The organism is Candidatus Ichthyocystis hellenicum, assembly GCF_001460935.1.
In the GTDB taxonomy this organism is placed as follows: domain Bacteria; phylum Pseudomonadota; class Gammaproteobacteria; order Burkholderiales; family 2013Ark19i; genus Ichthyocystis; species Ichthyocystis hellenicum.
In genome coordinates, this window is the sequence record NZ_LN906597.1 from 1,875,985 (window position 1) to 1,933,655 (window position 57,671).

Annotated in this window: 17 protein-coding genes (2 of these 17 only partly in view); all 17 read left to right on the plus strand. The window is 27.3% G+C overall.

Annotated features, from left to right (window positions below; genetic code table 11):
- Positions 1-2,179 carry the 3' portion of a hypothetical protein gene (locus tag Arg41_RS07080; protein WP_092490660.1) on the plus strand. Its footprint begins 1,493 nt before the window's first position, so the window shows 2,179 of its 3,672 coding nt (coding positions 1,494-3,672); its start codon lies beyond the left edge, outside the window; the stop codon is at positions 2,177-2,179.
- A 643-nt stretch (positions 2,180-2,822) separates the two neighbouring features.
- Positions 2,823-4,496: a hypothetical protein gene (locus Arg41_RS07085; RefSeq protein WP_092343753.1), complete on the plus strand. Its 1,674-nt coding sequence runs from the start codon at positions 2,823-2,825 to the stop codon at positions 4,494-4,496.
- A gap of 848 nt (positions 4,497-5,344) precedes the next feature.
- Positions 5,345-8,881: a hypothetical protein gene (locus tag Arg41_RS07090; RefSeq protein ID WP_092343752.1), complete on the plus strand. Its 3,537-nt coding sequence runs from the start codon at positions 5,345-5,347 to the stop codon at positions 8,879-8,881.
- A gap of 177 nt (positions 8,882-9,058) precedes the next feature.
- On the plus strand, positions 9,059-12,586 hold the full coding sequence (locus Arg41_RS07095) for a hypothetical protein (protein WP_092490661.1): 3,528 nt from the start codon (positions 9,059-9,061) through the stop codon (positions 12,584-12,586).
- 190 nt (positions 12,587-12,776) lie between these two features.
- Positions 12,777-17,111 (plus strand): hypothetical protein, encoded by a 4,335-nt coding sequence (locus tag Arg41_RS07100; protein WP_092343572.1) that lies wholly within the window; start codon positions 12,777-12,779, stop codon positions 17,109-17,111.
- Between the two features lie 134 nt (positions 17,112-17,245).
- Complete coding sequence (locus Arg41_RS07105; RefSeq protein WP_092343573.1) at positions 17,246-19,726, plus strand: hypothetical protein; 2,481 nt, start codon at positions 17,246-17,248, stop codon at positions 19,724-19,726.
- A 233-nt stretch (positions 19,727-19,959) separates the two neighbouring features.
- Positions 19,960-23,535 (plus strand): hypothetical protein, encoded by a 3,576-nt coding sequence (locus Arg41_RS07110; RefSeq protein ID WP_092343574.1) that lies wholly within the window; start codon positions 19,960-19,962, stop codon positions 23,533-23,535.
- 144 nt (positions 23,536-23,679) lie between these two features.
- Positions 23,680-27,324, plus strand: a complete 3,645-nt coding sequence (locus Arg41_RS07115) for a hypothetical protein (RefSeq protein ID WP_157722326.1) — start codon at positions 23,680-23,682, stop codon at positions 27,322-27,324.
- Between the two features lie 242 nt (positions 27,325-27,566).
- Positions 27,567-31,367 carry a hypothetical protein gene (locus Arg41_RS07120; protein WP_092490663.1) on the plus strand — a complete coding sequence of 1,267 codons (3,801 nt, stop codon included), beginning with the start codon at positions 27,567-27,569 and terminating at the stop codon, positions 31,365-31,367.
- A 180-nt stretch (positions 31,368-31,547) separates the two neighbouring features.
- Positions 31,548-35,243 carry a hypothetical protein gene (locus tag Arg41_RS07125; protein WP_092343577.1) on the plus strand — a complete coding sequence of 1,232 codons (3,696 nt, stop codon included), beginning with the start codon at positions 31,548-31,550 and terminating at the stop codon, positions 35,241-35,243.
- A 964-nt stretch (positions 35,244-36,207) separates the two neighbouring features.
- A complete protein-coding gene (locus Arg41_RS07130) occupies positions 36,208-39,900 on the plus strand; it encodes a hypothetical protein (protein WP_141663214.1) in 3,693 nt (1,230 codons plus the stop codon).
- A 196-nt stretch (positions 39,901-40,096) separates the two neighbouring features.
- On the plus strand, positions 40,097-44,338 hold the full coding sequence (locus Arg41_RS07135; RefSeq protein WP_092490664.1) for a hypothetical protein: 4,242 nt from the start codon (positions 40,097-40,099) through the stop codon (positions 44,336-44,338).
- A gap of 113 nt (positions 44,339-44,451) precedes the next feature.
- Positions 44,452-47,952, plus strand: a complete 3,501-nt coding sequence (locus Arg41_RS07140) for a hypothetical protein (protein WP_157722327.1) — start codon at positions 44,452-44,454, stop codon at positions 47,950-47,952.
- Between the two features lie 166 nt (positions 47,953-48,118).
- A complete protein-coding gene (locus Arg41_RS07145) occupies positions 48,119-51,784 on the plus strand; it encodes a hypothetical protein (protein WP_092343581.1) in 3,666 nt (1,221 codons plus the stop codon).
- Positions 51,785-51,957: 173 nt separating this feature from the next.
- Positions 51,958-52,341 (plus strand): hypothetical protein, encoded by a 384-nt coding sequence (locus Arg41_RS07150; protein ID WP_092343582.1) that lies wholly within the window; start codon positions 51,958-51,960, stop codon positions 52,339-52,341.
- Entirely contained in the window at positions 52,284-55,436 is a 3,153-nt protein-coding gene (locus Arg41_RS07155; RefSeq protein ID WP_157722328.1) for a hypothetical protein, read from the plus strand. Before Arg41_RS07150 ends, Arg41_RS07155 begins: the two co-directional genes overlap by 58 nt.
- A 313-nt stretch (positions 55,437-55,749) precedes the next feature.
- Positions 55,750-57,671: the 5' portion of a hypothetical protein gene (locus Arg41_RS07160; RefSeq protein ID WP_092490667.1), read on the plus strand. Its footprint extends 1,918 nt past the window's final position; the window shows 1,922 of its 3,840 coding nt (coding positions 1-1,922); the start codon lies at positions 55,750-55,752; its stop codon lies beyond the right edge, outside the window.

Sequence of the window (57,671 nt, forward strand, 5' to 3'; positions counted from 1 at the left end):
GGCGAAAGAAAAATTTCAAACACCAAAATCAAGTTTAATATTCACTAACACTGCACTAACTAGATCAGTAAACATAAAAAAGGAAATCAATAATGACTATACTCATGATAAAACTTTAGCAACATCAGTTATAAAAAGTATTAATCAACCAAGACACAGTGTAGTGACAAAAGAATTTAGTCTAGGATCATACCGTAGAATTAATTTATTTTCTGCAGATATTATATCACCCATATATGAAGATGCCATTAAAAAAATAGATATTGATGGTAATGGATTGTTCATCAATAGTGTATTCGAAGAATTAGGATCTTCTATTATAAGCATGTGCGTTACAAAATCATCTCTTAGCATTTCCAAAACTTACTCAAATGTTCGCAAATACATCCTGAATAAAGTTTCCCCTTACATTAGAGATATTATTAATTATGCAGATGTATCAATAACTCATGGAATGTACATACCTGAAATAAATCATAATTGCATATCAAACAAAGTTTTTTTTGAAAAATTTAATGAAAAATGTGATGAAATTGTAAAAAATATACATCTAATTCCGAATGATTATTTCCTAAGCCTTATTCAAAGCAACATTAATTTGGGTTCTGCTGGACGTTTAAAAATTACTAATAGGAGAAATAAACTTTGCTCAAAAGTAAAATTTCTAATTACAGAGACAATATCAAATTTGCCCAACAGTATTGGGCATGAACTTAGAAAGTTTAAGCAGAGTGAAATAATAAATGGTTTATTTTCAAAAGTACATGGTATACATATACCAAAATCTTCCATAAGAAAGATGATCTTATACTTTAATTCTAACGAACTTCCAAACAATGCTTCTGATTTATGTTTTCTTAATAACTTGCTTACAAGATTATTAAACCAGATTACAATATCACCTGTATTACACAAAGGAAAGATGATTTATATAGGAAAATATACAGCAGAATTATTGTCTAAATACTTATTGTCAGATGTGTACGGTATTTCTAGTAAACTTCATAATAAACTTACCCCTAGACGTATTAGCGATAGCCCCTTAAAAGGTGGATATGAAAAAACTGTTGTAGCTAATACTTATGATGATACAAAATTACCATTGTTAGAAAAACCAATACTCATCCCACCTCAAAAATCTAAATGGAGCCCTGATCTTATAACATCTATAAATATATATGAGCTATCTTTGTCAATGATTGATATTGACAAAGGTGATTTTGAAAATTATGTCATAGATAAAGTTAGCCACTATCCATTAATAAAAGAATTACTTACTGAAAAAGAAAAAATCAATTTTGATTTTTCTGTAACCTATGAGCGCATCAAAAATCATATCCTGGAAATATTTAGCCCTTTCTTTAAAGAAATTGCAGAAGAAACACAAAAAAAGGTAAAGCTACTTCACGGTATGACTGTAGATGAATTAAGGCATGCCTATATATCAAATAAATATTTTTTTGATAAATTGTGTGTTTTTTGTAATGAAGTGATTGATCGCATTAAAAATCGCAGTGATAGTACATTGGTAGATATGATTCAATGCCGAGTACCATTAGAAACAGAAGTATCTAAAGTGATATGGATAGAAAAAAGTAAGAAAATCAGATTTTATAATGGCATAGAAAAAATATTAATTAAAAATATTTCCAATATCCCCAGAATAATTACAAACGTGATTAAATTATTACCAAACACTAAACTTCTAGAGGGATGCTTCTCTCATTTTTGTGATATGTATGTTGACAATGCATCGTTGCTAAAATCAAAATTAGTATTTGATTATATACAAAAAAAAGTATCCGATGACCATTTATTGAACAGATTAGTAGATACTATTTCAACAGATATGATTAATAAAATTGAAAAAGGAAATATAACATCAAAGATCATAAATAGCCATATGGTTTATGAAAATTTATCTACCTACAACTATATAAGAAAATTAGTAAGAGAAAAATTGCCCGCCCTTAAAGATAAAATAAGTGACCCAATTATGATTGTACGTAATGACAAAATTGAAATAGCAGACCAAAAAACAAGGGACACTATATTTGATAAACTTAAATCATACCTTATTGAAACCACTATAAAGTCATATAGAGATTTATGTATAAAAAAATACAGACTATACAATTCAAAAATGAAATCTAAAAAATTAATATGGGAAAATTATTAAATAATACCTAATAAATAGGCATCATAATTAGCACTCTGGATTTTGGTTAAAAAATTTGCCTCTACTAAAACTATCACCATTCTTGATGATAATATACTTTATTTAAGCACATTAGTAGCTAATATAATGTCAATTTCAGATTGGATAGAACTAAGAACTATTCATAACATATTTTTCGGTACCATATTATTTCAGATCTTAATAATTATTTAAATTTAACTAATATATATGGTGTATTTTCAAACTTCATAAAAAGCTCAAAATCTCTGAAATGTATGTTGATAACTAATCACAACTAAAAATAGGGAATGCAATAAAAGTTTAATAACGACTATTAGGAAATAAAGTAAAGCATGCAAGATCATCAATGAGAGTTTAGTGATTATGTTTGATAATGAATAATATAAAATTTAAACTGCATATAGAAAATACGGGATAAAATACCGGGCAACTAGAATCAGACCGAATTGAAACAACTATAAAGTCGCACAAAAAATTATGTCCAGATCATGTAACTATTGGCAATGGATATATTATTTTTTCATAAGTAAAATGACTTTTCAATATTTTTTTTCTGCTAAAACACGAAATAGGTGTACAATGACTGTTTCTGTGGGATAGATTATCTTTTAGGCATTATTATATGTATCCACATCTCTCAAGAAGTAACTTTACTGCAGATAATATTGATGAAAGAAAAAATATTAAAAATGTAATTGATGGCAATAGTAATGACCATCAATTAAAATCCGGTACGGTGAAACGCTCATTCATTGGAGATGAGTCGTCTTCGACAACCAAAAAACCCAAAATAGTAAACCTTAAACAATCTCCAGATGACGAAAAAACATTACAAAATTATCCATCTACCAGTGAAATGCTAAGTAGATCCGTAATTAAAAAGGAATTACATATAAAACTATATCGTTGCGACATTAACTATGAAAAAAATCCCAATGCTTCATCACTAAAAAAAATAGAACAAAAAACTTTAAATACAAGGGAAATATCCAAACAATATGTAATTAAAAAGGAACTGCGTATAAAACTATATCGTTGCGACATTAACTCTGAAAAAAATCCCAATGCTCCATCACTAAAAAAAATAGAACAAAAAATTTTAGATACAATAAAAACATCAAAACAGTCTGTAATTAGAAAGGAACTAATATCATACCACCCTGGTAGTTTTTATTGCAAAGGAATAAGTTCAAGCATATACAGAAATGCTATTAAAAGAATAGGTGTCGATAGTAATGGGTTATTTAAGGATTGTGTATCAGAAAAAATTAGTAAAATTTTTAAAAAAATAAATTTCTCAGAATTATCTCCTGATCTTTCTAAAACTTATTATAATGTACGCAAATATGCTCTAGGTAGAATTTATCCATTATTTTATGAAGATACGTTTGTCTCAGATGTATTAATAACTCCTGGTATTTCTATTTTAGATTTAAAATCAAAATGCATATCAAATAGTACTTTTTTTAAAAAACTACGAGGGAGTTGCGAAAAAGTCGCAGAAGATATACGAACCACTCCGGACAGTTATTTATCTCATGTATTCCAAAGCTATATTTTTTTTAGTCCTAGTGGTTATTTAAACTCAACAGATACTAAGATTAAAATTTACCCACCTAAAAAAAAAATTCTCCCTAGACTAAAAGATTTGATTATAGATACTATATCTAATTTACCAAACAGTATTATTTGTGAAATTGAAAAACTTGATCAAAATGATATTGTAAGGGCCCTATTTTCAGACGTACACGGTGTACTAGTATCAAAATTATTGGTAAAAAATTTAAACTTACTTTCTAATTCCAATAAAAGCAAATTTATAAATTTAAGATTTGATAGCAATCAAGATTTATTTGATGATGATTTAAATTTATTAAATGAGCTATTTGACAAAATAGCAAATCTGGTAAGGGGGTTCTGTATGTTTAAGGACGGTTTTTTTTTTCCAGATGAATCAACGGTAGAACAGCTATCTAAACACCTATTGTCAGATATGTACGGTGTATCTTGCTCGCTTCATAAAAAACTAAAACTATCAGCTCAAAACATACTAAAACCTCAAGAATTAGTTGATAATATTAAGTTAGATCACAACTATACAAAAGATATGGTAACCGTTGTCTTGACGAAAGAAGAATTACAAATATTAGCTGATAATATTAAGTTAGATCACAATTATACACTAAGATATAGTAAGTGGTATATTAACAAAAGTAGAAGTAGAAATGCCAAAATTAGATCCGGTAAGCATGACAAATGTACAATCGGGATTGATAGATACAAAATGGTAAAATAGAAACTAGTGATGAAAAATTTCATCAACATAATATTTATTTCACATCAAGTGAAAGCCCCCCCCCTCCTCCTAAAACATTAGGAATGTAACCATCCCCTCATAATATATTTAATTAGGAACTAGTTCTACCAATAATTGAAATTGAGAAATGAAATTTTGAAGATTATTTTAATATATAAAAGTTAATCACTAGCAGTTAATTTGGTAATCACATACATGTGATGTATGTGATTTTGTCATCATTGATACAATTTTTATAAAATCCTACCAAAATAACAAGTGCCTCAACTTCAAAAAATATAGAAAAAATAACACAAAGAGATTCAAGTACTATAAAAAAATAGACCTACCTGTAAAATTAATCATGTAAAAATAAATTCTGCTTTTGGTCTTATTATAATAACCCACACTACTCAATCAATGATTTTAGCATCTATTGTATATAGATTTGTTCTTAGGGGATATCATAAAGTTAACTTTCCTCCTACGTGGATAATTATGATTAACGGTGAAACTGCAAACAAAAACAAGCAAAAAAACAATGTATATAATCAATCATAATCCAAGAAAATATAAAACCGCACAACAAATTATGTATTAAAACATGCAAATTATATAATTAAAAAATGGAAACTTAAAAACTATGATTAGCATAACCTTATATAACTTAATTTGATAAATATTTATAATGGGTAACTATACGCAATTAATATATTAGTATGTAAAATTTATTATCAGCAACATCAGTAAGATAATTTTAAAAAATTTATTTTTACTAAAATAAAAATGAGTGTACAATGGGGTTCCATTTACAATGAAGTAATGAGTTGTTTTTTAGGTTATGATAAATGTATCCATATAATTCAAGCAACGACTTCACCTTAAGTAGCATTGATATAAATAAAAAAATTAAAAATGATGTTGATGGCAGCACAACTGAACAGTCATCTTGCAAAGATAATAAAGACTTTGGTTATTGCGTAGGTGTTGCGTCGCAATATGATCTATCCCAATATCATGATGAACTATTGCAAGAAGGTCATTATCAAGAAAAATTATTGCCTCCAGATATATTTAAATTGACTAAAAGTTTTGACACTAAAAAATCATCCACTTCTCATACTGCAAAATGTACACCCATTAAAGATGAGCCACTATCAAAATCAACAAACCCAAATATACTGCCACCTAAACAAAGCATTAACAAAGAAAGTATAGTCAAAAAAAATATAAGTATAAATTTATATACCCGCAGTAATTTGTGGCATACAAAATATAATCAGAGAATAGTATATATTGATGCCATTAAGAGAATAGATATTGACAATAAAGAATTATTTAAGAACAGTGTATTAGAAAAAATTGGTAAAATTATCGAAAAAAGATATTTACTAGGATCGTCCATTGATCTTTCTCAAACCTATTTAAATATACGCAAGTATATATTAGATAAGATCTCTTTATTAATTAATGAGGATACCTCTGACTCGGAGATATTGATAACTCCTGGAATGTCCGTTTCAGATTTGAGATCTAGTTGCATATTAAATACTAGTTTTTTCAAAAAACTAAGAGATGCCTGTGAAAAAATTGTAAAAGACATACAAGAAACTCCGGATGATTATTTAACACATATACTTCAAAGCAACACTATTTTCAGTCTAATTGATTCAAATATGGCTAGTCCTTTAACTTCAACTAATACTGCTGTTATCCGTTTTTCTGAAAAAAAAAAATTTCTCCCAAAATTAAAAGAGTTAATTATGGATACGGTATCTAATTTAGATAGCAGTATTATTTGTGAAATTAAAAAGATAGATCAGAAAAATATTGTAAGTTCTTTATTTACAGACGCGCATGGTGTACTAGTATCAAAATCATTGATTAAAAATTTAAACTTATTATTTAAGTCCAATGAAAACAAATTTGCAAGTGGGAAGTTTGACGATAATTTGAGTTTTTTTAATAATTTACTTGAAAAAATAGGAAATCTAGTAAGAGCATCCTGCATATTTCATGAAGGAGTTTTTTTACCAGATCAATCTACAGCAGAGCAGATATCTAAATACCTCCTCTCAGATATGTATGGTATATCTTCCAGATTTCATAAAAAGATAAAATTATCATCTAATAATGTTGCTTTAGAGAGAAATTATAGAAAAGGTATAGCAATTAGCACCCTGACTAAAGAAAAAATACGAACACTCAAATTAAATCCAACAAGTATAATAAATACTATGTCATCTAAATCAAAAGATATGAAAGCAGGAAAAATAGAGGCTAGTAATGACCATAGATATGAGGAAATTGCAACAACATCAATTATAAAAAATATTAATCAACCTACGCCATCTCTAATGATAAAAGAATTTGATCTAAGAATGTACCGTAGGACTAACTTATATTCTGCAGAAAATTCATCAAGCATATATGAAGAAGCCATTAAAAAAATAGATATTGATAGCAATAAAATGTTTATGAGTAGTGTAATGGAAGAAATAGGTGCTTATATCAAAATTAGGGGGCTTTCAGAGTCATCTATTAACATTTACCAAACGTATTCAAATGTTCGCAAATATATTTTAGAGAGAGTTTCTCCCTATATTAGAAATATTGTTACCGTTACAGATGTATTAATAACTCCTGAAGTAACCCTTTCAGATTTAAGATCTAGTTGCATATCAAATAATGTTTTTTTTGAAAAATTGACGAAAAAATGCGACAAAATTGTAAGAAATATAAGTACTATTTCTGACGATTATTTCTCAAGCATTATTCAAAATTACATTTTTCTTGATTCAAGCGGACGTTTGAGAATTACCAATAGGAAGAATAAATTATTATCTAAAGTAAAACTATTAATTATGGAAACAATATCAAATTTGAAAATTAATATTATTAATGAACTAAAAAAGTTTAAACAAAGCGAGGTTGTGAGTGGTTTATTTTCAAATATACATGGTGTACACATACCAAAATCCTTAATAAGGAACCTACACTTGTTTTTTAATCAGAACAAACTTCCCAACAATGACCACATTGCTAATTTAGATTCGCTTAATGATTTGTTTACAAAGTTATTAAATAAAATAAAAACATCTCCTATGCTACATGAAGAAAAGTTATTTTTTCCAGGAAAATATACGACAGAACTAATGTCCAAATACTTACTATTGGATATCTATGAGATTCCATTTAAATTTCATACAAAACTTGAACTCCAGGAACATATCAGTAATAACGTAATAGAAACTAATCATGAGAAAGGCACTATATCTGATAATTATGATGAGACAGAATCTAAATTACTAGAAAAATCAATACTTATTCCACAAAAAAAGTCAAAATGGAGCCCTAATCTTATAACATATTTAAATATATATGAACTAGCTATATCAATGATTGATATTGACAAAGGTAATTTTGAAAATTCTTTCATATATAAATTTAAGAACTACCCTCTCGTAAAAGAATACTTTAGTGAAAAATGGGAGACTACCATTGATTTTTCTACTACATATAATAATGTCAAAAATCATATTCTGGGAATTTTTTACCCCTTCTTAAAAAAAATTGAAGAAGAAGTAAGAATAAAACCTATTAATGGTATGACTATAGATGAATTAATATATGCTTATGTATCGAACGAAGATTTTTTTAACAGGTTACGTGAATTTTGCACTAAAGTCATTAGTAGTATTAAAAATTGCAGCTATAGTGCGTTAGATCTAATGCAATGCCGCATACGCTTAGAAGCAGAAGAACCTAAAGTAGTAGAAATAACAAAGAAAAGAAAGATTGCATTTTGCAATGATATGGAAGATTTATTAATCAGAAACATTTTAAATCTTCCTGACATAATTGTAAAATCAATTAAATTAATACCTATCTCTAAATTCGTAGAAGGATCTTTTTCTATATTTTACTACATGTATGTTGACAATGCATCGCTACTGAAAATTAAATCAGTGTTTAATAATGTACAAAAGAAAGTAGCCAATGATCATCTATTAAAAAAATTGGTAAATAAACTTTCCTTAGATAGAACAGATAAAACTAAAAAAGTAAGTAGTGTATATAAGATTATTGGTAGCCACATCATTTACAAAAAACTATCAACCTACAAGTATATAAGAAAGTTAGTAAAACGAGAATTACTTGCCATTAAATATGAAACAAATAACCCTATCATGGTTATCCGTAACAATAAAATTGAAATTGCAAATCAAGAAGTAAGGAACAAAATTTTTGATAAACTCGAGTTGGACCTCATTACAATAACTATAAGGTCATACAGAAGGTTATGCATTAAAATATACAAATCAAAAAATAGAACCGAAACTAAAAAACCATTTGTGAAAAACTATCTACCCGCAACTACATAAGAAAAATTACTATATATATTTAAATAAGGTAGAGCGCATAATTATTAGTAATTAGTATATTGTCATATCAAATTTTGACATCAATGGTATTATCTAGAATAATTTATTTCTACTAAAATTCATATCTGTGTACAATCGATATTAATGTTAAATAAATTATTCTTTAGGTTTTGCTACATGTGTACATATCATTCAAGAAACAATTTTACTGTGAAGGTTATTGATGAAAATAAAACCATTAAAGCGGAGAATGAAGACGATATTACCCATACATATTATCAAGACCAATACATAATTAAAAATCAAAAAGTTGATTATCGTGTGGACATTATCCCAAAAGATGTATTAGCAGGTTGTTATCTAGGTTTTCATATCTATAACGATATATGCCAAGATGATAATTATCAAGAAAGATTGTTACCTCCTGATATATTTAAAGTAACTAAATCAGATGAACCTAGTTTATTATCTATTTCCAAAAGTTCTGATACAGAGCAGTCATCAATATCTTGTCCCATAAAACGCAAGTTCATAGAACACGGACCACTATCAATCGCACTAAGCCCAAAAATAATAGACCTTAAGCAAAGAATAGGTAATGAAAATGAGATTAAAAAAAATATAAGCCTAAACTCATATACCCGCAGCAGTTTATGGCATACGAAAACTGACTCAATAATAGTATATAGATATGCCATTAAAAAAATAAACATTGACAGTAACAAATCATTTGAGAATTATGTATTAGAAAAAATGGCTCGAGCTATAAAAAAAAGGGGGGTAGATTTATTAAAATATTCTATTGACCTTTCTCCAACTTATTCTAATGTACGTAAATATACTCTGGAAAAGCTTTCCCTATTACTTAACGAGGATCTACTTGATGTAGATATATTAATAACTCCTGGCATGTCTGTTTCAGACTTAAGAAATAGTTGCATATCAAATAAAATTTTTTTAAAAAAAACACGAGAGTATTGTAAAAAAATTACAGAAAATATACTATCAACTCCAGATAATTTTTTATCATGTATATTTCAACGTCATATTGCTTTTAATCAAAAAAATAGTTTAGATTCAACTAATACTAAAATCAGATTCTCTCCACGAAAAGACAAATTTCTCCCAAAATTGAAGGAATTGATTGTAGATACAATATCTAATTTACCCAGAAGTATTATTTATGAAATTGAAAATTTAGACCAGAGCAATATCGTTAATGCCCTATTTTCAGATGTTCATGGCGCACTAATTTCAAAATCGTCGATTAAAAATTTAAACTCATTTTTTAACCTCAATAAAAATAAATTTGTAAATATTAAATTTGATAATAATTTAAATTCACTAAATGACTTACTTGATAAAATAGGAAATTTAGTGAGAACATCTTGCATATTTCATGAAGTAGTTTTTCTGCCAGGTGAATCTACGGTAGAACAACTATCCAAATACCTATTGTCAGATATATATGGCATATCATCAAAGTTTCATAAAAAAATTAAATTATCTGCTCAAAATATACTTAAACATCAAGAATCAAGTGATTTTATTTACTTAAAGAGCAATCATACAAAAAGTATCGCAATTAATACAACTGATAGAGAAGAACTGCAAATCCCAAAAGAATATCTTATATCATCTAGATTAATAAATATAAAAATGAAAAAAATAGAAACCAATGATAATTATGAACATGTAATAAAAGAATTCAACTTAAACTCATACCGCAGAATCAACTTATTCTCCATGGATATTAGATCAAACATATATGAAGATGCCATTAAAAAAATTGACATAGATAATGATTACCAATTTAAGAATCGTGCATTAGACGAACTAGGTACTTATATTATAAGTAGAGGTTTCACAAAATTACCTCTTAATCTTTCTCAAACTTACTCAAATGTAAGCAAATATATTTTGGATAAGATTTCACCTCACATAAATGATATTATGATCACTACAGATGTATTAATAACTCCAGGTATATCATTGTTAGACATAAGATATAAATATATATCGAATATAGTTTTCTTCGATAAATTACATAAAAAATGTGAAGAAATTGTAAAAAATATACACCCAATTCCTAATAATTACTTCCTAAGCATTATTCAAAGTATAATTAATTTTGGTTCTACTGAGCGCTTAGTAATTACACATAAGAAAAATAAATTATGCCAAGAAGTAAAATTACTAATTATAGAAACAATATCTAACTTGCCTAATAAAATTATTCATGAGCTTAAAAAACTTAAGCAAAGTGAGATAGTTAATGGACTATTTGCAAATATACATGGTGTATATTTGAGCAAATCCTTAATAAGAAATATACAGTTATTATTTAATTCTAATAAACTCCCCAATAACGATCACATTGATAATTTAGAATTAATTAATAATTTGCTCACAAAATTATTCTGTCAAGTAAAAAGATCTACTATACTACACGAAGGAAAAATATTTTTTCCAGGAGAATCTACGGCAAAACTATTATCTAAATACTTATTATTAGATATGTATTACATTCCATTTAAATTGCGCACAAAACTTAAACATCAGAAACATATCAATGATAGTATATTAGAGAGCAACTATAAAAAAAATTCTGTAACTAATATTAGAAACAAAATAGAATCATCTTTATCAAAAAATACAATACTCGTACCACAAAAAAAATCTAAATGGAATTATGATCTTATACCATCATTAAATATATATGAATTAGCTATATCAATGATTAATATTGACAAAGGAAATTTTGAGGATTATTTCATAGATAAAGTCAATCACTATTCTTTAATTAAGGAATACATTAGCAAAAAAGAAAAAATCAATATTGATCTCTCCACGACTTATTCTAGAATTAAAAACCATATCTCTAAAATATTTAAACCTTTCTTAAAAGAAATAGATAAAGAAACAAAAGAAAAGGTAAGACCTACTCCTGGCATGACTGTAGGTGAATTAAGATTAGCTTATATATTAAATGAAAAATTTTTTGATAAATTTCGTAAGTTTTGCAACGAAGTAATAAATAGCATCAGAAGTTCTTATGACAACACATTAACTGATATGATTCAATACCATGTATGTTTAGAAAAGGAAACAGACAAAGCGATAAGAATCGATAAAAAAACGAGAATTGCACTTAGAAAGGATATAACAAATCTACTTATTAGAAACATCTCAAATGCCCCAGAAATAATTCTGGGTACAATTAAGCTAATACCCAATTCTAAATTTGTAGATGAATGGTTTTCTAATTTACACGATATATATGTTGACAATGCATCGCTACTAAAAGCTAAATCAGTATTTAATACCGTACAAGAAAAAGTAATTAAAGACCCTCTATTGAGTGAATCAGTAGATAAAGTTTCCCTAAATATAATTAACAAAATAAAAAAAACAAAGAACATAAATACGATTATTAATAATCATATCATTTGTAAAAAAACATCTATACACAATTACATAAGAAAACTAGTAAGGGAAGACCTACCTTCTCTTAAAGGTGAGCTAAGAAATACTATTATGATTATGCGTAATGATAAGATTGAAATAGCAGATCAAAAAATAAGGGATGAAATATTTGATAAACTTGGATCAAACATGATTAAAACTACCATAAAATCATACAAAAAATTATGTCTTGAAAGATGCAAAGCACACAAATCAAAAATGGAAAATAAAAAATTATGACTATAATAATTTTATATTTTTAAATAAAAATTTATGTTATATAACTTTATGTTATATAACTATTAGCAATGAATATGTTATGTTTGTTATTTTTAATAGGCCACACAATCTAGAAATATTTATTGCACACTAAAATAAATATTGGTGTACAATGAGTAATATTTCAAGATAGACTGTGCTTTATTATTTTATGTATCTACATCATTCAAGCAATAATCTTACCACAAACAACATTGACGAAAATATTAAAGATGAAATTTATGATATAAGTGATGGTCATGGACCCTATAAAGATAAAAGTGAAATTAACAATAAAGTATTTTATAATTGCTCTGGCACTATACCAAAAAATGAGTTATCTCAGCGTTCTTTAAATTTTTGGACCCATGAAGAATCGTACCAAAACTACAATGAAGAAGAAAAATTATCACCACTTGATATATTTAAATTAAATAAATTGGGCACATATAAGTTACCATCTAATAATTACAGTTTTAATCCTGATCAAATATATGCATCTAGTGCCGTAAAACGTCAATTCATTGAAGATGAACCACTCTTAACAGAACCAAGCACCAAAAGATTAAAACTTAAACAAAGCACAGAAAACGAAAAAACTCATATATCATCACCAGGTTTTGCGGGAAAAATAATAACAGCCCCAAATACAACTTACTGTAAAATATTAGAACGGCCGATAATTAAAAGAGAGCTACGTATAAAATTGTGTCGTTGCAATACTAGAAATGGCACGTATGAAGAACAAGCTTGTGATACATCAAATTTAGCTTCTACAGAAAACATAACAAATATTTCAAGAAATTATGAAGAAGAATTACTTCCTCCCGATATATTTAAATTTACTAAATCAGATGAATCTGATTTATCATCCATATCTAGCACCGTAAAAAATAAACTAATTAAAGATGAGCCCCTTTCAATAGAATCAAGCTCCAAAAGATCAAACATCAATCAAAGAATAGACAGAGAAAAAAATATATCTTTTACAAAAAAAATAATAGCAATACCAAACTTAGAAAACACTGGACAAACAGTACAAAATTCTCCCGATAATGGCATAACAATGGGAAAGCCGATAATTAAGAAAAAAGAACTACGTATAAAATTATATCGTTGCGATGTTGGACAAAGCATATATGCAGAACAAACTTGCAATGAATCATCCTTAACTTCTACAGAACAGACAACAAGTGCCTCAACCTCAAAAAATTATGAAGAAAAATTACCGACTTCTGGTGTACTTACACTTAATAAATTTGATAAAGTTAATATACCATCATCAATTGACGGTTTTGACCCAACGTCTAATACTGAGAAACATACATCTACTGAAAGTAAATTACTATCAATATCACAAAACCTAAAAAGAATAGAGTCTAAACAAATAACGATTAACGAAAATGAAATTAAAAAAAATATAAAGCTAAACTTTTATCGTCGTATAGATTCATGGCATAAAAAAACTAGTTCGAAAGTGATATATAGAAATGCCATTAAAAAAATAAATATTGATAATAACGAATCATTTAAGGAAAGTGTATTAAAAAAAATTAGTAAATCCCTTAAAAAGAGAGATTTATTAAAGTCAACGTTTGACCTTTATAAAACTTATTCAAACATACGCAAATATGCCCTGGATAAGATATCTCCATTGTTTGATGAGGATACAGTTGACTCAGATATACAGATAACCCCTGGAATGTCTATCTCAGATTTAAGATCAAGTTGCATATCAAATAATATGTTTTTTAAAAAATTACGAGAATATTGTGAAAAAATTATAGAAAATATAAGAGCAACCCCAAATGATTATTCACATCTGTTTCAACGCAATATTATCTTCAATCAGAGTGATCCTTCAAGTTCTACCAATACTAGGATCAGATTTTCTCTCAAGAGAGATGAAATTATCCCCAAATTAGAGAAATTAATCATAGATACAGTATCCGATTTGCCAAATAGTATTATTTACGAAATTGAAAGGCTAGATCAAAACAATATTGTAAGTGCTTTATTTTCGGATGTTCATGGGGTACTAATATCAAAATCATCAATAAAAAGTTTAAACTTGTTATTTAATTCTAATAAACACAAATTTGTAAACGCAATATTTGATGATAATTTAAATTTATTTCATGACTTGCTAGATAAAATAAGATATTTAGTAAGAAAATCTTGTGTATTTCATGAAGGAGTTTTTTTGCCAAATGAACCCACAGCAGAAGAACTATCTAATTACCTGTTGTCAGATATGTGTGGTTTATCTCCCAAGATTAATAAAGTACTCAATAAAAACACATCAAAACATAAAGAACCAATCGATGACATTAGATTAAATGACAATTGTAAAAAATCTGTAGCAACTAACACAGCGTCAAAAAAAGAACTACAAACATCAGAATTAGATTTAACAATAGAAATAGGTAATACATCATCAAACTCAAAGGATATAGGAAATAAAAAATCGGTTACAGAAAATGTTGATCAATCAGAATACAGCACAATGACAAAAGAAATTAAACTAAAGAAGTATCATAGAACTAACTTAATTTCTACAAAGATCACACCAAACATATACGAATATGCCATTAAAAAAGTTGTCGTAGATAATAATTTCCAGTTTAAGAATAGTGTATTAGAAGAATTAGGAACTTACATTACAAGCGAGGGTTTTACAAAATCATCTCTTGACCTTTCCGTAACTTATTCAAATGTTCGCAAATATGTTTTAGAAAAAGTTCGTCCATACGTTAGTGATAATGTAATCAATGCAGATATATTGATCACTCCTGGAATGTCTCTATCTGACATAAAAAACAGCTCAATATCAAATAATGTTTTCTTTGAAAAACTACATAAAAAATGTGAGAAAATTGTAAAAGACATACACTTAATTCCTGAGAGTAATTTTTTGAGTATTATTCAAAACTACATTTATTTTAATTCAATTAATCGCATTAGAATCGATTATAAAAAAAACAAACTTTGCTCAGAAGCAAAGTCATTAATTACTGAAACAATATCCAATTTACCCACTGCTATTATTAATGAACTTAAAAAATTCAAGCGAAGTGAGGTTATAAATAGTTTATTTTCTAATATACATGGCGTACACCTCACTAAATCTTTAGAAAAAGATATAAGATTATTCTTTAGTTATAACAAACTTCGCAATAATAATATTGTCAATTTAAATTTTCTTAACAATTTACTCACAAAACTACTAAGCATAGTAATAAAATCCCCTGTATTACACGAAGAAAAAATATTTTTCTTAGGAGAATCTACAGCAAAATCACTATCTAAATATTTATTATCAGATATGTATGAGATTCCATTAAAATTACATAAAAAAATTCTACTACAGAAGAATATCAAGGACAAAATATTAGATAGTAATTATAAAAAAAATGTAGCGATTAATATTTCTGATAGTATTAAATTACCATTATTAGAAAAATCAATACTCATGCCTCGACAAAAATACCAATGGAGCAATGATCGTATATCGTCTTTAAATATATATAAACTAGCTCTGTCAATGATTGATATTGACAGAGGAAATTTTGAAAATTATGTCATTAATAAGGTCAAAAAAAAGCATCTATCTAACAAATGCCTTAGAAATAAAGGAAAAATTAATATTGATCTTTCTACAACATATGATAATGTCAAAAATTACATTTTGGAAATGTTTCAACCTTTCCTAAAAGGCATTGAAGGAGAAATAAAAGAAAAAATCAAACCATTTCATGGTATGACTATAGATGAACTAAGACGTACATACACGTCAAACAAGAAATTCTTTAGCAGATTGCGTGGATTTTGCACCAAACTAATTAGTCGCATTAAAAATTGTAGAGATACCACATTGATCGATCTAATTCAATGCCGCATTCATTTAGAAACAAAAACATTACAAATAGAAATGAGAAAAAAAAGAAGAATTGAATTTCATGACTGTATAGCTAATATGTTAATCAGTAATATTTCAAATGCATCAATTCTAATTATTGATGCAATTAAATTAATTCCTCAATATAAAATTGTGGAGGAATATTTTTCTAATTTTTGCGACATGTATCTTGATAATGAATCTTTGCTGAAAGTTAAATCAATATTTGATTGCCTGCAAGAAAAAATAATTAACGACCGTTTGTTAAGAGAATTGGCAGATAAAATTTCCTTGGATATTATTGATAAATCCGGAAAAAGAAATAGAATACCCAAGATCATCAATAGCCACATAGTTTGTGGAAAATTGTCTACTTACGGCTATATAAGAAGATTATTAAAAGAAGAGTTTCCTACGCTTAAAGATAAGCTAAGTGATCCTATTATGATTATAAATAAAAATAAAATTGAAATTGCAGATCAAAAAATAAGAGATCATATATTTGATAGAATTAGATCAAGCCTAATTGAAGAATCCATAAAATCATATAACAAATTATGCGTTAAAAAATACAAATTGTACAAATCAAAAATGGAAACTAAAAAATAGTAGTTCAAATTTATACTACATGGTTATATGTAATAACCGCCATCAGAAACATAATTTCAAAAAATTTATTTCCATAGTAATTAAGATCAATGTATAATTTCTCGAAGTGAATCATACCTTGGGTTTTATTGTATATGTATACTCGCTGTTCAAGCAATGGTTTTAGTACATCAGTTATTGGTGAAAAGAACAATGTTAAAAGTAAGCTGGTAGAAATAGTTACCAATCATATCTCTTGTAAAAATCAATATCCAGATAGTAATAAAAGCTTTGTATCCAAGGATTATTTATCCCAACATTTATTAAACTTTGGCACTCATGAAGAACTATATCAAGATGATAATTATCAAGAAAAATTATTAACTCCCGATATATTTAAATTGACTAAACCAGATGAATCTAATTTATCGTTTAGAACTTACAGTTCTGGAACTGAAGAAACGTCGACATCTAGTGCTATAAAACGTACCTTCATTGAAGACAAATCGCTATCAAAATCACCAACCTCCAGAATGTTATGCTTCGATCAATACATGGACAACAAAAATGTAATTAAAAAAAATATAGTCCTAAATTCATATACTCGCAGCACTTTGTGGCATAAAAAAAGCAACTCAATGATGGTATATCTAGATGTCATTAAAAAAATAGATATTGATCCTAATGGGTTATTAAGGAACAGCGTACTAGAGAAGATGAGTAACAATATTAAGAAAAAATATTTGGTAAAATCTGTTGACATTTCCGCAACCTATTCTAATATACGTAAATACGCCTTGGATAGAGTATCTTCGATGATTAATGAAGATATCGCGGGTTTAGATATAACGATAACTCCTGGAATGTCTATTTCTGACTTAAGATCAAGTTGCATATCAAATAATAATTTCTTTAGAAAACTACAAGAGTGCTGTGAAAAAATTACAGAAAATATAAAATTAGCTCCAGAAAATTTCTTGTCACACATATTTCAATCTTGTGTTATTGTACATGTGGATAATTTATTGGACCCAACCAACAATAAGATTAAGTTGTATCATAAAAAAGACGAACTTATCCCAAAATTAAAAGAATTAATATTAAATACCATATCTAATTTACCAAACAGTATTATCTGTGAAATTGAAAAATTAGATCAAAACAATATTGTAAATTCTTTATTTTCAAAAATTCATGGCGTACTGGTATCAAAATCATTGATAAAAAATTTAATCTTGTTCTTTAATTCCAATAAAAATATATTTATAAACATAAAATTTGCTGATAATTTAAACCAGTTCAATGAATTACTTGATAAAATAGTTAATATAGTAAGAACATATTGTATATTTCATGAAGGGGTTTTTTTGCCAGATGAATCCACGTCGAAACAGTTATCTAGATACTTGTTGTCAGACATGTGTGGATTATCAACCAACTTTCATAAAAAATTTAAATTGTCTGTTCAAAATGTATCGGCATTTCAAGAGTCAGTTGATAATATTAGGCTAGAAAGCAATTATACAAATAACTCAGTAACCAATGAATCGGCTAAAAAAGAACCAGATGTAACAAATACAGAACTCATACTATGTCAAAAATCAAAACGTAACTCAGTTTTTGCACCATCTTTAAATATATACGAACTAGCTGCTTCAACTATTGATATCAACAAAGGAGATTTTGATGAATCTTTCATGGATAATTTAAAGCGCTATCCGTTAATGAAAGAATATTTTAATAAAAAAGAAAAAGTTAATATAGACCTTTCTACAACGCATAGTCATGTCAAAAATTATATTTCGGAAACACTTTACGATTTTGTGAAAAAAATTGAAAAAAAAATAGAACCTCTTCCTGGCATGACGATAGAAGAATTAAGATTAGCCCATATATCAAATGAAGAATTCTTTGATAAATTGCACAAATTTTGCTTTGAGGTAATCAATAGCATCAAAAATTGCAGTGATACTATGTTAATAGATCTGATGCAGCGTAACGTATATTTAGAAACAGAAACAGAAGCAGAAGCAGTAAAGGTTGTAAAAATTAATAAAAAAATAAAGATTTCATTTCGTGAACAAATAGAGAATTTACTAATTAGAAATATTTCAAATGCATCGGAAATAATTGTAAGTGCAATTAAACTAATACCAGACTCTAAAATCATAGAAGGATACTTTTCTCATTTTCATAACATCTATATTTACAATAAATCTTTACTGAGACTAAAATCAGCATTTAATTTTGTACAAGAAAAAGTGATTAATGACCACTTGTTAATAGAATTAGCTGATAAAATTTCCCTAAAAATGATTAACAAAATGGGGGGGAAAAGTATCATAAAAGGACACGTGGTACGCAAGATCGTAAACAATAACATAATTTGCGGTAAACTATCCACATACAATTACATAAGAAAATTAGTAGGAGAAGAATTATGTATACCTAAAGCAGGTCTAAGTGACCATATCATAGTTGTCAATAACAATAAAATTGAAATTGCAGATAAAAAGACAAGAGACGAAATATTTGGTGGCATTAGATCAGACTTAATTGCAAAAACTGTAAAATCATACAACGATTTATGCATTGAAATATACAAATCCAGAATAAGAAATAAAAAATTATATTAATGAATGTATCGTTATCTATAAATCTTTTATCTTACTGTAAAGGCTATTAATGAAAACAAAAACATTAAATAAGATAAAACAAAAAAACAAACAACATAAATACTATTATCAATAACCATATCATATATAATTGAAACTAGCATAAATTCATACAAAATATTTACACTAAAATTAAGATCGATGTACAATTCATGCTAACATGTTGCTGGTTACCATTTAGATTTAGTTATTACATGAACGCACATTTTTCTACAGATAGCTCTATTGTCAACAATATAGATGAAAATAAAAATATTAAAAATAATGAAATTTATGACAATGCTGATGATAATGCAGCTTATGAAGACAAACATATGAGTAATAACCAAGGTTGTTACTTGAGCTCGACTATTCTACCAAAACATGAGCAATCTTGCCGCTTTTTAAGTATACATACTCAGGATGACCTATGCCAAGATAATTATTACCAGGAAAAGTTATTGCCTCTTGATATATTTAAATTAGGCGGATATAACTTATTATCTAAAACTAATAGGTTTGATAATAATAAACCAGATTCGCTTTATGCTGCAAAACATACACTTATTGAAGACGAACAACTATCAACAGAACCACATCCTAAAAGAATAGACATTAAAATACTGACGGATGATGAAAAAACACACGCATCAGCATCACCAGATTTTACAGAACAAGCAATAAAAGATTCTAGTATGGAACATATTGAACAAACAGCACAAACCTACCCTATCAGCAACGAAAATTCTATTAAAAAAGATATAGGATTAAAATCATATGCTCGTAGCAGTTTATGTAATACAAAATATTACCCAAGAACACTCTATAGAGATGCTATTAAACAAATAGATATTGATAGTAATGGGTTATTTAAGAAATATGTATTAGAAAAAATGGCCAAAGACCTTAAAAGAAGAAATTTATTAGAATCATCTATAGACCTTTCTGCAACTTATTCAAACATAAGAAGATATACCTTGGACAAACTCTCCTCATTACTTAATGATGATCTGATTGATTCAGATGTATTAATAACTCCTGGAATGTCTATTTCAGATTTAAGATTAACTTTCATATCAAATAAATATTTTTTTAAAAAACTAAGAGACAATTGCAATCAAATTGCAGAAGATACAAGGGCAACTCCAAGTGACTGTTTATCACATGTGTTTCAATGTCGTATTATTTTCAATATTAGTAATCATTTAAATTCAGCTAATACCCGGGTTAAGTTTTATCCCCAAAAGAATAAATTTCTCCAGGAATTAAAGGAGCTGATTATAGACACAATATCTAATTTACCCAACAATATTATTTATGCAATTAAAAATATCAATCAAAGAAATATTGTGAATGCTTTGTTTTCAAAAATTCATGGAGTACTAATATCAAAATTATTGATAAAAAATTTAAAATCATTACCCAATAATGAAAACAAATTTAGTGGAAGATTTCATGATAATTTAAATTTACTAAATGATTTTCTTGCAAAAATAGGAAATCTGGTAAGAGTGTCTTGCATATTTCATGACGGAGTTTTTTTGCCAAATGAATCTACGGTAGAAAAACTATCCAAATACATATTGTCAGATATGTATGGCATACCATCCGTAGTCCATAAAAGTCTTAATCTGTGCGATGAAAGTATACACAAATCTCAAGGATCAAGTTGTAACATTGAGTTGCCATCGGAATCAATGGACCCTAAAAGGGAAAAAACTAGAAATGATTGTGAACATGCACAAGTAAAAACAACATCGCTTATAAAAAATACTCATCAATCAAAACAACACATAATAACAAAGGAACTTAATATGAGATATTATTATAAAATAAATTTATTTACTGCAGATCTTACAACCATATATGAGACCGCCATCAAAAAAATAAATATTGATAACAACAAGACATTTAGGAATAGTCTATTAAAGAAAATAGGTAGTTATATTGCATCTAAAGGTATCATAGAATCATCCATTAACCTTTCTAGAACTTATTCGAATGTTTGTCGATATGTTTTGGATAAAGTCTCTCCTTACATTAGTAACATTATTACCACCACAGATACATTGATAACTCCTGGAATGTCATTATCAAGCATAAAAAATAATTGCATATCAAATAAATCTTTTTTCGAGAAACTGAACAAAAAATGTGAAGAAATTGTAGAAAGCATAAATGTAATTCCTGATTATTATTTTTCAATAATTATTCAAAATTACATCTGTGATTCAAATAAATCTTTAAAAATTAGTCAGAAGAAAACTAAACTTTACCCAGAAATAAAATCATTAATCACAGAAACGATATCTAATTTACCAAATAATATTATTCATGAACTTAAAAAATTTAATCAAAGTGAGACAGTGAACGGTTTATTTTTAGATATACACAGCGTATATGCACAAAAATCCTTAATAAGAAATGCGCTATTATTATTTAATTACAACAAACTTCCTAACAACGATCCCATTGCTAATTTAGATTTACTTAATAATTTACATACAAAGCTATTAAATCAAGTAATACTGTCCCCAATATTACACGAAGGAAAAATATTTTTTCCAGGAGAATCCACAGCAAAATTACTTTCTAAATACCTATTATTAGATATGTACAATATTCCATTCAAATTTCATAAAAAACTCGTACCATATAAACATATTAGTGACAACATATTGATGAATGATTGTGAAAAAAATTCCACTACTCTAATTAATACTTCTGATAATATAGAATCAGCGTCATTAGCAAAACCAGTTCTCATTCCGCATAAAAGTTCAAAGTGGAACCCTGATCTTATATCTTCTTCTATTATATATGAAGAAGCTTTGTCACTGGCTGATATTGACAAAGGAGATTTTGAAAATTCTTTCGTAGATAAAATTAAGAACTATTCCACAGTTAAAAGATATTCAATCAAAAAAGAGGAAATTAATGTTGACCTTTCTATAACTTATTATCGCATAAAAAATTATATTTCCAAGATATTGCAACCATTTTTTAAAAAAATTGAAGAGAGAATAAAACCTGTTTGCAACATGACTATGGATGAATATAGATTATCATATATATCAAATGAAGAATTTTTTGATAAATTGCGTAAATTTTGCACTAAAACTGTAACTGGAATTAAAAATATCAGTGACTCTAAGTTAAACGACATGATACAAAATTCTGTACGGTTGGAAATAAAAGAATTTAAAACGATTATAATAAGAAGTAGAAGAAAAATTTTATTTCGTAGTGATCTAGAAAAACTGTTAACTAGAAACATCATGAATGTACCTGAAATGATTGCAAATGCGATTAAATTAATACCCCTAGATAAATTTTTGGAGAAACAATTCACACGTTTTGATAATATGTATGTTGACAATTCATCTCTACTAAAATCTAAATCAGTATTTAGTTATGTACAGAAAAAAGTTACTAACGATCATTTATTAAACGTATTAGTAGATAAAATTTCTATAGAAATGATTGATAAAGCTGGAAAGGGCAATAGTATAAAGGGAACTGTAATGCGAAAAATCATTAATAGCTACATGGTTTGCAATAAACTATCTACCTATAAGTATATAAGAAGGTTAATAAGAGAAGACTTACCTACGCTTGACAAGATAGTTGATAATATTATGATTATTCGTAATGATAAAATTGAAATTGCAGATCAAGAAACAAAGTGTAAAATACTGGATAAACTTGAATCGCACTTGATTCAAGCTGCCATAAGATCATACAATGAGTCATGCGTTAAAAAATATAAATCACATAAGTCAAGAGTTTAAACCTAAACAAAAACTCAGACCACGTAATAATTAGTAATCATCGTGCTATCATATGTATATGAAACTAAATTTTTTGCTAAAACCAAGACCGGTATATAATTCATGATACCATATGGCTGTGTCCAATTTAGATTTCGTTGTTACATGTATCCATGTCATTTTACTAATATTAATAGCATCGATGAAAGCACTTCTGGAAATGTATGTTGTAAAGACATATGTGTAAGCAATAATCATAACCATGACACGAATACAAACACTGCGCCTAAACACAAGCTATTTTGCAATTTTTTAAATATTAACACTCATCCTGAGTTATACCAAGGCGATGATTATCAAGAAAAATTATTACCTCTCGATATATTTAAACTGACTAAATTAGATGAATCTAATTCATCATCTGATACTTACAGTTTTGATACTAGTCAACCACCCACATCTAAAACTATAAAACGCCAATTAATTGAAGACGAACCGCTATCAATAGAGCCAATAACTAAAATAATATGCCTTAAACAAATCAAGAGCAATGAAAAAAACTGTATATCCTCACTATCTTTTAGGGAAAAAATAATAACAAAACAAAATGTTGAAAACCCTGAACAAACAATACAAAACCATTCAACTAGGACAGGACAATCAATAATTAAAAAAGAGCTACGCATAAAATTATGTCGTTGCAATATTGGACAAAGAGTGGATGACGAAAACGTTATTAAAAAAAATATATCACTGAAATTTTATTCTCGCAGAAGTCATTGGATGACAAAATATAACTCAAGGATAGTATATAGAGATGCCATTAAAAAAATAGATATTGATAATAACGGATTATTTAGGGACAGTGTATTAGGAAAAATTTATAACCATATTAAAAAATATTCATTAAAACCATCTATTAATCTTTCTAAAACTTATTCAAACATACGTAAATATGCCTTGGATAAGTTATCCTCATTACTTAATGATGAAACACTTGATTTAGATATATTGATAACTCCTAGAATGTCTATTTCAGATTTAAGATCTAGCTGCATATCTAATCAATATTTCTTTAAAAAATTACGAGAAAATTGTGAGAAAATTGCAGAAAATACACGAGCAACTCCAGAAAGTTGTTTATCAGATGTATTTCAATGTCAGATTATTTTCGATCATTATGATTCTTTTACTTCAACTAATACTAAGATTAAATTATCTCCCCGAAAAGATAAATTACTCCCAAAGCTGAAGGAGTTAATTATAGATACAGTATCTAATTTACCCAACAGTATCATTTGCGAAATTGAAAAGCTCTCCCAAAGTGACATCGTAAATGCCTTATTTTTAGAAATTCATGGGGTATTAATATCAAAATCATTAATAAAAAATTTAAACTTGTTATTTATCTCCAATAAAAGAGAATTCATAAATTCCAAATTTGATGACGATTTAAATTTACTCAATTATTTGCTTAATAAAATAGGAAATTTAGTAAGAGAATCTTGTATATTTCATGACGGAGTTTTTTTGCCAGATGAATACACGGTAGAAAAACTATCTAAGTACCTATTGTCAGATATGTATGGCGTATCTTCCATGTTTCATGGAAAGCTTAAACTGCTAGATAAAAAAACATCAAAATCTCAAGAAACAATTGATGATATTAGTTTAGATAACATATACAACATAAAAACAAAAACTGAAAAAATAGAAATAGGAAATAATTGTAATTATAATCAAGGCGATGTAGTACAGCCTATCAAAAACATTGAACGATCAGAACAACAATCAATGACAATAGAACTTAGTTTAAAAAGATACTGTAGGAATAATTTATGTTCTACAGAACGTACATCGAGCATATACGAAAATGCAATTAAAAAAATTATCATAGATAATAATTTTAGATTCGAGGATAGTGTATTAAGAGAAATAGGTACCTATATTACAAGTAAGGGATTTACAAAATCATCTCTCAACCTTTCCAAAACTTATTCAAACGTTCTAAAATATGTTTTGGATAAAGTTTCACCTTACATCAGGAACATCGTAGCTAATCAAGATCTATTGATAAGTTCCGGGATGTCTTTATCAGACATAAGATATAACTACATATCAAATAACGTTTTCTTTGAAAAACTAGGCAAAGACTGTGAAGAAATTGTAAAAAATATACATCTAACTCCTAACTATTATTTCTCAGGCATCATTCAAAATTATATTTATTTGGGATCACCTGAACGTTTAGAAATTACTAGTAAGAAAAATAAATTATGTGCGGAAGTAAAAATGCTAATTATAGAAACAATATCTAATTTACCTAATAATATTATCCATGAACTCAAAAAATTTAGCCCAAACGATATGGTTAATGGATTGTTTTCAAAAATACATGGATTATACTTACACAAACCCTTAATAAATAATTTGAGACTACTTTACAATTCCAACAAATTTCCCAATGACGATCACATTTCTAATTTAGACTCACTTAATAACTTACTCACAACCTTATTAAATAAAGTAAAAAAATCTCCTATATTATATGGGGGAAAGATATTTCTTACAGGAGAACGCACATCTAATCTATTGTCTAAATATTTATTATTAGACATGTATAAAATACCATTTAGATTTCATAAAAAACTTACACCCAAGGAACATATAAATGACAATATACTAGAGAGTAACCACAAAAAACATTCTGTAACTGAAACTTACAATAGTATGGAACCATTATTAAAAAAAACGACTATTGTTCCACAAAAAAAATATAAATGGAACCCTGGGCGTATATCATCTTCAAATGTATATGAACTAGCATTATCAACGATTGAGATTGATAAAGGAGATTTTGAGTATTATTTCATAGATAAAGTTAGGCGCTACAAAGTAGTACAAGAATGCCTTAGTAAAAAAGGTAAAATCAATGTTGATCTTTCTGAAACGTATAATCGTACCAAAAATTATATTTTGGAAATTTTTATCCCTTTCTTTAGAGAAATTGAACATAAAATAAAACTTACTAACGGAATGAGTATAGATGAATTAAGACATTCCTACATATCCAATACAGATATTTTTGATAAATTGCGTAACTTTTGCGCCAAAATGGTTAGTTATGTCAAAAATTGTAATAATATTATATTAACCAATATGATACAACATCGTGTGGGTTTAGAAACAGAGATATACCAGGTAATGAAAATAAAAAGTAAAAGAAAAATTGTATTTCGCAACTGCATGGAGAAATTGTTAATTAGAAACATTTTAAATGTACCTGAAACAATTTCAAATTCAATTAAATTAATACCCAATACTAGACTGATAGAGAAATGTTTCTCTCATTTTCATGATATGTACGTTGATAATGAGTCACTAACAAAAGCTAAATTAGCATTTGATACCATAGAGAAAAAAGTTCTTAATGATCATTTATTAATCAAATTAGTAGATAAAATATCCTTAGATCTTATTCATAAAATTAAACAAGAAAATGTATATAAAATTGTTAACAGTAATATAGTCTATAGAAATCTATCCACCTACTGCTATATAAGAAAATTAGTAAAAAAAGAACTACCTACCCTTATAGATAAGATAACTGATCCTATTATGACTATACGTAATGATAAAATCGAAACTGTAGATAAAAAAACAAGGATTAAGATACTAGATAAGCTTGGATCAGACTTAATTGCAATAACTACAAGCTCGTACACCAAACTATGCGTCAAAAAATACAAGTCAAAAAATAGACAATCAAAAATTTATTTAGGTACCAATAAACTTAGTAATATTAATTAGAAGGAATGATAAAATTTAAAATGCAAATAAATAATAAAGGAATAATAAGTATTTGATACACTTTAATTATGCTTAATTTAGAGACTCACAAAATTATGAAAAATCATGCATTAAAAACATAAGTAAAAATAATTATATGTAATAACAGCTACATAATTTAATAGAAATTTATTTCTACTAAATCTAATATCGGTGTACAATTTTTATTCATGTGAAATAAATTCACTTCTAGGCTACAATATATGCATTCAAGTAATTTTACTATAGTCACTGTTAGCGAAAATAAAGCCATCAAAGATGAGGTTGACAATAACGATACTGAAAAATATACATCTTGCAAAAAACAAGAAGAGCCTAATTCTGCGGGAATTTTACCAAAAAATGAACAATCTTGTAATTTTTTAAATCTCCATACTCCTAGTGGATTATATCAAGATGATGATTATAAAGAAAAATTACTACTTCCTGATATATTTAAATTAACTAAATTAGATAAATTTAATTTATCAACTACAATTGAAAATTTTGATACTAGTCAGCCATATACATCTAATAATATAAAATATCAATTCATTGAAGAAGAAGCACTATCAGTATCACAAAAACCAGAAAGAATTAAAATTAAACAAAGCGCTGTTGATGAAAAAATTTGCATATCACCATCACTAAATTTTACGAGAAAAATAACATCTGACTCAAATTTTGATAATTTTGGGCAAACAGTACAAAATTATTCAGCTAGATGCAAAATATCAAGAAAATCTATAATAAAAAAAGAACTACGTATAAAACTATGTCGTTGCGATTTTAAACAAAGCATGGTTAACGAAAAAACTTTCGGTACATCCTCCCCTATATCTACAGAAAAAATAGAAGAGGAACAAGAATCATTAACATTGCCATCCCAAATGACAAACCTTAAAGAAGGGATTGATAACGAAAAAGTGATTAAAAAAAATATAAGCCTAAAGTTGTACACTCGGAGCATATCACTGCATACAAAAAATAATTCGCGAGTAATATACAGGGATGCGATTAAGAAAATAGATATTGACAGTAATGGATCATTTAAGAAATGTGTATTAGAAAAAATGGGTAAAGTCATTAAAATAAGAGATTTATTGAAATTCTCTATTGATCTTACCCCAACTTATTCAAACATACGTAAATATGCCTTGGATAAGTTATCCTCATTACTTAATGATGATATAATTGATTCAGATATATTAATAACTCCTGGAATGTCTATTTCAGATTTAAGATACAGCTGCATATCTAATCAATACTTTTTTAAAAAACTACGAGACACTTGTGAAAAAATCGTAAGAGATACACGAGCAACTCCAGATAATTGTCTATCACATGTATTTCAATGTCGTATTGTTTTCAATCTTAATGCTTCTTCAAATTCACCAAATAATAAGATTAAATTTTATCCCAAAAAGAATAAATTTCTCCCAAAGTTAAAAGAGCTAATTATAGATACAATATCTAACTTACCCAACAGTATTATTTATGAAATTGAAAAGATTGATCGAAAAAATATTGTCAGCGCTTTATTTTCAGACGTACACGGTGTACTAGTATCAAAATCATTGATAAAAAATTTAAATTTATTCTTTAGCTCCAATAAACATAAATTTGTAAATTTGAAAAATGTAAAATTTGATGACAATTTAAATTTATTAAATAATTTACTTAATAAAATAGAAAATCTAGTAAGAGAATCTTGTATATTTTATGAAGGAGTTTTTTTGCCAGATGAATCCACAACAGAGAAATTATCTAAATACATACTATCAGATATTTATGGAATATCTTCCAAGGTTCATAAAAAACTTAAACTATTTTCTCAAGATATATCAAAACCTCAAGAATCAATTGATAGTATTAAATTAGATAGCAATCATATAAAAAGTGCAGTAATTAATTTACCATCTTCATCAGAAGAAGAACCACAAACATCAAAATTCGATCTAATAAGCACAGTAGATACTATGTCCCCCAGAACAGTAATAAAAAACACTAATCAATCAGAACACCACATAATGATAAAAGAATTTAATCTAAAATCTTATCATAGGACTACCTTATGCTATAAAGGAACTACATCAAACATATATGAAGATGCCATTAAAAAGGTTATTATAGATAATAATTGCCGATTTAAGAATAGTGTACTAGAAAAATTGGGTGCCTATATTACAAGCAGAGGATTCACAAAATCATCTCTTAACCTTTTAAGAACGTATTCAAATGTTCGTAAATATATTTTAGATAAATTATCTCCATACATTAATGATATTATTATCACCACAGATGTATTAATATCTCCTGGCATATCGATATCAAAAATAAGATGTAACTGCATATCAAATATCCCTTTCTTCCAAAAATTACGTAAACACTGTGAAGAAATTTCTGAAAGCATAAAGGAAATTCCTGACGACTATTTCTTAAGTATTATTCAAGATTACATTTATTTTACCCCAACTGAACGACTAACAATTATTTATAAGAAAACCAATTTATGCTCAGAAATGAAATCTCTAATTATAGAAACTATATCCAATTTAGCAGATAATATTATTCATGAGATTAAAAAATTTAAGCAAAGTGAAATAGTAAACTGCTTATTTTCCAATATACATGGCATATATGTGACTAACTCTTTCATAAGAAAGATAAGTTTATTTTTTAGTTCTAATAAAATACCTGATAATGATCTAGTTGATAATTTGGATTTACTTAATGATTTATTTACAAGATTATTAATCAAAGTAAAAGAATCTCTCATATTACATGAAGGAAAAACATTTTTCCCTGGTAAATCTACAGCAAAACTACTATCTAAATATTTGTTGTCAGATATGTATGGTATTTCTACTAAATTTTATTTAGAACTTAAACCTCAGAAACATATTAAAAATATGGCATTAGATACTAATTATACAAAATGTGATGTAGTTGATAATTACAATAATACGGAAATAAGATTATTAGAAAAACCAATACTCACTCCACAAAAAAAGTCACAGTGGAACCCTACCCTTATAACATCTTTGAATATATACGAACTAGCCATTTCTATGATTGATATCGACAAGGGAGGGTTTGAAAAATCCTTCGCAGATAAAATAAATAATTACCCTGTAATAAAAGAATACCTTAGTAAAAAAGTAACAACTAATATTGATCTTTCTATAACGTATAATAATGTTAAAAATTATATTCTGGAAATATTTTTCCCATTCTTGAAAGAGATTAAAGAAGAAACAGAAGAAAAAATAAAACCTATTAATGGTATGACTGTAGATGAATTAAGATTAACCTACATATCAAATGAAGATTTTTTAAATAAATTACGTGAATTTTGTAATAAATCGATTAATAGTATTAAAAATAGTAGCAATACTACATTAATCAATCTGATACAGTACTATGTTCCACTGGGAATAGAAACACTAAAAGCAATACGAATGAACAAAAAAAGGAAAATTGCATTTTACAATGACATATCAAATCTATTGTTTAAAAACATTTTAAATGTACCGGAAGCAATCATGAACTCAATCAAACTATTACCTCATACTAAGATTATTGATGGATGTTTCTCTCATTTTTATGATATGTATGTTGACAATAAATCACTACTAAAAATTAAATTAGTATTTGATTATGTACATAAAAAAGTAGCCAATGACCATTCATTAATCAGAGTAGTAGATAAAATTTCCTTAGATATGATTGATAAAATTAGAAAAGGAAATAGAATCAGCAAGATTATCAATAGCAATATAATTTCTGGGGGATTATCCATCTACAACTACATAAGAAAATTGGTAAAAGAAGAATTACCCCTCCTTAAAGATACAATAAGTGATCCCATTTTTATAATACGCAACAATAAAATTGAAACAGTAGACCAGAAAACAAGGAATGAGATGTTTGATAAACTTAGATCAGATCTAATTGAAACAACCATCAGATCATACAACAAGTTATGCCTTAAAAAATACAAAACATATAAATCAAAAGTTTGAACTAAAAAATTACTTACTATTAGTATAATCTTACATATTTAAATAAAAGTTTATTTGAATAATATAACTAATATGTTATGCCAACATTTATCATAAGTAACATAATTTCAGTAAATTTATCTCTACTGAGATTCATATCAGTGTACAATTACTGTTCACTTGAAATAAATCAAATATCTTATGCGCTTATATCTTTTAGGTAGCGACTCTACTGTAGGTGGTATTTATGAAAAAGGGGATATAAAAGGTGAGACGAGTAATGAAAATTATGGTTTTAATACTGAAGTTTTAGCTAAACATGAACCATCTTGCGATCTTTTAAATATTCATAATACTGATGAGTTATTTCAAGATGATGATTATCAAAAAAGACTATTTCCTCCTGATATATTTAAACTGAACAAATTAGTTGAATGTACTTCATCATCTAAAACTGACAATCTTTACACTGAGAAACTGTGCACATCTCGTGCTCTAAAACGCATACTCGTCGAAGATGAATCTTCAGCACCAAAACCATCCCCCAAAAAAATAGAGCTTAAACCAATCGTAGAAGACGGGGAAAATAATATTTTTGCAGAAGAATCAATAACAGCGCTGGATTTTAAAACAGAACAAAATCATTCAACCGGCTGTAAATTACCAGGACAACAGATAATTAAAAAAGAGCTATGCATAAAATTATATCGTTGTGGTATTAAACAAAGCATTCATACAGAAAAAATTTGCAACTCCTCATTTTTAAGTCCTGTAGAACAGGTTACCGAAAAAATTGCATTCAGTGGAGATGAACTACCATCAATATCGCCTGGCCTAAGAAAAACAGGAATCAAACAAATATTACCCAAAGAAAATACTGTTAAAAAAAATCTAATCCTAAAATTATACGCTCGCAGCAATTTGTGGCATACAAAAACTAATTCAGGAGTACTGTATAGAAATGCCATTAAAAAGATAAATATTGATGAAAACGGATTTTTTAAGAATACCATATTAGAAAAAATTGGCGAAATTACCAAAAGGAGAGATTTATTAAAATCATCTATTGACCTTTATCCAACCTACTCAAATATAAGGAAATTTGCCTTAAACAAGGTCTATTCATTATTTGATGATAATGCAATTAATCTAGATATGTTGATAACTCCTGGAATGTCTATTTCAGATATAAGATCAGCTTGCATATCAAACAATATATTTTTTAAAAAATTACAAAAGTATTGTGAAAAAGTTGCAGAAGATGTACTAGCAGCTCCGGCCAGTTGTTTGGCGCATATATTTCAAAGCTATGCTAATTTCAATCTTAAAAATTATTTTCGTGAAGATAATATTAGGATTAAAATTTCTCATAAAAAAAATAAATTTCTCCCTGCACTAAAAGAGTTAATTATAAAAACAATATATGATTTACCAAACAGTATTGTTTGTGAACTTGAAAAGACCGATAAAAAAAATATTGTGGATGCTTTGTTTGTAGATCTGCATGGTGCACTAGCATCAAAATCGTTGATAAAAAATTTGAACTTATTATTTAAGTCCAACAAAAATAAATTTGCAAACAAAAGGTTTTATGATGATTTAAATTTGTTTGATGAGTTGCTAGAAAAAACAGTAAGTATAGTAAGATCATCTTGTATATTTCATGAAGGAGTTTTTTTGCCGGATGAACCAACAGCAGAGAAATTATCTAGATACCTATTATCAGACATGTATGGCATGCCTTTAAATTTTCATAAAAAAATTAAATTTCCTGATAAAAATACATTAAAAATTGATAACTTTATTTTAGATAGCAATTATGCAAGAGGTGCATCAGCTATAAAAACGGAAACTAGTAGTAATTGCAATAATGATCAATCAGAACAACGAATAATGATAAAAGAATTTAATCTAAAATCGTATTATAAAGCTGACTTATTTTCTGCAGATAATACATCAAATATATATGAAGATGCCACTAAAAAGATCAGTATAGATAGTAATTGTAGATTTAAGAATAGAGTATTAGAAGAATTAGGTCATTATATTATAAGCAGGGGGTTCATAAAGTCATCCCTTGATCTTTCCAAAACCTATTCAAATATACGCAAATATGTTTTGCATAAAGTCTCTCCATTCATTAATGATGCTATGACCACTACAGATGAACTAATAACTCCCGGGATACATTTATCAGACTTGTCACGTAATTTAATATCAAATAGTGCTTTCTTTGAAAAATTAAGCAAAAACTGTGAGGAAATTGCAAAAAGTATAAATTTTATTCCCAATGATTATTTCTCAAGCATTATTCAAAGTTATATTTACTTGAGCCCGACTGAACGATTACGAGTTAATAAAAAGAAAAAAAAATTGTGTCCAGAGTTAAAACTGATAATTATAGAAACGATATCTAATTTAACGAATAATATTGTCAATGAGCTAAAAAAATTTAAGCCAAACGAAATCATTGATGGATTATTTACAAATATACACGATGTATACTTACCAAAAACCTTAATAAGAAATCTAGAATTAATTCTTAATTCTAACAATATGCCAGGCAACAAATACAAACCTAATTTAAATTTGCTCAACAATTTATTTAAAAAAGTATTAAGCGAGGTAGAAATATGCCCCATATTACATGAAGAAAAAATATTTTCTATAGAAAGAGAAACCGCGAAAATACTCTCTAAATACCTTTTATCAGATATGTATAGCATACCGGTAAAGATTCAGAAAAAACTTATCCTTCACAAACATACTGAAGATGATATATCAGAAAGTAATCACGAAAAAAGTTCTGAAACTAATAATGACAATAATATGGAACCATCATTATTAGAAAAATCAATAATCATTCCACAAAAAAAATTGAAATGGGGAACTAAATGGGGAATTGATATTATATCACCTTTAAATATATATAAATTAGATTTATCAATGATTGATATTGACAAAGATGATTTTGAGTGCTACTTCATAGATAAAATTAGGAAATATCCGTCAGTAACGAAACATCTTGGTAAAAATGAAAAAATTAATGTTGATCTTTCTATAACGTACAGCAATGTTAAAAATTATATTTTTGAAACATTTTCCTTTTTTCTGAAAGATATAGAAGAAGAAACAAGATCAAAAATAAAATTAACTAATGGTATGACCCTAGATGAATTAAGGCTGACATACGTATCAAAAGAGTTTTTATGTAAATTTCATGAATTTTGTACTGAGGCGATAAATCGCATTAATAGTTGTAGAAATACTAAGTTAACAGATCTGATACAGTTCCGTATACATTTAGGAACGGAAATGTCAAAATCAATATCAATACTAATGAATAAAGAAAGAAAAAATAGATTTCTTAATGAAATAACAAATCTATTAGTCAAAAACATTTTAAATACCACAAAAGTAATTGTAAACACTATTAAATTAATATCTAACAATAAATTTATGGATGAACATTTCTCTAATTTTTACGATATATATGTTGATAATGTATCTCTACTAAAAGCTAAATCAGTATTTGATTCCGTACACAAAAGAGTAGCCAATGACCATTTATTAATAAAGATAGCAGATAAAATTTCTCTGAATATGATTCATAAAAATAGCGCAAAAAAACACATAGTCCATAGGATCATTAATAAATACATGGTTTGTAGAGGACTATCTACCTATGATTATATAAGAAAATTAATAAAAGAAGACATACCTACACTTGAATATAATCTAGGCAATACTATTATGATTATTCGTAATGATAAAATCCAAACTGCGGATCAAAAAACACGGTATAACATACTGATGTACCTCGAATCAGACCTAATTGAAACAACCATAAAGTTGTACAACAAATTATGTACTAAAAAATGCATGTCACACAAATAGAAAAATGAATAATAAAAAACGTGATCCTTATAAATTTATATACTTAAATAATAACAGTCTATATTAAATAAATTTATTTATACTAAGATTAACATCAGTGTACGATCTCCTATTTACTTGGTAATAGGTTATATCTCTTGCTATATTAATTCATATCTTTTAGGTAATGACTTCACTGCAAATAGTGTCGATAAAAAAGAAGATATTAATGAGACTAATAATATAGTTACTGATCATTTATCTCATCAAAATCAATCAGTAACTAACAATGAAAATTATGATTTTCATACTGTAATTTTGGAAAAAAGTTAACCATCATGGTATTTTTTAAATATTCATAATAGTGATAAATTATTTCAAGATTATGATTATCAAAAAAGATTATTTCCTCCTGACATATTTAAACTTAACAAATTAGATGAATGTAATTTTTTATCTAAAACTGACAGTCTTTACACTGATAAACCATGCAGATCTCGTGCAATAAAACGCATGCTCGTCGAAGAAGGCTATTTTAGAAAAAATTACTAGAATTACTAAAAGGAGAGGTTTATTAAAATAATCTATTTACCTTTCTCCAACTTACTCAAACACACGCAAATTTGCCTTAAACAGGGTCCATTTAGTTAAAAACATTTAAAATGTCCCTAAAGTAATTGTAAATGCAATTACTTTGATACCTAACACTAAATTTCTAGAGGAGCATTTCTCTAACTTTTACTATATATACGTTGATAATGTATCGCTATTAAAAGCTAAATCAGTATTTTATACTGTACATAAAAAAGTATCCAATGACCATTTATTAACAAAAATGGCAGATAAAATTTACTTAGATATGGATTATAAATATAAGTTTATATATTCAAATAATAAAAGCCTAGATTCAATAAATTTATTTATACTAAGATTAATACCAGTGTACAATTCTCACCACTTTGGAACAGATTATATACTTTACTATATGCATTCATATCTTTCAGGAAGTAACTCTAATGTAGATAGTCTTAATAAAAAAGAAGATATTAAGAGTGAGACTAATAATGAAAATTATGATTTTAGTACTGAGGATTTACCAAAATATGATCCGTCTTACAATTTTTTAAATATTCATAATAGTGAGGAATTACTTCAAGATCACAATTATCAAAAAAGATTATTGCCTCCTGACATATTTAAACTTAACAGACCAAATGAATGCAATTTATCATATAAAACAGACAGCTTTGACACTGAGAAACCATGCACATCTCGTGCACTAAAACGCATACTCGTCGAAGATGTATCGGAAACACCATCGCCCTCCCCCAAAAAAATATATCTTAAACCAATAGTGGATGACGAAAAAAATCATATTTTTGTAGAAAAAACAATAACATCACTAGATTCTAGAACTGGACAAAATCATTCAACCGTCAGTAAAGTATCAGAACAGCCGATAATTAAAAAAGATCTATGCATAAAATTATATCGTTACGATATTAAACAAATCATCTATACAGAAAAAGGTTGCAACGCCTCGTATTTAACTCCCATAGAACAGATTACTAAAAAAATCACATCCATTGGAGATGGAGCGCTATCAATAGCACCCAAAGAAAATACTATTAAAAAAAATCTAAACCTAAAATCCTACGCTTACAGCAACTTGTGGAATAAAAAAATCAGTTCAGGAGTACTATATAGAAATGCCGTTAAAACAATAAATATTGATAATAACGGATTGTTTAAGAATACCATGCTAGAAAAAATTGCTGAAATTACTAAAAGGAGAGATTTATTAAAATCATCGATTGACCTTTCCACAACATACTCAAACATACGTAAATTTGCCATAGACAGGATCTATTCGTTATTTGATGATAGTGAAATTTATTCAGATATATCTATAATTCCTGGAATGTCTATTTCAGATCTACGATTAAGTTGTATATCGAATAATATTTTTTTTGAAAAATTACGAGAGTATTGCGAAAAAATTAAAAAAGATATACTAGTAGCTTCTGATAATTCTCTATTACACTTATTGCAATTTCGTATTATTTTAAATATTGATGATCCCTCAAATTCAGCAAACACTAAGATTAAATTGCATTCCCTAAAGGGCAAGTTTATACCGGAATTAAAAGAACTAATTATAGAAACAATATCTAATTTACCCAAAAGTATTGTTTTAGAAATTGAAAAGATTGATCAAATAAATATTTTGAACGATTTGTTTGTAGATTTGCATGGCGTATTGGTATCAAAATCGTTGATAAAAAACATGAACTTACTATTTAATTCCAACAAAAATAAATTTGCAGATAAAATATTTGATAATGATTTAAGTTTATTCAGTGAGTTGCTGGAAAAAATAGCAAGCATAGTAAGATCATCTTGTATATTTCATGAAGGAGTTTTTTTACCGGATGAACCCATGGTAGAGAAATTATCTAGATACATGTTATCAGATATGTATGGCGTGCCCTTCAAGTTGCATAAAAATCTTAAATTACCTGATAAAAATACATTAAAAATTGATAACTTTGTTGTAGATGAAAATTACGCAAAAAGTGCACCAACTATAGAAACGAAAATTAGCGATAATCGCAATAACGATGAAATTGTAATAACACCAATTATAGGCAACATAGATCAATCAGAACAACCGACAATAATAAAAGAATTTAATATAAAATCGCATTATAAATCTTACTTGTTCTCTGCGGAGAATACATCAAATATATATGAGGATGCTACTAAAAAAATTAGCATAGATACTAATTGTCGATTTAAGAATAGCGTATTAGAAGAATTGGGTGATTATATTACAAAGAGGGGATTCACAAAGTCATTCCTTGATCTCTCCAAAACCTATTCAAATGTACGCAAATATGTTTTGGATAAAGTTTACCCATTCATTAATGATGCTATAACCACTATAGATGTATTGATAAATCCAGGTATGTCTTTATCAGACTTAGATCATAATTTAGTATCCAATGAGGCTTTCTTTGAAAGATTAAGAAAAAACTGTGAGGAAATTGCAAAAAGTATACATTTGATTCCCAATCATTGTTTCTCAAACATCATTCAAAGTTACATTTATATTAACTCAACTGATCGCTTACGAATCACCAAGAAAAAAAAGTTGTGCCCAGAGGTAAAACTGCTAATTATAGAGACAATATCTAATTTACCGAGAAATATTATTGATGAGCTCAAAAAGTTTAAGCCAAATGAAGTAATCGATGGATTATTCGCAAATATACATAACTTATACTTGCCAAAATCCTTAATAAGGAAACTGAGATTAATTTTTGACCTTAGCATGCTACAAGACAATAAATCTAGATCCAATTCAAATTTACGCAACAATTTACTTGCAAAAATATTAAGTGAAGTAGAAATATGCCCCGTATTACATGAAGGGAAAACATTTTCTCTAGGAAAACATACAGCAAAAATACTTTCTAAATACCTTTTGTCAGATATGTGCAGAATACCGACAAAGATTAAGAAAAAACCTGACCTTCATAAACATATTAAAGACAATATGCCAGAAGGTAATTATGAAAAAAGTTCTGCAACTAATAATGATAATAATGTGGAATCACCATTATTAGAAAAATCAATTAAAAGATTGAAGTGGGATACTGATCCTATATCACCTTTGAATATATATCAATCAGCTCTGTCAATGATTGATATTGACAAAGCTGATTTTGAGAATTCTTTTATAAAAAAAATCAGGCGCCATCCTTCAATAAAAAAAGATATTACTAAAAAAGAAAAAATTAATCTTGGCCTTTCTACAACTTATGATCGCGTTGAGAATTATATTTTTGAAACTTTTTTGCCTTTCCTGAAAGAGATAGAAGAAGAAACAAGAGCAAAAATAAAACCTCTCAATGGAATGAATATAGATAAATTAAGATTATCATACGTATCAAATGAAGAAGAATTTTTAGATAAATTGCATAAATTTTGTACTAAGACTATCGATCATATTAGTAGTATCACCTTAATAGATCTATTACAGGGCTATATATGTTTAGGAACGAAAACACCAAAAATGATTCGAATGACCAAAAAAAGAAAAATTGACTTTCATGATGAAATAAAAAGTCTACTGGTTAAAAATATTTTAAATGTCCCTAAGGTGATTGTAAATAATATTAAATTAATACCTAACACTAAATTTCTAGAGGAATATTTCTCTAGTTTTTACGATATATGCATTGACAATGTATCGCTACTAAAAGCTAAATCAGTATTTGATACTGTACATAAAAAAGTTGCTAATGACCATTTATTAATCGAACTAATAGATAAAATTTCTCTGGATATGATCTACGAAAATAGTACAAAAGCACACGTAATGCCTAAGATAGTTAATAGCTACATAGTTTGCGGAGAACTATCTACATACGATTATATAAGAGAATTAATAAAAGAAGACATATCCACAATTAAATATGAACTAGGTAATAATATTATGATTGTTCGTAATGATAAAATTGAAACTGCAGATCAAACAACACTGAATAAAATACTGATTGACATCGAATCAGACCTAATTGCGACAACCATAAAGTCGTACAACAAGTTATGCATAGAAAAATACAGATCATACAAATTAAACCTAGTTGAAACAAGCATGGTCGTACAATAAATTATGTAATAATAAATTATGTGATAAAAAATTATTATTCGTATAGATCTATATTTTTAAATAAAAATATGGATTATGTAGCTATTAGCAATGAACATATCGCATCAGTGGCATGATTTCAATAAATTTATTTCTACTAGGATAAATACCAGTGTACAATCGTTACTAATTTGTAATAAATTATATTTATTAACATATGAATTCATATTCTTTGGGCAATAACTTTACCGCAGATGTCGTTGATGAAAAAGAAGATATTAAAAGTAATACTAATAATATAACTACTGAGCATTTGTCTTATCAAAACCAATACGTTACTAATATTTTAGCAAAACATGAACCATCTTACAGATTATTAGATTCTCATAATAGTGATGAATTGTTTCAAGATGATGATTATCAAAAAATATTATTACCTCCAGATATATTTAAACTGAACAAATCAGATGAATGTAATCCATCATCTAAAACCGGAAGTCTTTACATTGATAAACCATACACATCTCGCGCACTAAAACGTATATTACCCGAAGATGAACCGTCGTCAACACCACCCTCCTCCAAAAAAATAGATCTTAAAACAATCGCAGATAACAAAAAAAATCATTCAACCTGCCGTAAAGTTCCAGAGCGCCCGATAATTAAAAAAGAGCTATACATAAAATTGTATCCTTGTGATATTAAGAAAATCATGTGTACAGAAAAAATTTGCAATGCCTCACCTTTAACTCTCACAGAACATATTACTGAAAAAAGTACATTCGTTGAGGATGAAGAAGTATTGATATCACCAGACATAAGAAAATCAGAACTCAAACAAATACCACCCCAAGAAAATACTATTAAAAAAAATATAAGTAGTGGTGAGTTGCCTCAATATGATTATTATCAAAAAAGATTATTACCTCCTGATATATTTAAACTTAACAAATTAGATGAATGTACTCTATCATCTAAAACTGGAAGTATTTACACTAGCAAACCATTCACATATAGTTCACAAAAACGCACACTAGTCGAGGATGAATCATCAACACAACTACCACCCCCCAAAAAAATAGATCTTAACCAGATCATAGATAACGAAGAAAGTCATATTTTTGCAGAAGAAATAATAACGGCACTAGATTTTAAAAAAGGACAAAATCATTCAGCTAGCTGTAAAGTACCAGTACAACCGATAATAAAAAAAAAGCTAGTCATAAAATTATATCGTTATGATATTAAGCAAAGCATGTATACAAAAAAAGTTTGTACTACCTCATCTTTAACTCCCATAGAACAGATTACTGAAAAAAACACATCCATTGGAGATGAAACACCGTCAATATCTACAAACCTAAGAAGAGCAGAGCTCAAACTAATCCCCCCCCAAGAAAATACTATTAAAAAAAATATAAGCCTAAAATTATACACCCGCAGCAACTTGTGGCATACAAAAACCAATTTAGGAGTACTGTATAGAGATGCCGTTAAAAAAATAAGTATTGACAATGACGGCTTATTTAAGAATACCGTATTAGAAAAAATTGGTATAATTACCAAAAGGAGAGGTTTATTAAAATCATCTATTAACCTTTCTCCAACCTATTCAAACATACGAAAATTTGCCTTAGACAAAATTTATTCATTGTTTGATGACAGTGCAATTGATTCTGGTATGTTGATAACGCCTGGAATATCTATCTCAGATATAAGATCAACTCTCATATCAAATAATATATTCTTTAAAAAATTACAAAAGTATTGCAAAAAAATTTCAGAAGATGTACTAGCAACTCCGGATAGTTGTTTCTCACATATATTTCAAAGCTATGCTAATTTCAATCTAAAATATTGTTCAAACACAAACAATATCAAAATTAAACTTTCACCTAAAAAAAACAAATTTCTCCCCGCGCTAAAAGAGCTAATTATAGATACAATGTCTAATTTGCCCAAAAGTATTGTTTTAGAAATCGAAAAGCTTGATCAAATAAATATAGTGAATGCTTTGTTTGTAGATGTTCACGGTGCACTAGTATCAAAATCATTGATAAAAAATCTTAATTTATTATTTAATTCCAACAAAAATAAATTTGCAAATAAAAAATTTGATGATAATTTAAGTTTATTCAATGATTTACTAGAAAAAATAGTAAATATGGTAAGAGCATCCTGTATATTTTATGAAGGAATTTTTTTACCGGATGAACCCACAGCAGAGAAATTGTCCAGGTACCTATTATCAGATATGTATAGCTTGCCTTCAAAGTTTAATAAAAAAATTAAATTTCCTGCTCAAAATACATTAAAAATTGATAACTTTATTTTAGATAGCAACAATGAAAAATCTGTATCAGATATAAAAGCTAAAAAAATGGAAATCAATGATGACCACGATTATGATCAAATTGCAACAACATCAGTTACAAGCAATATAGATCAATCAGAACAACGAAAAATGATAAAAGAATTTATCCTAAAATCGTATTGTAAAGCTAACTTGTTTTCTGCAGAGAATACATCAAATATATATGAGGATGCTACTAAAAAAATCATCATAGATAACAATTGTCTATTTAAGAATAAAGTATTAGAAGAATTCGGCACTTATATTACAAGTAGGGGGATCACAAAGTCATCAATTAATCTCTCCAAAACCTATTCAAATGTACGCAAATATATTTTGGATAAATTTACTCCCTTTATTAATGATGCTATAACCACTACAGATGTATTAATAACTCCTGGGATGCATCTATCAGATTTATCATATAATTTAGTATCAAATGGAGCCCTCTTTGAAAGATTAAGTAAAAACTGTGAGGAAATTGTAAAAAGTATCCACTTGATTCCTAATAATTATTTTTTGAGCATTATTCAAAGCTATATTTATTTTAACCCAACTGAACGCTTGTTAATTACTAAAAAGAAAAAAAAATTGTGCTTAGAGGTAAAACTGATAATTGTAGAAACGATATCTAATTTAACAAATAATATAATTCACGAACTAAAAAAATTTAAGCCAAATGAAGTAGTCGATGGATTATTTGCAAATATACACGGTGTATATTTGCCCAAATCGTTAATAAGAAAACTAAGATTAATTTTTAATTCTAACAATCTACCAGTCAAAAAATCTAAACCTGATTTAAATTCAATCAACAATTTACTTATGAAAGTAGTGAGTGAAGTAGAAATATGCCCAATATTACATGAAGGAAAAATATTTTCTCTAGGAAAATCTACCGCAAAAATACTGTCTAAATACCTTTTATCAGACATGTACAGCATACCGGAAAAGATTAAGAAAAAACTTGCCCCTCATAAATATATTAGAGACAATGCACTGGAAAGTAATCATGAAAAAAGTTCTGCAACTAATAATGCTGATAACGTGGAGCCACCATTATTAGAAAGTCCAATACTCATTCCACAAAAAAGATTAAACTGGGATACTGCTCTTATATCACCTTTAAATATATACAAATCAGCTTTGTCAATGATTGATATTGACAAAGATTATTTTGAGTGTTCTTTTATAGATAAAATTAGGAACTATTCGTCGGCAACAAAAAACCTTAGTAAAAATGAGAAAATTAATGTTGATCTTTCCATAACGTATAACAATGTTAAAAATTACATTTTGGAAACATTTTCCCCTTTTCTGAAAGAGATAGAAGAAGAAACTAGAGCAAAAATAAAAATAACTAATGGAATGACCATAGATAAATTAAAATTAACATACGCATCAAATAAAGAGTTTTTAGATAAATTGTATAAATTTTGCACTAAAGTTATCAATCGTATCAATAGTAGTAGAAATGCTACATTAGCAGATCTAATACAGTACCGTATACCTTTAGGAACAGAGATATCAAAAGTAATACGGATGAATAAAAAAAGAAAAAATTTATTTATAAATGAAATAGCAAATCTACTAGTTAAAAATATTTTAAATGCACAAAAAGTAATTACAAATAAGATTAAATTAATATCTAACGCTAAATTTCTGGAAGAACATTTTTCTAATTTTTACGATATATATGTTGATAACGCATCGCTACTAAAAGCTAAATCAGTATTTGATACTGTACATAAAAAAGTGGCCAATGATCATTTATTAATAAAAATAGCAGACAAAATTTCCTTAGATATAGTTGATAAAATTAGAAAAGGAAATAGAATATGCAAGATTATCAATAGCAATATAGTTTGTGGCAAATTATCTACTTACAACTATATAAGAAAATTAGTAGGAAAAGAATTACCTAACCTTAAATATACGATAAATAATCCTATTTTTATTATAAGAGACAATAAAATTGAAACTGCAGATCAAAAAACACGAGATAAAATACTGATTAACCTCGAATCAGACTTAATTGAAACAACAATAAAGTCATACAATAAATTATTTCTTAAAAGATACAGATCATACAAATCAAAAAACTAATAATAAAATATTGTCTTTCATCCGTAATATGATCTTCAATAAATTTATTTCTACTAAGATGAATATTAGTGTAGAATCGTCACTACTATGAAATAAACTACGTTTACTACTATATGAATTCATATACTTTGGGTAATAATTACAATGTGAGTAGCATTGATAAAAAAGAAGATATTAGAAGTGATACTAACAATAAAAATTGTGATTTTAATACTTGGTTTTTACCAAAACACGATCTATCTTGCAATTTTTTAAATCTTCATAATAGTGATGATTTGCTTCAAGAGGGTGATTATCAAGAAATATTATTTCCTCCTGACATATTTAAACTTAGCAAATCAGATGAATATAGTATACCATCCAAAACCAAAGGTTTTTGCACAGAGAAACCATGCACATCTCGTACACTAAAACGCGTACTCGTCGAAGATAAATCGTCGACCCCCAACCCAAAAAGAACAAATATCAAACCAATCGTAAATAACGAGAAAAGTAATATTTTTGCAGAAGAAATAATTAAAGCACCAGAACAGACAATAATTAAAAAAAATCTAATCCTAAGATTGTACACTCGCAGCAAGGCGTGGCATACAAAAACCAATTCAGGAGAACTGTATAGAAATGCCGTTAAAAAAATAAATATTGATAGTAGCGGATTGTTTAAGAACACTATATTAGAAAAAATTAGTAGAATCACTAAAAGGAGAGGTTTATTAAAATCATCTATTGACCTTTCTCTAACATACTCAAACATAAGAAAATTTGCCTTAGACAAAGTCTATTCATTATTTGATGATAATACAATTGATTCAGATATGTCGATAAATCCTGGAATATCTATTTCAGAGCTAAGATCAACTTGCATAGCAACTTGCATAGAAAATAATATACTTTTTAAAAAATTACGAAAGTATTGTAAAAAAGTTGTAGAAGATGTAATAGCAACTCCGGATAATTGTTTCTCACATATATTTCAAAGCTACGCTAATTTCAATATTAAAGGTTATTCAAACGCAAGTAATATCATTATTAGATTTCCTCATAAAAAAAAATTTCTTCCTGCACTAAAAGAGCTAATTATAGAAACAATATCTAATTTGCCAAACAGCATTATTTGTGAGCTTGAAAAAACTGATCAAAAAAATATTGTAAATGCCTTGTTTGTAGATGTGCATGGCGTACTAGTATCAAAATCATTGATAAAAAATCTTAACTTATTTTTTAATTCCAACAAAAATAAATTTGCAGATAAAAAATTTGATGATAATTTAAATTTGTTCGAGGAGTTGCTAGAAAAAATAGTGAACATAGTAAGAATATCCTGTATATTTCACGAGGGAATTTTTTTACCAGATGAATCCACTGCAGAGAAATTATCTAGGTATATATTATCAGATATGTATGACATACCTTTAAAATTTCATAAAAAAATTAAATTTCCTGCTAAAAATACATTAAAAACTGATAACTTTATCTTAGACAGCAACTATGCAAAATGTGTATCCGCCATAAAAAAAGAAATTAGTAATAGTTATCAAATTGCGGCAACATCAGTTATCAGTAGCCTAGATCAATCAGAAAAACGAACAATGATAAAAGAATTTAGTCTGAAACCGTATTGTAAAGCTTACTTATTTTCTGCGTATAATAAATCTAATATATATGAAAATGCCACTAAAAAAATTAACATAGACAATGATTGTCGATTTAAGAATAGCGTGTTAGAAGAACTAGGATCTCTTATTACAAGGATGGGTATCACCAAGTCATCCCTTAATCTCTCCCAAACCTATTCAAATGTACGCAAATATGTTTTGGATAAAGTTGGTCCATTAATTAGTGATGCTATAATCACTACAGATGTAGTGATAACTCCCGGGATGTCTTTATCAGAATTAGCATGTAATTTAGTATCAAACAGCTCTTTCTTTGAAAGATTAAGCAAAAACTGTGAGGAAATTGCAAAAAATATAAATTTGATTCCTAATGATTATTTCTCAATCATTATTCAAAGCTATATTTGTTTTAACCCAACTAAACGCTTATTAATTACTAAAAATAAAAAAAAATTGTGCTCAAAGGTAAAACTGCTAATTATAGAAACTGTATCTAATTTAACAAATAATATTATACATGAGATAAAAAAACTTAATCCAAATGAAGTAGCCGATAAATTATTTGCAAATATACACGGTGTATATTTGCCTAAATCATTAATAATAAAACTAGAATTAATTTTTAATTCTATCAATATACATGGCAAAAAATATAAACCTAATTTAAATTTACTAGACAGTTTACTTACAAAAGTATCGAACGAAGTAGAAGTATGTCCCGTATTACATGAAGGAAGAATATTTTCTCTAGGAAAGTCAACCGCTAAAATGCTATCCAGATACATTTTATCAGATATATACAAGATACCTGACAAGATTCATAAAGTACTACCACTTCATAAACATATTAAAGACAATATATCAGATAGTAATTATGAAAAAAGTTCTACAACTAATAATAATGATAATATGGAACCATCATCACTAGAAAAAACAACACTCATCCCTCAAAAAAAATTGAAATGGAACACTGATCTTATATCCCCTTCAAACATATATAAATCAGCTTTATCAATGATTGATATTGACAAAGCTAATTTTAAGTATTCTTTTATAGATAAAATTAGGAAGTATCCGTTAGTAATAAAATACCTTAGCAAAAAAGGAAAAATTGATATTGATCTTTCTATAACGTATAACAACGTTAAAAATTATATTTTGGAAACATTTTCCCCTTTCCTGAAAGATATTGAAGAAGAAACGAGAGCAAAAATAAAAATAACTAATGGAATGACCATAGATGAATTAAAATTAACATACGTATTAAATGTATCAAATAAAGATTTTTTATATAAATTACATAAATTTTGTACTAAAGCAGTCAATCGTATTAATAGTAGTGTAGAAAATTCTACATTACCAAATCTGATACAGTCACGTGTACCGTTAGAAATAGAAGCACAAAAAATAATAATTCTAATAGACAAAAAAATAAAAACTGAACTCCATAATGAAATAGCCAATCTACTGGCTAAAAACATTTTAAATGTCCCTGAAGTAATTATAAATGCGATTAAATTAATATCTGACACTAAATTTTTAGAGGAATATTTCTCTAACTTTTACGATATATATGTTGATAATGTATCGCTACTAAAAGCTAAATCAGTATTTGATACCGTACATAAAAAAGTTGCCAATAACAATTTGTTAATAAAAATGGCAGATAAAATTTACTTGGATATTAACGATAAAATTATAGAAGGAAATAGAATAGGCAAGATTATCAATAGCAATGTAGTTTGTGGTAAGTTATCTACCTACAACTATATAAGAAAATTAGTAAAAATAGAATTACCTACCCTTAAGGATACGCTAAGTAATCCCATTCTTATTATACGCAATAATAAAATTGAAACTGCAAATCAAAAGACACGGGATAAAATATTGATCAACCTCGAATCAGACCTAATTAAAACAAGCATAGAGTCGTACAAAAAATTATGTACCCAAAAATATAGGTTATACAAATCAAAAACTGATAATAAAAAATTATGATTCGTATAAATTATATATTTAAATAAAGATTTAGAATAGCCATATAACTACTAGCAGTAGGTATTTTTTTCATCAGCAGTAACATGATTTCAATAAATTCATTCTACTAAGATGAATATCAGTGTACAATCATCATCCCTTTGGAATAAATTATACCCATTATTATATGTATTCATATCTTATTTTAGGAAGTAACTCTAATGTAGACGGCGTTGATAAAAAAGAAAATATTAAGAGTGAGGATAATGATATAAGTACCGATAATTTATCTTATCAAAATAAATACGTGACTAATAATGGAAATTATGATTTTAATACTGGAATTTTAACAAAAAACGGACCACCTTACGATTTTTTAAATCTTCATGATAGTGGTGAGTTGTTTCAAGAGGATGATTTTCAAAAAAGATTATTTCCTCCTGACATATTTAAACTTAGCAAATTAGATGAATGTAATCTATTATCCAAAACAAAAGATTTTTACACTGATAAACCATGCACATCTCGTACACTAAAACGCATGCTCGTCGAAGATGTATCGTCGACCCTACCCACCAAGACCAAAAGAATAAATCCCAAACCAATTTCTGATAACGAAAAAAGTCATATTTTTGAAGAAGAAATGATTAAAGTACCAGAACCAATAATTAAAAAAGATCTAGACACAAGACAGATTACTGAAAAAGATACATTCATTGGTGATGAAACACCATCAATATCGGCAGATCTAGGAAGAGCAGAGATAAAACAAATACCCTCCAAAGAAGAAAATCAGATTAAAAAAAATCTAATCCTAAAATTGTACACTCGCAGCAAATTGTGGCATAAAAAAACTAATTCATTAATAGTATATAGAGATGCAGTTAAAAAAATAAATATTGACAGTAATAAATTATTTGAGAATAACTTACTAGAAAAAATAGACGAAATTATCAAAAAGAAAAGTTCATTAAAATCATCTGTTGACCTTTCTCCAACCTATTCAAGCATACGAAAATTTACCTTAGACAAAATATCTTCATTATTTGATGATAATGAAATTGATCCAGATATGTTGATAACTCCTGGAATGTCTATTTCTGATATAAGATCAAGTTGCATATCAAATAACATGTTTTTCAAAAAATTACGAAAGTACTGTGAAAAAATTGAAAAAGATGTGCGAGAAATTCCAGATAATTGTCTATCACACGTATTACAGTGTCGTGTTATTTTAAATATTAATGATCATTCAAATTCAGCTAATACTGAGGTTAAATTATATCCACCAAAAAACAAATTTCTCTCTAAACTTAAAGAGTTGATTATAGATACAATATCTAATTTGCCAAACAGCATTATTTGTGAACTTGAAAAAACAGATCAAAAAAATATTGTGAATGCTTTGTTTGTAGATATGCATGGCGTCCTAGTATCAAAATCGCTAATAAAAAATATGAACTTATTGTTTGATTACAACAAAAATAAATTTGCAAATAAAAGATTCGATGATAATTTAAATTTATTCAATGAGATGCTAGAAAAAATAGTAAATATAGTAAAAGTATCTTGTATATTTCATGAAGGGGTTTTTTTACCTGATGAACCAACGACAGAGAAATTATCTAGGTACCTATTATCAGATATGTATGGCATACCTTTCAAATTTCATGAAAAACTTAAACTTTACGCTCAAAGTACATTAAAAATTGATAACTTTATTTTAGATAGCAATTATGCAAAAGGTGTATCAGCCATAAAAATGGAAATTAATGATAATTGTGATAGTGATCTAATTGCAACAACGTCAGTTGTAAGTAACGTAGATCAATCAGAAAAAGGAGCAATGATAAAAGAATTTAGCCTAAAATCGTATTGTAAAGACAACTTATTTTCTGCAAGTAATACATCAAATATATATGAAGATGCAATTAAAAAAATTATCATAGATAATAATTGTCGATTTAAGAATAGAGCATTAGAGGAATTAGGCTCTTTTATTACCAGTAGGGGATTCACAAACTCTTACCTTAATCTATCCAAAACCTATTCAAATGTACGCAAATATGTTTTAGATAAAGTTACTCCTTTTATTAATGATGCTGTAACCAATGCAGATGTACTGATAAACCCTGGTATGTCTTTATCAGACTTAGCATATAATTTATTATCAAATGGAACTTTCTTTGAAAGATTAAGTAAAAACTGTGAAGAAATTGTAAAAGGTATACTTTCGATTCCTAATCATTATTTCTTAAGAATAGTTCAGAGTTATGTTTATTTGAGCGCAACTGAAAGGTTAAGAATTAATAAAAAGAAAAAAAAATTGTGCCCAGATGTAAAACTGCTAATTATAGAAACAATATCTAATTTACCGTATAATATTACCCATGAGATAAGAAAACTTAATCCAAATGAAATAGCCGACAGACTATTTACAAACATACACGGTGTAAATTTACCAAAATCCTTGGTAAGAAGACTAGAATCAATTTTTAATTCTAGCAAGATACCTGGCAATAAATCCAGACCCAATTTAAATTTACTCAACTGTTTATTTGCAAAAATATTGAGTGAAATAAAAACATGCCCCGTATTACATAAAGAAAAAATATTTTATCTAGGAAAGTCTACTGCAAAAATACTGTCTAAATACTTTTTATCTGATATGTATAACATCCATGACAAAATTCATAAAAAAATTTCCCTTCATAAACATAGTATAGAAAATACACCAGAAAGTGATTATGAAAAAAGCTCTGCAACCAACAATGATGATAGCATGGAATCACCGTTATTAGAAAAAACAATACTCATTCCACAAAAAAAATTGAAGTGGGACACTGATCTTATATCACCTTTGAATATATACAAATCAGCTTTGTTAATGATTGATATTGACAAATCTGATTTTGAGTGTTCTTTTATAGATAAAGTTAGGAACTATCCGGTAGTAATAAAATACATTAGTGAAAAAGAAAAAATTAACATTGATCTTTCTATAACGTATGACCATGTTAGAAAAGATATTTTGAAAAAATTTTCCCCTTTTCTGAAAGAGATTGAAGAAGAAATAAGAGCAAAAATAAAACCTGTTAATGGAATGACTGTAGATAAACTAAGACTAGCCTACGTATCAAATGAAGAAAATTTTTTAGACAAATTAAGCGAATTTTGTACCAAGATGATAAATAGTATCAATAATAGTAGTAATTATACATTAACATATATGATGCAGTGCGTTGTATCACTAGGAACGGAAACGCAAAAAGTAATTAGACTGGACAAAAAAAGAAAAATTTCATTACATAAAGAAATAGCAAATCTACTGATTAGGAACATTTTAAATGTACCTAAGGTAATTGTAAGTATGGTTAAGTTAATACCTAACACTAAATTTATAGAGGAATATTTCTCTAATTTTTACGATATATACGTTGATAACATATCCCTACTAAAAGCTAAATCAGTATTTGACGGTGTACACAAAAAAGTAGTCAATGACTGTTTATTAATAAAAATAGCAGATAAAATTTCTCTGGATATGGTTAATAAAAAGAGCACAGAAAGATACATCACGCCTAAGATTGTTAATCGCTACATAGCTTGTAGAGAACTATCTACATACAAGTATATAAGAAAATTGATAAAAGAAGATATACAGACACTTAAATATAAACTAGTAGATCCTATTATGATTATTCGCAATGATAAAATTGAAGCTGCAGATCAAAAAACACGGGATAAAATACTGATTAACTTAGAATCAGACCTAATTGAAACAACCATAAAGTCGTACCACAAATTATGTACTAAAAAATACAGAACATACAAATCAAAAAATGGATACTAAAAAATTATTATTCGTATAAATTTATACATTCAAATAAAAATCTAGATCATATAACTACTAGCGGTAAATATATTTTTTTCATCAGCAATATGATTTCAATAAATTTATTTCTACTGATATTCATATAAGTGTACAATTCCCATTCCTTTGAAATAAATTATATTTCTTAATGTATGTATTCATATCTTTTAGGCAGTAGATTTAATGCAGATGGCGTTGATGAAAAACAATATATTAACAGTGAAACTAATAATATAACTACTGAGCCTTTATCTTATCAAAACAAATGCATGACTAGTAATGAAAATTATGATTTTCATACTGAAGTTTTACCAAAACACGAACCATATTACGATTTTTTAAATCTTCATAATAGTGGTGATTTGTTTCAAGAGGATGATTATCAAAAAAGGTTGTTACCTCCTGATATATTTAAACTGAACAAATTAGGTGAATGTAATCTATTATCTAAAACCAAAGGTTCTTACACTGATAAACCATGCACATCTCGCGCACTAAAACGAATACTAGTCCCAAAACAGTGGATTCACCTATAGTTATAAAAGAATTACACATAAAACTGCATCGTTGCAATACTAAACAAAGCATGGAAAATAAAATAATTTGCAATGATGAATCGTCCATAAATTCTACAGGACAATCAATAAATACTCCTACTTCAAAAAATATCGAACAAACCATACAAAAACATTCTATTAGTTGTAAAACACCAGAACCACCCATAATTATAAAAGAATTATATGTGAAATTGCATCGCTGTAGTCTTAAACAAATAGTAGAAAATAAAAAAATATGCAGAGCATCCATAACTTCCACGGAACAAATAATAAATACCTATATTTCAAAAAATCTCAAAGAGAAAACACAAATCCATACAACCACTCCAGAAGCATCAAAACTGAATGCAACAAAAAAAGAAATAAGATTAAAATCATACCGTCCCATTAGATGGCACTGTACAAAGAACTATTCAAATGTATATAGGAATGCCATTAAAAAAATTAATATTGACAACAATGGATTATTTAGGAGTACTACATTGAGAGAAATACGCAAGTGTATTAAAAATAAGGATTTTATAAAATCATCCATCGATCTATCTAGAACTTATTTTAATATACGTATGTATGCTTTATGGAAGATTGCTCCATTTATTGAAAAAAACATACTGGAGGAGAATATATTAATAACTCCTGGGATGTCTGTTTCAGATTTGAGATCAAGCTGCACATCAAATACCAATTTTTTTAAGAAGCTACAAAAACAATGTGGAAAAATTGCAAAAAGTATACGGGCATCTACTGACAGATATTTTTCGCGTATATTACAAACGTATGTTTGTATTAATTATAAATCTCATTCAGATTCAACTTATAAACACAAGAGGATTAAATTCTGTTCGAATCAAAACAAATTGCTAAAAAAATTAAAAGAGTTAATTATAAATACTATACTTAATTTACCCAGTAGCATCATTTGTGAAATCAATAGATTTAATCAAAATGGTATTGTTAACTCTCTGTTTTCAGAAGTACATGGCGTTCTAGTAGACAACTCATTGATAAAAAATATAAGATTGTTTTTTAGTTCCAATAAAAACAAATTTATAAATAGTAAATTTGATGATAATTTAAATTTGATTAAAAATTTACTTGAAAAGATAGAAAATATAGTAGGGTCGTCGTATATATTTCATGAGAAAGTTTTATTGCCAAGTAAACCTATAGTAAAAAAACTATCTAAATACTTATTATCAGATATGTATGGCATGCCAGATAACTTTTACATAAAACTTAAAATAGCAGCTAAAAATATAACAGAACATCGAAAATCGAGTGGAGATGTTAATCAATTAGAGCAATATGTAATGATGAAAGAAGTTAATCTAAGACGATATCGTAATATTAACCTATGTTCAGAAGAATTTACGTCAATCATATACGAAGATGCTATTAAAAAAATCGATGTTGATAGCAACGAGATGTTTATTAGGAGTGTATTAGATAAACTAAGTAATTCTATTACACGCAGAGGAATTACAAAATCATCTCTTGACCTTTCTGTAACTTATTCAAATGTTCGCAGGTATGTTTTGGATAAAATTTCTCCTTACATTATCAATATTATTACTGTTGCAGATGTAGAAATAACTCCTGGAATGTCGTTATCAGACGTAAAACACAATTTCATATCAAATAACGTTTTCTTTGAAAAACTACGTAAAAGCTGTGAAGAAATTGTAAAAAACATAAATTCAATTCCAAAAGATTATTTTTCAAATATTGTTCAAACCTATGTTTATTCTAATTTATCTGAACGTTTTAGAATTTATGGCAAGAAAAATAAACTTTGCTCAGAAGTAAAATCATTAATTATGGATACAATATTAAATTTGCCCAATAGCACTATTGACAAGCTTAAAACGTTCAAACAAAGTGAAATCATAAGAGGATTATTTTCGGACATACATGGTGTATACATCACCAAATCATTAATAAGAAAAATAATATTAATTTCAAATTCTAACAAACTACCAGACAACAAATATGGACCTGATTTAAATTTACTCAACAACTTACTTACAAAAGTATTGAGTGAAGTAGAAACTTACCCCATACTACATGAAGGAAAAATATTTTCTCTAGAAAAATCTACAGCAAAAATACTATCTAAATACCTTTTATCAGATATGTATAAAATACCGGCAAAGATTAGGAAAAGACTTACCCCTAATAAGAATATTAAAGATAACATATCGGAAAGTAATTATAAAAAAAGTTCAGCAACTAATAATGATGATGATAATATAGAACCATCATTACTAGAAAAACCAATACTCATTCCACAAAAAAAATTAAAGTGGGAAACTGATCTTGTATCACCTTTAAATATATACAAATCAGCTTTGTCAATGGTCGATATTGACAAAGCTGATTTTGAGTACTCTTTTATAGATATAATTAAGAACTATCCGTCGGTAACAAAACACCTTAGTAAAAAAGGTAAAATTAACGCTGATCTTTCTACAACCTATAGCAATGTTAAAAATTACATTTTGGAAACATTTTCCCCTTTTCTGAAAGAGATAGAAAAAGAAACGAGAGCAAAAATAAAAATAACTAATGGAATGACCATAGATGAATTAAAATTAATATACGCATCAAATAAAGAGTTTTTAGATAAATTGCGTAAATTTTGCACTAAGGTTATCAATCGTATTAATAGTAGTAGAAATACCACATTATCAGATCTGGTACAGTTCCGTATACCGTTAAGAACGGAAATATCAAAAGTAATACGGGTAAATAAAAAAAGAAAAAATTTATTTCTCAATGAAACAGAAAATCTACTAGTTAAAAACATTTTAAATATCCCTAAAGCAATTGTAAATACTATTAAATTAATATCCAACACTAAATTTATAGAGGAACATTTTTCTAATTTTTACGATATATATGTTGATAATGTATCGCTACTAAAAGCTAAATCAGTATTTGATTACGTAAATAAAAAAGTGGCCAATGATCACTTATTAATAAAAATAGCAGACAAAATTTCCTTAAATATGGATGATAAAATTAGAGAAGGAAATAGAATAGGCAAGATTATCAATAGCAATATATCTCGATAGTAAAACTGAAACTGCAGATCAAAAGACACGAGATAAGGTACTGATTAAACTAGAATTAGACCTAATTAAAACAAGTATAAAGTCTTACAACAAATTATGTATTGAAAGATACAAATCAAAAAATGGATACTAAAAAATTATGATTAGTATAAATTTATATACTCAAATAAAAATCTAGATCATATAACTACTAGCAGTAAATATATTTATATTGTTTTTCATCAGCAACATGATTTCAATAAATTTATTTCTACTAATATGCATATCAGTGTACAATTTCCATTTCTTTGGAATAAATTATATTTCTTACTATATGTATTCATATCTCTTAGGCAGTAACTTTAATGTAGATGGTGTTGATGAAAAAAAAGAGATTAACAGTGGAATTAATGATATAACTACTGAGCAGTTGTCTTATCAAAACAAATACATGACTAATAATGAAAATTATGATTTTCATACTGGAGTTTTACCAAAACACGAACCATATTACGATTTTTTAAATCTTCACAATAGTGGTGATTTATTTCAAGAAGATGATTATCAAAAAAGGTTATTACCTCCTGATATATTTAAACTGAACAAATTAGATGAATGTGACCTATTATCTAAAACCAAAGGTTCTTACACTGATAAACAATGCACGTCTCGTACACTAAAACGAATACTAGTCGAAGATGAATCACCATCAACACCACTGCCCTACCCCCAAAATATAGAAGAAATAGCACAAAAACACTCGATTAGTCCCCAAATAGTGGATTCACCTATAGTTATAAAAGAATTACACATAAAACTGCATCGTTGCAATACTAAACAAAGCATGGAAAATAAAATAATTTGCAATGATGAATCGTCCATAAATTGTACAGGACAATCAATAAATACCACAACTTCAAAAAATATCGAACAAGACATACAAAATAATTATAATAGTTGTAAAACACCAGAGTTACCCACAATTAGAAAAGAATTACACATAAAACTGCATCGCTGCAGCCTTAAACAAATAATGGAAAATAAAAAAACACGCGTGGTACCATCTATAAATTCTACGGAACAAATAATAAATAGCACTTCCGTTTCAAAAAATACACGAAACCATACAGTCACTCCAGAAACATCAAAACTGTATGCAATAAGAAAAGAAATAAGATTAAAATCTTACCATCCCAGTAACTGGCATCATACAAAGAACTATTCAAATGTATATAGGGATGCCATTAAAAAAATTAACGTTGACAGCAATGGATTATTTAAGAGCTGTGCGTTGAAAGAAATACATAAGTACACTAGAAATAAGAATTTTATAAAATCATCCATCGATCTATCTAGAACTTATTTTAACATACGCATGTATGCTTTATGGAAGATTTATCCATTTCTTGAAAAAATGGAGGAAGATATATTAATAACTTCTGGGATGTCTATTTCAGATTTAAGATCAAGCTGCACATCAAATACCATTTTTTTTAGGAAGTTGCTAAAAAAGTGTGAAAAAATTGCAAATAACATACGAGTAACTACTAATAGCTCTTTTTCGCGCATATTGCAAACTTCTGTTGGTGTTAATTATAAAGATCGTTCAAATCAAACTTATAAGAACAAGAGGATTAAATTTTGTTCGGATCAAAATAAACTGCTAACAGAATTGAAATACTTGATTATAGATACCATACTTAATTTACCTAATAGCATCATTTGTGAAATAAATAGATTTAATCAGAATGATCTTGTTAACTCTCTATTTTCAGAAGTACATGGTGTGCTAGTATATAACTCACTAATAAAAAAAATAAGATTATTTTTTAATTACAACAAAAATAAATTTATAGATAGTAAATTTGATGATAACTTAAATTTGATTAACAGTTTACTTAATAAGATAGAAAACATAGTAGGATCATCATATATATTCCATGAAAGAGTTTTTTCACCAAATAAACATATGGTAAAAAAATTATCCAGATACTTATTATCAGACATGTATGGCATACCAGCTAAATTTTACGAAAAACTTAAACTATCTCCTGAAAATATAGAAAAACATCTCAAATTAGGTAACGATATCAATGTAAAAAATGTTAAGCAATCAGAACAATCTGTAACTACAAGAGAATTCAATCTAAAAATGTATCGCAAGGTTGACTTATGTTCCGCAGAATTTACATCAATCATATACGAAGATGCTATTAAAAAAATTGATATTGACAGCAATGGGTTATTTATTAAGAG

Coding starts and splice junctions, on each gene's coding strand:
- Arg41_RS07085 (WP_092343753.1), top strand. CDS start 2,823: ATGTATCCACATCTCTCAAGAAGTAACTTTACTGCAGATAATATTGAT.
- Arg41_RS07090 (WP_092343752.1), top strand. CDS start 5,345: ATGTATCCATATAATTCAAGCAACGACTTCACCTTAAGTAGCATTGAT.
- Arg41_RS07095 (WP_092490661.1), top strand. CDS start 9,059: ATGTGTACATATCATTCAAGAAACAATTTTACTGTGAAGGTTATTGAT.
- Arg41_RS07100 (WP_092343572.1), top strand. CDS start 12,777: ATGTATCTACATCATTCAAGCAATAATCTTACCACAAACAACATTGAC.
- Arg41_RS07105 (WP_092343573.1), top strand. CDS start 17,246: ATGTATACTCGCTGTTCAAGCAATGGTTTTAGTACATCAGTTATTGGT.
- Arg41_RS07110 (WP_092343574.1), top strand. CDS start 19,960: ATGAACGCACATTTTTCTACAGATAGCTCTATTGTCAACAATATAGAT.
- Arg41_RS07115 (WP_157722326.1), top strand. CDS start 23,680: ATGTATCCATGTCATTTTACTAATATTAATAGCATCGATGAAAGCACT.
- Arg41_RS07120 (WP_092490663.1), top strand. CDS start 27,567: ATGCATTCAAGTAATTTTACTATAGTCACTGTTAGCGAAAATAAAGCC.
- Arg41_RS07125 (WP_092343577.1), top strand. CDS start 31,548: ATGCGCTTATATCTTTTAGGTAGCGACTCTACTGTAGGTGGTATTTAT.
- Arg41_RS07130 (WP_141663214.1), top strand. CDS start 36,208: ATGCATTCATATCTTTCAGGAAGTAACTCTAATGTAGATAGTCTTAAT.
- Arg41_RS07135 (WP_092490664.1), top strand. CDS start 40,097: ATGAATTCATATTCTTTGGGCAATAACTTTACCGCAGATGTCGTTGAT.
- Arg41_RS07140 (WP_157722327.1), top strand. CDS start 44,452: ATGAATTCATATACTTTGGGTAATAATTACAATGTGAGTAGCATTGAT.
- Arg41_RS07145 (WP_092343581.1), top strand. CDS start 48,119: ATGTATTCATATCTTATTTTAGGAAGTAACTCTAATGTAGACGGCGTT.
- Arg41_RS07150 (WP_092343582.1), top strand. CDS start 51,958: ATGTATTCATATCTTTTAGGCAGTAGATTTAATGCAGATGGCGTTGAT.
- Arg41_RS07155 (WP_157722328.1), top strand. CDS start 52,284: ATGCACATCTCGCGCACTAAAACGAATACTAGTCCCAAAACAGTGGAT.